A 42,808-nucleotide genomic window follows, 5' to 3' on the forward strand; every position below is an offset into this window, starting at 1 on the left:
CCCCTGCTCCCCTCTCCCCTCTCCCTTCCGCCGGTTACACCGTTCGCCGCCCATGATAGAAGGAGTGCTGTTTTATGAATTTCAAATTCAACGAAGAAGAACAGGAAATCATTGATATGCTCCACGACTTTGCCGTCAAGGAGGTAGCCCCTCTGGCCGCCGAGATCGACGAGCAGGAGCGCTTCCCCGAGGAGACCTGGCACAAGCTGGCCGACATGGGCATGATGGGCATTGCCTATCCTGAGGAATACGGCGGCGCCGGTCTGAACTATCTGACCTACATCGCCTGCTGTGAGGAGCTGGCTAAGCACTGCGCCACCACCTCCGTCATGGTGTCCGCTCACTCCTCCCTGTGCTGCTGGCCCATCGAGCATTTCGGCACCGAGGAGCAGAAGCAGAAATATCTGCCCGCTCTGTGCTCCGGTGAGAAGCTGGGCGCCTTCGGCCTCACTGAGCCCGGCGCTGGCACCGACGCCGCCATGCAGAAAACCACCGCCGAGGATAAGGGCGATCACTGGCTCATCAACGGCTCCAAGATCTTTATCACCAACGCCGGCTATGCCTCCGTGTTCGTCATCTTCGCTATGACCGACAAGTCCCTGGGCACCAAGGGCATTTCCGCCTTTATCGTGGACCGGGACACCCCGGGCTTCAGCGTGGGCGCCCACGAGAAGAAAATGGGTATCCGCGGCTCCTCTACCTGCGAGCTGATTTTCGACAACTGCAAGGTACCCAAGGAGAACCTGCTGGGCGAGGTTGGCAAGGGCTTCAAGATTGCCATGATGACCCTGGACGGCGGCCGCATCGGCATCGGCGCCCAGGCGCTGGGCATCGCTCAGGGCTGCATCGACCAGACCGTGAAGTACACTCAGGAGCGCATCCAGTTCGGTAAGCGCATCAGCCAGTTCCAGAACACCCAGTTCCAGCTGGCCGATATGCAGACCAAGGTGGACGCCGCCCGTCTGCTCATCTACCGGGCCGCTCAGGCCAAGCAGGATGGCGAGCCCTACAGCCATCTGGCCGCCATGGGCAAGCTCTTCGCCTCCGAGACCGCCAGCGACGTGACCCGCCGCTGCGTGCAGCTGGTGGGCGGCTACGGCTATACCCGTGAGTATCCCTTTGAGCGCATGATGCGCGACGCCAAGATCACCGAGATCTACGAGGGCACCTCTGAGGTCCAGCGTATGGTCATCTCCGGTTGGATGGGCGTCAAATAATTTCCCTTTTGTGAATAAACCGCTTGCCCGGTTTATTCTCGCGGACCTGCTCCGCGTATCGTCTTCCTCCATATGAACGCAGAGACACCGACAAGGCCGATCCATCCTTGCCGGTGTTTCTGTCTTCTCTCCAAATCTGGTCCTGCGGGTTGCAGTTGTGTCGTGATATTTTTTATGATATAATAGTTAGGTTATAGAAAATGCTCGAATTTGGAGGCTCCATGAACGAACGATCGGAACGCACCTATGAAAAGGTAGTCAATTATATCCAGAGTGAAATCTGGAAAGGCAATCTGAAACGGGGTGAGCACCTGCCCCCTGAACGGGATCTGGCCGAACTGCTGGGCGTCAGCCGCAATTCCGTCCGGGAAGCCCTGCGCACCATGAGTCTGATGGGCTTTATCTCCAGTGTCCACGGTGCTGGCAACTTCCTCACCTGCGACCTGGAACAAAACCTGAGCGCCAGTTTCCGCATGATGCTGCTGCTGGGTGAGACCAACTACCTGCAGGTCAGCCAGCTACGCCGCGGTCTGGAAAGTGAGACCGCACGTCTGGCCGCCAACCGTATTCTGCCCGGCCAGGCCGCCCGCCTGATGGAACTGGCTGTAAAAATGCGGGATGAAACGGATGCAGAAAAGGCCTCCCACTATGACCAGGAATTTCACAACCTGCTGTGCGACGCCTCGGGCAACAAGTTGATCCGCTCCCTGTTCGGCGCTATCCGGGCCACCGTAAATGATTTTATCGGCACCGTCTACGTCCGTATCATGGAGGACAAGGAACAGGCCTCCCTCCTGCACAACGCCCATATCCAACTGGCCCAAGCCCTGGCCGACCATGACGAGCTGGCCGCCATCCGGGCCACCTTCACCCACTTTGAGGTGGTCAACACCTCCATCCAGAAGGATGAACTGGCCGGGCGCAAGATTTTTTGATCCTTCTCACAAAAAAGCCGCGTTTCCTCTGTTCTATCAGAGAAAACGCGGCTTTTTCTTTATGTTCCGGCCTTCAGATAGGCCTCCACGCCGTCGGCAATACCCAGGGCAATCTGCTGCTGATAGTCGGGGTCACACAGCCGGGCCAGCTCCGCCGGACAGCTCATAAAACCCGTCTCCACCAGCACGGCGGGCATGGTGGTCTCTCGCAGCACCTGGAAATTGGCGGAGGGAGTCCCCCGTCCGATGCCGCCGGTGGCGGCTACTACCCCGGCCTGCACCTGCTTGGCCAAGGCCTCACCCCGGGTGCTGTTGGGATAATAATAGGTAAAGATCCCCTCATAATCCGTCCGGTCCAGGGCGTTGCAGTGGATGCTGACAAAGACCTCCGCCTGGGCGGCGTTGGCCATTTTGGCCCGGTCGGCCAGGCTCACCGAGTCATCCCCTGTCCGGGTAAGTACCACGTTGTACCCCCGCTCCTCCAGGATATCTGCCAGCATCAGGGACATGGGCAGGGTCAGATCTTTTTCCTTTACATCATTTCCATTTTCATCGGGATAGACCGCACCCGGCTGATTGCCGCCGTGGCCGGGATCAATGGCAATGGTAATCTTGCTCGGATCCAAAGGGGGCACCTCCGGCTCTTCCGGCACATCGGTGACGCTGACCCGCACCTGATTCCCACCGGAAGATACGGACAGATGCTGTGCATAGCTGACACCGGAGGCCAGATCCAGCACCACCCGCAAGGTGTGGGGATACCCGTAGCCCAGATCATCCCTGTGCTGGGAACAGCGGATCTTCTCAATGGCGTCGCTCTCCACCTGGAGAGTCAGATCTTTCCCTACCGCCGGTGCGTACACCGCCCCCAGCAAGTCTATGGCCAGCCGGTCCCCCAGGTCCACAATGCGGTACTTGGGCGTATGGTCGGCGGTGATGGTAAAGGTCTGCTCCTCCTCATCAAAGGACAACTCGGTAATCCACCCCAGATCTCCCTCCTGGGGCTGGGTGGGGTCTGGCTGCTGAGGCTCCTCCGGGGAGGTAATGGCCACTGTAGCCGTCTCCCCCACCCATTCCACACCGGCCCCCAACTGCTCAGACACAAAGCGGAGAGGTACCATGGTGCTCTCCTTGCCATCCCACATGACGCCGCCGGCGGGCACTCCGTCGGGCAGCTCCACCGCCTGACCGTCCACCAGGGCCGTGGCGCTGCCTGCCGTCAGTACAATGGTGCTCTCCTCCCGCAGGATGATGATCTGCCGGGTCTCAGGCACCCAGGTCACTGTAGCGTCCAGTGCCTCGGAGATGAGCCGGACAGGCACCAGGGTACGGCCGTTGGTGCTTCCCTCCGGATAGTAGGCCAGCGCCGGCACGTCCTCCGGTATCAACGCCTCCCCGTCCAGAGTCAAATTGACACGATCAGTCACAGTGGGTTCACTGTAACGCTGGCTCACCTCATCGTAAAACCGGACGGTGATTTGCTCCGTCCCCGCCGCCATAGCGGCCGGAAATAGTCCAACTACCACCGCCAGCAGCAAAAACAGCGTAAATATGCGTTTCTTCATGGTATGCTCCTTGCCAGAACTGGGATATCTTCGACATATTTTATCCTATTTCCCATAGAGCCGTCAAGAAAACACCGGCAGAAAAAGTTGACATAAATTTCATCATCCAGAAAATGACGGACAAAGCTCTTGCACTTGCAAGAAAAAGTTGGTATGATGAAAGATAATTCAAGAGCATCGGAGGGAATCATATGCTGAACATCACCCGTCAGGGCGTCTACTATAAAAACAACGCCTTTGTGCCTGTCCAGGACGGCCCCGCCGCCGACCTGCCCGCTCCCGAGGAGGCAAAGAAAGGCACCATGGCCTATTCCATTCTGAAGGCCCATAATACCAGCGATTTTATGGACAGTCTGGCCATCAAGTTTGACGCCATGGCCTCCCATGACATTACCTACGTCGGCATCATCCAGACCGCCCGGGCTTCCGGCATGAAGGAGTTCCCGCTCCCCTATGTGCTCACCAACTGCCACAACTCCCTGTGCGCCGTGGGCGGCACCATCAATGAGGACGACCATGTGTTCGGTCTGTCCGCTGCCAAGAAGTACGGCGGCGAGTTCGTCCCCGCCCACCAGAGCGTGATCCACTCCTATATGAGAGAGCGGTACGCCGCCCCCGGCAAGATGATCCTGGGCTCCGACTCTCACACCCGCTACGGCGCCTATGGCACCATGGCCATCGGTGAGGGCGGTCCCGAGCTGGCCCGGCAGCTGCTGGAAAAGACCTACAACATCAGCTATCCCAAGGTCATTGCCATCTATCTCACCGGCGCCCCCATCCCCGGCGTGGGTCCCCAGGACGTGGCCCTGGAGCTGATCCGCTCCACCTTTAAAGACGGTACTGTCAAGAATGCCGTCATGGAGTTCTTCGGCCCCGGCGTGGCCAACCTGTCCATGGACTACCGCTCCGGCATCGACGTCATGACCACTGAGACCACCTGCCTGTCCTCCGTGTGGGTGGCCGACGACACCCTGAAGGACCACCTGGCGGTGCTGGGCCGCGGCGGCGAGTTCAAGCCCCAGGCCCCCGCTGACGGCGCCTACTATGACGGCGTCATCCATGTGGAGCTGGACAAGATCCGGCCCATGATCGCCCTGCCCTTCCATCCCTCCAACGCTTACACCATCCAGGAGTTTAAGGAGAACATGGCCGACCTCCTCCACCAGGTGGACGAGGACACTATGCGCCAGCTGAAGCTGAAGAGCAAGCCTGCCTCCCTGCTGGACAAGATCGTGGACGGCAAGTTCATGGTGGATCAGGGTGTCATCGCCGGCTGCTCCGGCGGCACCTATCAAAACATTGTCCGGGCAGCCCAGGTGCTGGACGGCCACGCCATCGGCTCCGACGCCTTCTGGCTGTCCGTCTACCCCACCAGCCAGCCCGTCAACCTGGAGCTGACAAAGCGTGGCTACATCGCCTCCCTGATGGCGGCTGGCGCCTCCATCCGCTCCTGCTTCTGCGGTCCCTGCTTCGGCGCCGGCGACGTGCCCGCCAACGGTGCCTTCTCCATCCGCCACTCCACCCGCAACTTCCCCAACCGGGAGGGCTCCAAGCCCTCCGACGGCCAGGTGTCCTATGTGGCCCTGATGGACGCCCGCTCCATCGCCGCTACCGCCCTCAACGGCGGCGTGCTCACCGGAGCCGACGAGCTGCCCAATCCCCCCGTTGACCCCGCCGTGGAGCCCTTCGCCTATGACGACACCCCCTACAAGGCCCGGGTGTACTTCGGCGTGGGCAAGGCTGATCCCAGCCAGGAGCTGGTCTTTGGTCCCAACATCGCCGACTGGCCGGAGCAGGTTGCTCTGCCCGACAACCTGCTGCTCACCGTTTGCTCCGCCATCTATGATCCCGTCACCACCACCGACGAGCTAATCCCCTCCGGCGAGACCTCCTCCTACCGCTCCAACCCCATCAAGCTGTCTGAGTTCGCTCTGAGCCGGAAGGATCCCCAGTATGTGCCCCGGGCCAAGGAGATTCTGGCGGTGGAGAAGCTGCGCCGTACCAACCCCGAGGCCCCCGAGGTGAAGGAGGCCCTGATGGGCCACAATCCCGCCAACACCGGCCTGGGCTCCCTGGTGATGGCCCTCAAGCCCGGCGACGGCTCCGCCCGTGAGCAGGCTGCCTCCTGCCAGCGTGTGCTGGGCGGCGTGGCCAACCTGGCCGCTGAGTACGCCACCAAGCGTTACCGCTCCAACGTGGTGAACTGGGGTATGCTGCCCTTCATCAACGAGGACGTAAAGGACTGGAACATCCAGCCCGGCGACAAGCTGTACATCCCCGGCGTCCGCACCGCCCTGGACAGCGGCGCCGATGTCATCCCCGCCGTCCTTATCCAGAACGGTACGGAGCACACCGTCACCCTGAAGCTGCCCGGCATGACCCGCGAAGAACGTGATATTGTTTTGGCGGGCTGCCTCATCAACTACTACGCCAAATAAAAGCCGGGGCGCTGCACACCGATGCAGCGCCCCTCTTTTTTAAAGGAGACTTTCCCATGGTCCCAAAGCCCACCCCCCTTCTGCCCGCCAAACCCCTGGCCGCCACCAACAACATCTCCGGCTTCCGGGTGCGGCCCGGCCTGTTTCTGCTGAATGGCGCCAACGTGGTGCCCGGCGGAGTCAGCTTCACCATCCACTCCATCAACGCCACCTACTGCGAGCTGTGCCTCTTCCGCCGCACCCAGCAGGAACCCTTTGCCATCCTGCCCTTCCCGGAGAACTTTCGTATCGGCAACACCTTCTCTATGATCGTCTTTGACCTGGACATCTACGAGATCGAATATGCCTATCGGATGGACGGTCCCAATGACCCGGACCGGGGCCTGCTCTTTGACAAAACCAAATACCTGCTGGACCCCTATGCACGGGCGGTCACCGGCCAGAGTATCTGGGGCGTGAACCAGACCCCCGGCTGCTCCTACCACGCCCGGGTGGTGGAGGATATCTTTGACTGGGGGGACTTCCACGACCCCCATCTCCCCTTCCGGGATATGATCATCTATGAGACCCACGTCCGGGGCTTTACCCAGCATCCCTCCTCCGGTGTCAAGCACCCCGGCACCTTTGAGGGCCTGCTGGAGAAGCTGCCCTATCTGCTGGAGCTGGGGGTCAACACAGTGGAGCTGATGCCCATCTTTGAGTTTGACGAGATGGCCGACGAGCGCATCGTGGACGGCCGCCAGCTACTCAACTACTGGGGCTACAACACCGTCTGCTTCTTCGCCCCCAACACCAGCTACACCGCCACTCCGGAGTTCAACCACGAGGGCACCCAGCTCAAGCATCTGATCCGCACCCTCAACGAGCACGGCATTGAGGTTATTCTGGACGTGGTGGTCAACCACACCGCCGAAGGCAACGAGCAGGGCCCCTTCTTCTCCTTCAAGGGTCTGGACAACAACATCTACTATATGCTCACCCCCGACGGCAAGTATTATAACTTCTCCGGCGTGGGCAACACCCTCAACTGCAACCATCCGGTGGTGCGTCAGTTCATTCTGGACTGCCTGCGGTATTGGGTGGTGGAGTACCGGGTGGACGGATTCCGGTTTGATCTTGCCTCCATTCTGGGCCGGGACACCGACGGCGCTCCCCTGTCTGAGCCGCCCCTGCTGGAGAGCCTGGCCTTCGACCCCATTCTGGGCCGGGTGAAGCTCATTGCCGAGGCCTGGGACGCCGGCGGACTGTACCAGGTGGGGTCCTTTCCCTCCTGGAACCGGTGGGCAGAATGGAACGGCAAGTACCGGGACGACCTGCGCTGCTTCCTGAAGGGAGACGGAGGTCTGGCCTGGGCGGCAGTCCAGCGTATCACCGGTTCCGCCGACCTGTATCCCCCCTCCCAGCGGCAGAACGCCTCGGTGAACTTCCTCACCTGCCACGACGGCTTTACCCTGTACGACCTGTACTCCTACGACGTCAAGCACAACGAGGCCAACGGCTGGGGCAACACCGACGGGGCCAACGACAACAACAGCTGGAACTGCGGCGTGGAGGGGGACACCGAGGACCCGGCGGTGCTGTCCCTCCGTGACCGGCTGATGAAAAACGCCTTTGCCGTGCTGCTGTGCAGCCGGGGCACCCCCATGTTCCTGGCGGGTGACGAGTTTGCCAACACCCAGTTTGGCAACAACAACGCCTACTGTCAGGACAACGAGATTTCCTGGCTGGACTGGTCCCGGCTGGAAAACCATCAGGACCTGTTCCACTTTGTCTCGCAAATGATCGCCTTCCGCAAAGCACACCCCATTATCCGCGGAGAGACCGCCCCTGCCCGGTGCGGCTGGCCCTCGGTGTCCCTTCACAACGGGGCAGCCTGGAACGCCAAGATGGATGAGCAGACCCGGCAGATCGGCGTGCTCTTCACCGGCCGGAACCAGGACGACACCGCCGACGACCTGATTCTGCTGGCGGTCAATTCCCACTGGGAGGCACATTGGCAGGGCCTGCCTGAGCTGCCCTCCGGCTTGCGGTGGAGTCTGGTGCTCCATACCGCCTGCCCCGATCCCTTTGCCGCCGGTCCTCTGTTCAGCGGCAATGGACTTCAGATGGGTCCCCGCTCGGTGGCCGTCTTTCATGCGGTCAGCGGACGCAGTTGACACAAAAAAGCCTGCCGGAAATTTTCCGGCAGGCTTTTTCTGTTACATCAAGGGGGCGAAGAGCCGCAGCAGTGTCCGGCCCAGACCCAGCTTCCTGCCCCGGTAATCCTCTGTGACCTCCCGGCACTGGGCAAAGGTCTCCACAAAATCCTTCCCCACATCTTCCACCGCCTTGCAGTCATAGAGGAACACACCGTTTTCAAAGTGGAGATACAGGCTGCGATAATCCAGATTGATGGTACCCACTGCCGCCGTCTCCCCGTCGCACAGCATCATCTTGGCGTGGCAGAAGCCGGGGGTATACTCAAAAATCCGCACGCCACGGTCCGCCAGGCATCCATAATAGGAGCGGGTCACCTTGTAGACCAGCGTTTTATCCGGGATACCGGGAGTGATGATCCGCACCTCCACCCCCCGCATGGCCGCCAGGGTCAACTCCGAGATGAGCTCGTCGTCCAAAATCAGGTAGGGCGTAATGGCATATACATAGTCCTTGGCGTTTTTGACCATATTCAGGTAGACCGTCTCCCCAACCTGTTCATTGTCCAGAGGGCTGTCCCCATAGGGGACCACCACACACCGCTCTCTGGCCTGATAGTCCACTTTGGGCAGGTAGGGGGCAAAGTCCTTGTCGGTCTCCTTGATTCCGTTCCACATGGTCAGAAACATCACCGTCAGACTGGGCACCGCATCCCCCGTCAGCTTGACCCCTGTGTCTTTCCACCAACCAAAGGGATGCGTCAGGTTAAAGTACTCGTCCGCCAGATTGTAACCGCCCGTAAAGCCCACCTTGCCGTCAATGACGGTAATCTTCCGGTGATCCCGGTTGTTCATAAAAATATTGAGTACCGGCATCAGGGGATTGAATACCCGGCACTGGATGCCCAGCTTTTCCATCCGCTTGATGAAAGCCGGGCTGATAAAGCCCATGCTGCCCATGTCGTCGTACAGCAGCCGCACTTCCACACCCTGCCGGACCTTCTCCACCAGAATCTCCTCCAGGCCGTGGAAGGATTGGGAGTCCTCAATGGCGTGGTACTCCATAAAGATAAAGTGTTCGGCCTGCCGCAAGGCCTGCTTCTGGGCCTCCAGTCCTTCTTCCGCCGTGGCATAATACTCTACGTCGGTGTTCTCATAGGCCGGAAACCCGGCCCGTCGTGAGAGATAGCGCAGCTGATTGGCGATCCCCTTGTCCTGCTCCTCCATCCGGGCCAGCACCGTCTCACCGTCAGGCAGGAGGTCCTGGGTCCGCTGCTGGAGGCGCTCAAACCGCCGGCGCATGACACGGGTACAGTTGGGACGTCCAAACATCAGATAGATGCACAGGCCCATCACAGGGAAAAAGAGGATCAAAATGATCCAGGAGGCCTTCATAGGGCCAGTCATCTGTTTGCCATAGAGATTGAGCACCACCAGGAAGGCCAGCACGCTGGTGATAAGAGAGGCAGCATAATAATAATCGTTGAGCAGCAGTACCAGCCCTACGATCCAGGCCACCTGGAGCAGTACGCTGAGAGCCACGAACAGCGCTCGTCCCACACTGTTTTTTACCGTCTCGTTCCGGCTGGATTTCACTCGGGCCGCCTCCCCTTTTCGACGGATTCTTCCTATGGCAAGTATAGCCTCTGCCGCTCCGGAACGCAACCTCTTTCGGCGCGGTTCCTCTCTTCTTCCACAACGTACCCCTTCCTTTTTTCGTCAAAGTTGTATAACAAGACAAAAATCCACCAGTGCCCTTGCCAAGCACAAAAAAATCCGATATTATTTTACATGAATCAAACAAATGGGGAGGTACGGGGATGTCATCACTGCACTGGTTTTACGCAAACTGGCGATCCATCCACGGCACCAACCTGTCCAACCTCAGGGTCTGAAACCGTCAGGGCATCCGTATACCGGATGCCCTGATTTATTTTTTCCAGCCCTGAAAAATTTTTAGGTATACAGGAGGGTCTTATGAGCAAAAAAGTTGCTGTTGTCATGGGTTCCGACTCCGATCTGGACACCATGCGCCCCTGCATCCAGCGTCTGCAGTCCTTCGGCATTCCCGCTGAGGTCCGCATTATTTCCGCCCACCGCACCCCTGCCGCCGCTGAGGAACTGGCCTCCCACGCCATGGAAAACGGTTTCGGTGTTATCATTGCCGCTGCCGGCAAGGCCGCCCATCTGGCCGGTGTGCTGGCCGCCTACACCACCCTGCCCGTCATCGGCGTTCCCATCAAGACATCCATGATGGGCGGTCTGGACTCTCTGCTGTCCATGGTCCAGATGCCCAAGGGCATCCCCGTGGCCTGCGTGGCGGTGGATGGCGCTGACAACGCCGCTATCCTGGCCGCTCAGATGCTGGCCCTGTCCGATCCCGAACTGACCGACAAGCTGGTCCAGTTCAAGGCCCGCATGGCGGAAGAAGTGATGGAAAAAGACCGCCATATTGTAGAAAAACTGTAATCAAATCAATTTAGAATAGAAAAAGGAGCATCACGTCATGGCTTACGAGAAGAAAGAGCAGCTCTACGAAGGCAAGGCTAAGAAGGTTTTCGCCAGCAACGATCCCCAGGTGGTCATTGTGTCCTACAAGGACGACGCTACCGCTTTCAACGGCCTGAAGAAGGGCACCATCACCGGTAAGGGCGCCATCAACAACCGCATGACCAACAACCTGATGCGCCGCCTGGAGGAGAAGGGCGTGCCTACCCACTATGTGGAGGAGCTCAGCGACCGCGAGACCGCCGTGAAGAAGGTATCCATCGTCCCCCTGGAGGTCATTATCCGCAACATTTCCGCCGGTTCCTTCGCCAAGCGCTATGGCGTGGAGGAGGGCATCGTGTTTGACGAGCCCACCATCGAGTTCTCCTATAAGAACGACGACCTGGGCGATCCCCTCATCAACGACTATCACGCTCTGGCCCTGAAGCTGGCCACCAAGGAAGAGATCGAGCTCATCAAGAAGTACGCCTTTGCTGTCAACGACCTGCTGAAGGGCTTCATGAAGGAGATCGGCATCGATCTGGTGGACTTCAAGCTGGAGTTCGGCAAGACCGCCGACGGCACCATCGTGCTCGCCGACGAGATCTCCCCCGACACCTGCCGCCTGTGGGATGAGAAGACCCATGAGAAGCTGGACAAGGACCGCTTCCGCCGGGATCTGGGCGGCGCCGAAGAGGCCTATGAAGAGGTCATGCGCCGTCTGATGGGGGACAAGTAAGGCATGGGCGGTTTCTTTGGCACTATCTCTAAGCGCGACTGCGTCATGGACGTGTTCTTCGGCACCGACTACCATTCCCACCTGGGTACCAAGCGGGGCGGCATGGCGGTCTATGATCCCAAGATCGGCTTTCAGCGCCAGATCCACAATATCGAGAACACCCCCTTCCGTACCAAGTTCGACAAAGACCTGGCCGAGTTCAAGGGCTGTTCCGCCATCGGCTGCATCAGCGACACCGACCCTCAGCCCCTCCTGGTACGCTCCCATCTGGGTCTGTACGCCATCATTACGGTAGGCATCATCAACAACTCCGAGGCGCTGATTGAGCGGTACTTTTCCGACCATGGTCACCAGTTTATGGCCATGAGTTCGGGTAAGGTGAACGCTACCGAGCTGGCCGCCGCCCTCATCAACCAGAAGGACGACCTGGTGTCCGGCATCCGCCACGCCCAGGAGGAGATCGATGGCTCCTGCACCATGCTCATCCTCACCCCCGACGGCATCATCGCCGCCCGGGACAAGCTGGGCCGTCTGCCGGTACTCATCGGCCAGAACGACGAGGGCTGCTGCGTCTCCTTTGAATCCTTCGCCTACCACAAGCTGGGCTACATCGACGCCTACGAGCTTGGCCCCGGCGAGGTGGTCAAGGTAACCGCCAGAGGCTGGGAGACCCTGGCCCCTGCCGGAGACAAAATGAAGATCTGCGCCTTCCTGTGGACCTACTACGGCTACCCCAACTCCAACTACGAGGGAGTCAACGTGGAGGTTATGCGCTACCGCAACGGCGAGATCATGGCCCGGGACGAGGTCCAGAAGGGCCAGCTGCCCAAGGTGGACTACGTGGCCGGTGTGCCTGACTCCGGCGTGCCCCACGCCATCGGCTTTGCCAACCGCAGCGGTAAGCCCTTTGCCCGCCCCTTCGTCAAATACACCCCCACCTGGCCCCGTTCCTTCATGCCCGCCAATCAGGCGGCCCGCAACCAGGTGGCCAAAATGAAACAGATTCCCGTGCCCGAGCTCATCGAGGGCAAGAAGCTGCTCTTTGTGGACGACTCCATCGTCCGCGGCACCCAGCTGAGGGAAACGGTAGAATTTCTCTACGAGTCTGGTGCTGAAGAAGTTCATATGCGCTCGGCCTGCCCCCCCATCATGTACGGCTGCAAATATCTGAACTTCTCCCGCAGCAACTCCGACATGGAGCTGCTGGCCCGGCGCACCATCCAGAACCTGGAGGGTGACGAGGGGCAGCAGCATCTGGAGGAATATGCCGACTCCTCCACAGAGCGAGGCCAGTGTATGCTCAAGGCCATCTGTAAGGAAATGGGCTTTGATTCCCTGGGCTATCAGTCTCTGGATGGCCTGCTGGAGGCCATCGGCATTGACCGCGACAAAATCTGTACCTACTGCTGGACCGGCAAGGAATAACCGGTCCGTCCGGTTTCCACGTCCAAGCCCCTGACGCAAAGGAAGAAAAGCCATGGCAACAATTCATGAAGAATGTGGTGTTTTCGGCGTATGTGTGGCCGGTATGACCCACGCCGCCTCTGTTACTTACAACGCGCTCTATGCCCTCCAACACCGGGGCCAGGAGAGCGCCGGTATGGCCATCAATGACGATGGCGTCATCACCAGCCACAAGGACGTGGGACTGGTCAGCGAAGTATTTACCCCTGAAGTTCTGGAGCACCTGGGTCCCGGCAGTATGGCCGTGGGCCATGTGCGCTACGCCACCACCGGCCGCAAGAGCCGTACCAATGCCCAGCCCATGGTCATCAACCATGTGAAGGGTTCCATGGCTCTGGCCCACAACGGCAACCTGACCAACGCCGCCGAGCTGCGGGAGAAGCTGGAGCTGTCCGGCGCCATCTTCCACACCACCAGCGACACCGAGGTCATCGCCTACACCATCACCGGCGCCCGGCTGAAAGCCCCCTCCATCGAGGAGGCCGTGTCCGCCGCCATGGATGTGATCCAGGGGGCCTATTCCCTGGTGCTCCTCTCCCCCCGCAAGCTGATTGCCGCCCGGGACCCCAACGGCTTCCGGCCTCTGTGCATCGGCACCCTGGACGGCGGCTATGTGTTCGCCTCGGAGAGTTGCGCTCTGGACGCCATCGGCGCCCACTTCCTCCGGGATGTGGAACCCGGCGAAATCGTCATCGCCGACCAGTCCGGCCTGCGGAGCATACGGACCCACTGCGGCAAGGCCAAGAGCAGCCTGTGTGTGTTTGAGTTTATCTACTTTGCCCGGCCTGACTCGGTGATCGACGGTGCCGGTGTCCATGAAGCCCGGCTGCGGGCTGGCGCCTTCCTGGCCCTGGAGCATCCGGTCCAGGCCGACATCGTGATCGGCGTGCCCGACTCCGGCATCGATGCCGCCATCGGCTATGCCCGGCAGTCCGGCATCCCCTACGGCACCGGCTTCATCAAGAACAAGTATATCGCCCGCACCTTCATCGCCCCCGGCCAGAAAAACCGGGAGGACAAGGTGCGTATCAAGCTCAACCCCATTTCCTCCGTTGTGCGGGGCAAGCGGGTAGTCATCATCGACGACTCCATCGTCCGGGGTACTACTTCCGCCCGCATCGTGGGGCTGCTGCGGGAGGCCGGGGCCACAGAGGTCCATATGCGGGTCTCCGCGCCCCCTTTCCTCCATCCCTGCTACTTCGGTACCGATATCGACTCCCGGGATCATCTCATCGCCTGCAATCACACGGTGGAGGAGATTGCCAAGATTATCGGCGCCGACTCCCTGGGCTACCTCAGCGTGGACAGCGTCCATAAATTGGCCAACGGCTGCGGCTGCACCTTCTGCGACGGCTGCTTCACCGGCAGCTATCCGGTGCCCGTGCCGGAAGCCCGGGAAAAATTCCGCTTTGAACAGAAAATCGGTCAAACCCAATAATCGAGGAGGTTTCTCCGTATGAAAAATTCTCACTCTGAGTCCTACGCCGCCGCCGGCGTGGATGTGACCGCCGGCTATGAGTCGGTAGAACGCATCAAGCCCATGGTGGAATCCACCTATATCCCCGGCGTCATGGGCACCCTGGGCGGCTTTGGCGGTCTGTTTGCCCCCGATATGGCGGGCATGAAGAAGCCCGTGCTGGTGTCCGGCACCGACGGCGTGGGCACCAAGCTGCGCCTGGCCCAGCTGATGAACAAGCACGACACCATCGGCATCGACTGCGTGGCCATGTGCGTCAACGATATCATCTGCGGCGGCGCTTCTCCCCTCTTCTTCCTGGACTACATTGCCTGCGGCAAGAACGATCCCGCCCGCATCGCCGACATCGTGGCTGGTATCACCGAGGGCTGCCGCCAGGCAGGCTGCGCCCTGGTGGGCGGCGAGACCGCCGAGCACCCCGGCCTGATGGCGGAGGACGACTACGATGTGGCCGGCTTCTCCGTTGGCATCGTGGACGAGGAGAAGATCATCGACGGCAAGGCCCTGGCCGCAGGCGATACCCTCATCGGTCTGGCCTCCACCGGTGTTCACTCCAACGGTTTCTCCCTGGTCCGCAAGGTGCTGGACGTGGAGCACGCCGACCTGACCTCCCCCATGGAGGAGCTGGGCGGCAAGAGCCTGGGTGAGACCCTGCTCACTCCCACCCGCATCTATGTCAAAGCGATCCTGGCCCTGCTGAAGGGCGGCATCGACGTTCATGCCATCAGCCATATCACCGGCGGCGGCTTCTACGAGAACGTACCCCGCATGATGACCGAGGGCCTCACCGCTCAGATTAAGCTGGACTCCTTCCCCCGCCTGCCCATCTTCGACCTCATCGAAAAGAAGGGCGGCATTCCCACCCGGGATATGTACAACACCTTCAACATGGGCATCGGCATGATCCTGGCCCTTCCCGCCGCTCAGGCGGAGCAGGCCATGGAACTGCTGGCCCAGGCCGGCGAGCAGGCCTACGTCATCGGCTCTGTGGTTGACGGCGACGCCGGGGTGGAACTGGTATGACCCGAATCGCTGTGCTGGTCTCCGGCGGCGGGACCAATCTTCAGGCCCTCATCGGCGCCCGGGACCGGGGTGAGCTGGGCGGCGGCGAGCTGGCCGCCGTCATCTCCTCCAAAGCCGACGCCTATGCCCTGGAACGGGCCAAAAACGCCGGCATCCCCGGCTATGTGGTAGCCCGGAAGGACTACGACTCCAATCGGGCTATGACTCAAGCCTTGGTATCCAAGCTGAAGGAACTGGATATCGATCTGGTGGTGCTGGCGGGCTTCATGCACATCCTGACTGAGGAAATGGTGCAGGCCTACCCCAACGCCATCCTCAACGTCCATCCCGCCCTCATCCCGTCCTTCTGTGGAGCTGGCTATTATGGCCTTCACGTCCACGAGAAGGCCCTGGCCTACGGCGTGAAGGTCACCGGCGCCACCGTCCACTTCGTCAATGAGGAGCCCGACGGCGGCCCCATCGTCCTCCAGAAAGCGGTGGACATCCTGCCCGGCGACACCCCCGAGGTGCTCCAGCGCCGGGTCATGGAGCAGGCCGAGTGGCATATTCTGCCCCAGGCCGTCGCTCTGTTCTGTCAAGGCCGCCTCTCCGTGGAGGGACGGATCGTTACCATCAAAGAAGGGGAATGATGTTATGAAAACGCTGGACCTGACCCAACTGCTGCAAAGCAATCCCTATCCCGGCCGGGGCATCGTGCTGGGCCGCTCCGCCGACGACACCAAGGCGGTCATCGCCTACTTCATCATGGGCCGCAGCGAGAACTCCCGCAACCGTGTGTTTGTGGAGACCCCCGACGGCATCCGCACCCAGGCCTTTGATCCCTCCAAGATGACCGACCCCTCCCTCATCATCTACAATCCAGTCCGGGTGTTCGGCGCCTCCACCATTGTCACCAACGGTGACCAGACCGACACCATCCGGGAGGGCCTGGCCGCCGGCAAGACCTTCTCTCAGGCTCTGCACACCCGCACCTTTGAGCCGGATGAGCCCAACTACACCCCCCGTATTTCCGGTCTGGTGAAGAAGGACGGCGACTATGTGCTCTCCATTTTGAAGAGCGCCGACGGCGATCCCGCCTCCTGCCGCCGCTACTTCTATGCCTATGAGAAGCCCCTGGCCGGTCAGGGCCACTTCATCCACACCTACATGGGAGACGGCAATCCCCTGCCCTCCTTCGAGGGTGAGCCGGAGCAGATCGCCATCACCAGCGAGACTCCCGAGGAATTTGCCCAGCTGATCTGGAACAGCCTCAATGAGGAGAACAAGGTCTCCCTCTTTGTGCGCTATATCGACATCATGACCGGCAACTGGGAGACCGTCATCCTCAACAAGCATCAGTAAAAAGGAGGAAGCACAGAACATGACCGAACTGGAGCTGAAATACGGCTGCAACCCTAACCAGAAGCCTGCCCGCATCTTTATGGAGTCCGGCGAGCTGCCCATCAAGGTGCTTAACGGCAAACCGGGCTACATCAACTTTCTGGACGCGCTGAACTCCTGGCAGCTGGTCAAGGAGCTGAAGGAGGCCACCGGCCTGCCCGCCGCCGCTTCCTTCAAGCACGTCTCCCCCGCAGGCGCCGCTGTGGGCACTCCCCTCACCGACGTGGAGAAGAAGATCTACTTTGCGGAGGACATGGACCTGTCCCCTATCGCCTGCGCCTATGTGAAGGCCCGTGGCGCCGACCGGCTGTGCTCCTACGGCGACTGGGCCGCCCTGTCCGACGTGTGCGACGCCCAGACCGCCCGCTATCTGGCTCTGGAGGTGTCCGACGGCGTCATCGCCCCCGGCTACACTGAGGAGGCCCTGGCCATCCTCAAGACCAAGCGTAAGGGCGGCTACAACGTGGTGGAGATCGATCCCAACTACGTCCCCAAGGCCATCGAACACAAGGACGTGTTCGGCATCACCTTTGAGCAGGGCCGCAACAACTATGAGATCAACGCCGACCTGCTGAACAACATCGTTACCGACAACAAAGAGCTGCCCGAGCACGCCAAGCGGGATATGCTCATCTCCTTGATCACCCTGAAGTACACCCAGTCCAACTCGGTGTGCTATGTGAAGGACGGTCAGGCCATCGGTGTGGGTGCCGGCCAACAGAGCCGCATCCACTGCACCCGTCTGGCAGGCAACAAAGCGGACAACTGGCTGCTGCGCCAGCATCCCAAGGTTCTGGGCCTCCAGTTCGTGGACGGCATCCGCCGCCCCGATCGGGACAACGCCATCGACGTGTACATCTCCGACGAGTACGAGGATGTGCTGGCCGAGGGCGTGTGGCAGAACACCTTCAAGGTCAAGCCCGAGGTGCTCACCGCTGAGGAGAAAAAGGCCTGGATCGCTACCCAGTCCGGTGTGACCGTGGGTTCCGACGCCTTCTTCCCCTTCGGTGACAACGTGGAGCGGGCCCGCAAGTCCGGCGTGTCCTACATCGTGCAGCCCGGCGGCTCCATCCGGGACGACCACGTCATTGCCACCTGCAATAAGTACGGCATTGTCATGGCCTTTACCGGGATGCGGCTGTTCCACCATTAAACCAGTTCCAGGGGGTATCCAATACCCCCTGGATACGCAGAACTGCGCCAATGTACATTGGCGCAGTTCTGCGATACCCCCGGTTTCGCGCCCACGGCGCGGGTCGGGGTATGTCTGGGAGAAGTGAATTCTCCCAGACATACATCTGATTTTTTCGCTCCGGGGTCACGGAGCGCAACACCCTCCGCGAAAAAGCTTTTCGCTACGCGAAAAGGACGGGGGTAACGAAACGAGGTTTGAACATGAAGGTATTAGTCGTAGGCGGAGGCGGGCGGGAGCACGCCATCTGCTGGAAGCTGTCCCAGAGCCCCCATGTCACCCGGCTCTACTGCGCCCCCGGCAACGGCGGCATTGAATCCATCGCCCAGTGCGTTCCCATCGCCGCCACCGACGTGGACGGTATGGTGAAGTGGGCCAAGAGCCACGCCATGGATTTTGTGGTGGTAGCCCCCGATGATCCCCTGGCTCTGGGCATGGTGGACGCCATGGAGGCGGCGGGTATCCCTGCCTTCGGCCCCACCGCGGACGCCGCCATCATTGAGGCCAGCAAGATCTTCTCCAAGAACCTGATGAAGAAGTACAACATCCCCACCGCCAAATATGAGACCTTTACCGATATGGACGCCGCTCTGGCCTATGTGGAAGCTCAGGGCGCCCCTATCGTGGTCAAGGCTGACGGTCTGGCTCTGGGCAAGGGTGTCATTGTGGCCCAGACTGTGGAGGAGGCCAAGGATGCCGTCCGCTCCATGATGAGCGATCACCGCTTCGGCGAGGCTGGGGCCAAGGTCGTCATCGAGGAGTGCATGACCGGCCCCGAGGTCACCGTGCTGGCCTTCTGCGATGGAGAGCATATTTTGTGTATGCCCTCCTCTCAGGACCATAAGCGGGCCTATGACGACAACCAGGGCCCCAACACCGGCGGCATGGGCGCTATCTCCCCCTCCCCCAACTACACCGCCGCCGTGGCCATCCAGTGTATGCGGGACATCTTCCTGCCCACCGTAGCAGCACTGAAGGCGGAGGGCCGTCCCTTCAAGGGTGTCATTTACTTTGGCCTCATGATTACACCTGATGGCCCCAAGGTGGTGGAGTACAACGCCCGTTTCGGTGATCCCGAGTGTCAGGCTGTCCTCTCCCTGCTGGATTCCGACCTGATGGAGATCTTCGCCGCCTGCCGTGAGGGCCAGCTCAACAAGATGGATATCCGCTGGAAGCCCGGCGCGGCCTGCTGCCTGGTGCTGGCCTCCGGCGGCTACCCCGGCAGCTATCAGAAGGGCTACCCCATTACCGGCCTGGAGGAGGCCGGCGAGACCTCCGTGGTATTCCACGCCGGTACCAAGCTGGACGACAACGGTGATATCGTTACCAATGGTGGTCGTGTTCTGGGCGTCACCGCCGTGGGCGACAGTCTGGATGAGGCCATCGACGGCGCTTACGCCGCCGCCAAGCACATCCACTTCCAGGATATGCACTTCCGCACTGACATTGGTCGGGTATAAACGCCATAAAAAAGGCCTCCGGCCGGGAAATCCCGGCTGGAGGCCTTTTTCTTAGTTGAATTTCTCCATCCAGTAATGGTCGTTATCCTCACAGACTTTGATCCCGTCCTGGTAGCGATAGCCCAGTTTCAAATAGAACTCGTGGGAGGTCAGAGAAGCGGAAACCGCCACACGCTTGGCAGCCCGGAACAGCGGGTCAGCCTCCAGGGTCTGCACCAATTTTCTGCCCACACCCTTGCCTTCCCAGTCAGGCCGTACAAACAGGGCCCTGATCTCGCACTCCCCCGGCCGGTCCTCCATAGGCGCCACAGAGCCACAGGCCAGCAGCTCATCCCCCAGCATAGCCACATAGCTGTGTCCGCCTGATTTGGGGATAGCAGCCACACCTTCCGGATTGTAATACTCTACAAACTCCATCAGAGCCTCGCGGGGATAGTCCCGAATATTGACCTCCAGCAGCACCCGGCCGATGAGGGCCGATACCTCAGCCACCTGGTTCTCCTCCATGGGGCGTATGCAGATTTGTTCCACTATCTTCTCGCTCCTTTTCATCCGTCGGTGCGGATATCTTAATTCGCTCTCAGTATACGCCGATATTCAGAGGCTGACAAGACGCTTGCGTCAATTCAGGCCGTCCCCACACGGGAGTCCTTTCGTTTCTCCTCCTCGCTGAGCTTCACAAAGGGGACCAGATCATGGTGGAGCTTTGCCAGATCATTTCTGCTCTCCGGTGAGACAGATCCGCTGAACCGGTAGCCCTCGGACCGCATATAGGCGTTCCAGCGCCTGTGCTCCAGCTCCTCAATGGTCCTCCGCTCCTCCGGAGTCAGCTCACTTTCCTTTTTTGAGGCCCCAGGAATTCCGCATAAGATCCGCATTTTCAAATGGATTGCCGCAGCAACGGAAGAACGATAGTTAAATTCGTATGCCCAAAAGGCGCTCTCCGTTCCCCATTTCAGATGCCGCTCCAATGCGGCTTGTTCCAACTCCGAGTCCAGAATGACTTTTTGGGAATAGGATTCATTCAAATCCCCAATGAAGGAAATGCGATACCGATTGCCCCGGTAATCGGTGATCCCCTCCAATGCCTTTTTCTTCAAAGGATCATATACAATGGTCTGAATTGTAGGATGCTGTCCTTGACGTTCACACATGATTCTGGCATTGATCGCCGCCTCAACGTTCCGGCCATCATCCCCCAGCGCTACAAAGACGTGGCTGATTGGTCCGATGGCATGAAAGCAGTCCGCATACCGGGCGGTCTGCACATCCATTCCTCCATGGATCACAATATGATACTGCGCTTCGCCCGGCGTAGCGGTTCCGTTGCGCTCCGGCGCCATCAATTCCAGACACAGCGCGGTAAACCGCTCCTCTGCGTCATTTCTTTGGTCAAAGACGTGAATTTTTACCTGATACCCGTCCATTTGACAAAACCAGGATAAGGCTTTCAGCATCTCCGTGCCATACCGGCCCAAACCAATCAGTACCACCGATATCAGCTTATAGGTCCCGCAGTCTATGGCCCCCTCAAACAGAGAACCGCCTTCCCGGTACAGGGTCTGACTGATCAGAGACCGGATCACATTCACTCTCCGGACCCGCATTCCGCCATCCACAGCAGTCTGGAACAAAACCTCGCTTTCCACCCTGGTGGAGAAAACATACAGGCGGAAATTGGGGAGGTTTTTATACGCCTCCACCAACTTGATGGACTGCTCAATATTTTCGGACTCATTCTCCCCTATCGCAAATAAAGACACACAGCTTCTCTTGCTGTGGATGTTCCAGCTGATATCAACGATGTCCTTTTTGAAGCAGACCGCTTTCAGCTCTCTTGCCTTCTCACACAGCTCAAAGATAGACTCCTCATGGTTCTCAAATACATCCATAAAAACAAGCAGACAGCGTCTGTCCTTCTTCTGGATGCTTCGCGCCAGAACCAGAGCCTGCTCGTTCAGTTCGGAAAAAACATAAACGTCGGTCCCATAGTGAAACAGCAAGGAGCGATAAGCGGAAATATTCTTAAAAAAGGACAAGACAAAGCCGAAGGTAAGAGCGGGAGCCAGTACATACAGTACTGCGGCAACAACCGAGTACCCGGTACGTACCACACCGTCTGGTAAAGCGGAGGTAAATGCCAGTACACCGTCAAACTCCCCATCCAGCACAAACAGCCTCATGGTACTGTGAATGGACAGCAGTACGCTGTTTATCCCTCCCACAAAATCCTTTGGAAACTGCTCCAGATGAAGGGGGAGAAACAGCAGGACCGCAGCAAGGAATACCCCGGCCAGGACGCACTTGACCGGCGACAGAAACCGCCCCCGCTGATAGGGTGCTCTATATATCCTGACAGCGGCAATCAGGCTGCCCGCCAGAAGCAGCACCGAAAGGTAAAAACAACAATCTGCCCACATATCAATTTCCTTCCTGTGAGGCGGCCTGTCCGCCATGCAGCTTTTTAGACTCGCTCATGCCTCCGGGAACAGGTCCAGACAGAGCGAACCTTCTGAGTGGAAATAGGTATACTGACTGACCGGATAGCCTGCCTGCTCCAGCACAGCGGTCATAGCCTCCCCGTCCTGTACCAACTCCATCAGCTGACCATATACCGCCTCATCTGCGGCCAGTACAGTAAGGCTTCCGCCAGTCTGAGAGGAGAAGATCCGGACCAGTTCTTCTGTGTTGAACTGCTCCAGCACCCAGCCGTTGCGGTAGTGGTAATTGCACGCCACCGCGGAACTGGGCGTCATCTCCGCGCCTCGCTCCGGCTCCGCAAAATGGGTAGAGGCCATACGCTCACTGGTAACTGCAAACCAGCTATAAGTATGTCCGTCCGGATGTGTCTCCTGGTCGTCCCATGTCACGTCGGTATAATATACCTCCCCATCCAGAACCACCTTTGTCCAGGCATGGGACTGGGCACCTGTTCCATTGTCAGCAGTACCCCGCACTGTCTCGGCCTGGATACCGGCCCGGCGCAGGAGGTACACATAGGCCTGGCTGTATCCGGAACACACACACCGTCCATTTACCAACGCACCGTACAGGTCCTGATCGCTGCCGTCGCTGCTGCTCTGATATACAATGTGATCACACAGCCAGTCATGCAGGCTCAGGGCAGTCTCATAGTCTCCCGCCCCTTCCGGAATGGCAGCCAGCGCCTGGGCCTCCGCTTGCTCCACCTGTTCCCGCCTGGTAATCAAATCCGTATATTTCCAGTCAAACTTCACCTGGTACTCTGTGCCGCTGCCAGCCAATTCGTAGCCTTTCAACCAGAAGAATTCCGGCTGACGCTGGAGCTGTTCCAGCACTTGCCCGATTTGCTCCATGCTCATATCTTCCGCTGTAAAGTTCACTACCTGCTGCTGCCCGTCTACCTGTTCATAGAGATATTGGTAGAGAATGCTCTCCGGATCTTCCTTATCAGGGCGCCCTGTAACGACCGCAGACGGCGTCTGAAGACTTGTCGTGACCTGGGGTAAGGGTAATTCTGTTTCAGTCGGAGAGGCCGCTGTAGACCCTTCCTTGGGCGAGAGCAGCATCCGCACCAGCACCACACCTATGCCTATCACCAGAAACAAAACAATCAGCAGCACCACACCGGAGGCGCTCCGCCTGCGTCTCTTCGATCTTCTCTTTTTCTTCATATCCGCACTTCCCCTCTCCACCATACTGTTGTTCTACATTTTTCTCATTATACCATATCATATGATATTTTCCAGTATATACAAAGAAGAAAACCGGTTACCTTCTGATAACCGGTTCTCTTCTTATCCAAACAATATAGATGCAAGCTAAGACTAGCAGCCCAAGCAGTGAGCGGTGCATTTACGCCAAATATTTTAATCGCTCAAGAAATCAAAAAGAAGCACCTGCTTTGCAGGTGCTTCTTCTTCTGGAGGCGACACCCAGATTCGAACTGGGGGTGGAGCTTTTGCAGAGCTCTGCCTTACCACTTGGCTATGTCGCCATATGGATAAAAGGAAGGGCGGACCTTCCTTTTATCATTTTTGGAGCAGGTGACGAGGCTCGAACTCGCTACCTCCACCTTGGCAAGGTGGCGCTCTACCAGATGAGCTACACCTGCATTTGTTTCCATCCTATGAAAAGAACGGAACACATATGCCTGGATTTTAAAGGTGCCCCTGGTGGATACCTTGCGGTATCCACCAGGAACGGTGGTGCCTCCGGCCGGAATCGAACCAGCGACACGGGGATTTTCAGTCCCCTGCTCTACCAACTGAGCTACAGAGGCGAATGGCGACGCGGAAGGGACTTGAACCCTCGACCTCCGGCGTGACAGGCCGGCGTTCTAACCAACTGAACTACCGCGCCAGACGGTAGGGGGTACGGGAGCTCCCAGAAAGGGAGTGGTGGGAACAACAGGGCTCGAACCTGTGACATCATGCTTGTAAGGCATGCGCTCTCCCAGCTGAGCTATGCTCCCTCGTTCTTCTTTCGCTTTCGTTTGGCTGTCGGGCCAAGCGACGAAAGTTATTATACAAGAACGACCCCCAGTTGTCAACAACTTTTTTCGATTTTTTTCAAAAAATCAAATCGAATTCAGAAGGCCTTGCAATTCCTCGCCTGTAAAGTCATAAACCTTGTCGCAAAACTGGCAGGTGAGCTCTGCTTTGCCCTGATCTTTGATGAGAGACTCCAGTTCTTCCCGGCCCATACTGATGAGGGCGCGGGTCACCCGCTCACGGCTGCAATAGCAGCGGTACTCCACCGGCTCCTCACTGAGGACCTCCAGGTCAAAGGCAGACAGAACACGCTCCACCAGGCTGCGGGCACTCTCACCGTTGCGCATAGCCTCGGTAACGGGGCCCACCTTGGCAATGCCCTCTTCAATAGCAGTAATAACGCTGTCGTCTGCACCAGGCAGCAGCTGAATCAGATAACCACCGGCGCACAGCACACTCTGATCCACGTCCACCAGCACACCCAAGGCGCAGGCGGAAGGGATCTGCTCACTTTCCGCAAAATAAGAAGTGATATCCTCGGCGATCTCACCGGATACCAGAGGGATGGTACCCACATAGGGCTCCTTCATGTTCATGTCCTTGATGACGGTAAGAGAGCCGTCCTTGCCCACAGCAGAACCCACATCCAACTTGGCAGGGCCCTTCAAAGGCAGATCAACCAGGGGGGTGACCACATAGCCCCTGGCATTTCCGGCGCTGTCGGACACCACAGTAATGCCCCCCAGAGGTCCGTCGCCCTTGATCCGCAGAGTGACAGAGCCGTTTTCCTCCTTCAGCTGGTTGCCCATCATGGAGGCGGCCATCAGGGAGCGGCCCAGAGCCGCAGTAGCCACCGGCAGGGTCTTATGGATCTGTCTGGCCCGCTCCACCATGGCCCGGGCGGAAATGGCCGAGGCCTTGACAGGAGCGTCCTTAGCCAGAACGCGAATGATCGAATCTGACATACGTTTAAAATTCCTTTCGTGCGGCGAAAAAGATGCGCTGTTCCCCCGGTTCGGGGCGGCGCATCTTCAGTTCGCCATATTGCTTGATCTGCCGGAAACCGGCCTGGCGCAGCATCTGCTCCAGCTCTTCCGGCTCATAGGCGTATTCCTCATGGACCTCCTCCATCCGGCTCCACAGTCCATTCTCCTCCCGGCAGAAGATATCAAAGCCGTAGCTACAGATACGCCGGCGGGGCGAGTATTCCGCCCGCCAGATACAGCAGGCGTCCTCGTCCTCATCCATGAAAAGCTGACCGTCCAGCCCCTTGAGCTTGTCCGGGGTATTGATGTCAAAGAGGAACAGTCCTCCCGGCATCAAAAAGGTATGGACCCGCTGAAAGGCCCGTGCCAGTTTTTTGGGCTGGGTAACATAGTTTACACTATCCAGACAACAGACACAGGCGTCGATGGTACCATACAGGTCCAGCTTCTCCATGGCCTGGTGCAGAAAGATAGGAGGAATCCCCTCCACGTCCCGGGCCTTCTCGGCTGCCTGGGCCAGCATCTCCTCCGACAGGTCGGCGCCGATCATCTCGTACCCCCGCTGGGCCAACTCACAGGTCAGGGTACCAGTACCGCAGGCCAGGTCCAGCACGGTATGGATGGGCAGCTTACTGCGGGCAAAGTGCTTCTCCAGATAGTCGGCCCAGGCGGCGTAAGGAACGTCGGCTGTAAAACGGTCATAACAGCCGGCCAGATATTCATACGCCATTGCCGCTCTGCTTCTCCTTGATCCGGGGCAGCACTGCCTGATAGCCGTCGGCACCGTACTGCAAAGACCGGTTCACCCGGCTGATGGTGGCGCTGGAAGCGCCGGTGCGCTCCAGAATGTCGTTGTAGATCATGCCCTCGGACAACAGCATTGCCACTTCAAACCGCTGTTCCATGGCCCGCAGTTCCGCCACCGTACAGAGATCGGAAAAGAACTTCCGGCACTCGTCCAGGTCCTTCAGGGTGAGGATCGCTTCATACAGCAGATCACTGTGTTCCCGCTTTTCGTTTTTCGTCATAGAGTATTTGACCTCCTGATGATTCTCTTTCGGAAACCGGCGGGCAGCTTCCTAGCCGCCCGTTTTTCTTATTTTATCAAAGTGAAGTGTGGAAGTAAACCTCTTTTTTTACTTTTCCAACAAAACGCGGTGTTCTGGAAGGTGATGGCAATCATTTTATGACATTTTTTCTCTTTTTTTGCCTTGATTCAAGGGAGAAAGCGTACTATAATACCGCATGGGGAATGATATCCCCATGGATTGCCGACGGGAAAAGGCCAATGCGCGAATCCCCGCGGCAGGAGGAATCCAATATGGTGAAAGCAATTGTAGGCGCCAACTGGGGTGACGAAGGCAAGGGCAAGATCACCGATCTGCTGGCGGAGAAGTCCGATGTAGTCATCCGCTTCCAGGGAGGCGCCAACGCAGGCCATACCATTATCTGCGATTATGGTAAATTCGCTCTGCATCAGCTGCCTTCCGGCGTATTCTACTCCCACACCACCAACATCATCGGCAATGGTGTGGCCCTGGATGTAACGAAATTTGCCGCTGAGCTCAAGCATCTGGAGGACGGCGGCGTACCTGCCCCCCACATTATCGTGGATCAGCGGACTCAGTTGCTGATGAGCTACCATGTGCTGCTGGACAGCTGCGAGGAGGAACGCCTGGCCGGCGCCGCCTTCGGCTCCACCAAGTCCGGTATCGCTCCTTTCTATTCCGACAAGTATGCCAAAATCGGTATTCAGGTGGCCGATCTGTGGTATGAGGACCGGCTCAAGGCTCAGCTGGAACATATCTGTGCCCTGAAAAACGTTCTTCTGGAGCATCTGTATCATAAGCCTCTTCTGGACCCCAAGGATCTGTTTGAGGAACTGATGGGCTATAAGAAGATCCTGGAGCCTTACGTGGGCGACGCGGTCAGCTTTGTGCACCAGGCCCTGAAGGAGGGCAAGCAGGTGCTGCTGGAGGGTCAGCTGGGCTCCATGAAGGATCCCAACCTGGGCATCTGCCCCATGACCACTTCCTCCCACACGCTGGCCGGCTTCGGTACTGTGGGCGGCGGAGTACCTCCCACGGCATTTTCCGACATCGTGACTGTAACCAAGGCCTATTCTTCCGCCGTGGGCGCCGGCGCTTTCGTCAGCGAACTCTTCGGGGATGAGGCCGAGGAGCTGCGCCGCCGGGGCGGTGACGCCGGCGAGTACGGCGCTACCACCGGTCGTCCCCGCCGGGTGGGCTGGTTTGATGCCGTGGCTACCCGGTACGGCTGCATGGTGCAGGGTACCACTCAGGTGGCTCTCACCGCCATTGACTGTCTGGGCTATCTGGATGAGATCAAGGTATGTACTGGCTACGAGATCAACGGTAAAGTGACCCGGGACTTCCCGGTACCCGCCCTGCTGGATCAGGCCAAGCCGGTCTATACCACTCTGCCCGGCTGGAAGTGCGATATCCGGGGCGTTACCGACTTTGATGCCCTGCCCCAGCAGGCCAAGGATTATGTGACCTTCCTGGAAAAGGAGATCGAGTGTCCCATCACCATCGTCTCCACCGGCCCCAAGCGCCACGAGATCTGCTATCGATAAAAACAGAGAACCCGGTCCGGAAATCCGGACCGGGTTCATACTGTATACAGTACTTACATATTCGCTTTGGTCAGGGAAGCCAGCAGCAGCCGGGCGCCGTGCTGGAGATACTCCTCCCGGGTCAGGCCCAAGGTGCGCTGGATGTAATTCTCCCTCTGCTCAGCGGTATGTACCATACCGGACAGAGCAGACCAGAAGAGGAGAACAGTCTCCACGGGAGGCAGCTGAGAACGCACCGCGCCGTCCGCTGCACCCCGTACCAGGAAATCAGCCAGTTCCTGTTCAATCTCATCGCTGACCCGCAGGATGTCGGACAATCCCTTCTGGAGGGTGTCGCCATCCTGAGACAGGGGGATAGAACCAGTGGCGGCATCATAGGCAGTGGGGTTTTCATCATAGAAACGCACGATCGCCTGGCACACCGCGTCATAGGCCTGGAACCAGTCACTGTGGCTCTCAATGGCCTCATGCAGCTTCTTCTTCAGCAGCACCATCCCACTGAGGAGGATTGCGTTGATGATCTCCTCCTTGCTTTGAAAATAGACATACAAAGTCGCCTTGCTGTACTCGGCCTCTCGGGCAATGTCATCCATGGTGGTCTTTTCGGTGCCCTTTTCCGCAAACAGCCGCTCGGCAGCGGCCAGGATGGAGCCCCGATGGAATTCAGTCAATGCCTGTTTTTTGCTCATCGTACTTCCAACCTTTCCATACCCTTTCAGTTATTATACCTTTGGTTTAAGAAATGATATCACGGATTGGAATAGATTGCAAGGTTTTTTGTGATTTTTCAGCGCTCATAGCGAAAGGCCAGGAATGCCGTCGCAAAAAAATTCTTGCCAAATATAAGGGCATATGCTATAATGCCTAAGTCAATAAGCCCATGCAGGTATAGTTCAGTGGCAGAACGTCAGCTTCCCAAGCTGAATATGAGGGTTCGATTCCCTTTACCTGCTCCAAAAAGAAAGACATCTGCTCAGCGCAGATGTCTTTCTTTTTGGTTCTGGCCGCCAGAATGCGGCCAGAATCCTTTCATATATTGAAATGCTCGGAGCAAATAAATTGCCCCTCCGCCAAGGTTTTGCATCCGCAAAACACTTGCACGGCGCATAAGCGCCGCCGGCCCAGAAGGGCCGTTTCCTGAAAAGAGACACGACATACGTCGTGTCTCTTTTTGTTTTTACCCCCCGAGGTTCGCAGATGAAACCAGAAGCAGTATCCGTGTGATATTATAAGTGAAAGCTGCTTTCGCATAAGTTGGGGGCCATATATGAGAGAATCAATGATCTTACAGAACATAAAAGCCGGCGACCCATCCGGTCTAAAGGCACTGATGGAGCGCTATGGGCATATCCAAGGAGGACCCCATCGAAGAATGGACAGAATATGATGCTCCCACTCAGACTGTCACCCAGTCGGAGCCCCAGGCCACTCTGGTAGCAACCATGTGCAGCGGGAACCAACTGTATGCCTACATTGCGGCTTCTCCGGTATCCCAGGAGGCAGGTGTGGTTCTTGCGGACAACTCGCCGGAATATGAATGGGGGCCCCGGGGCGGTTTCGAGGGATGCAGCACCCTTAATCTGGAGCAGGCCAGCTACGACCCAGATACGCAAACCTCTCTTGTCAAGGTATCCATGACTTTGGAGAACCCTGATCTGGAGCAGGTAGAAGTGAGCATGAACCTCAACCATAACTTTAAGCCCATCGCTGCTTACGGCCCGGTGATCATACCGGTGACCGAGAGCCAGACCCTCAGCTGCTCGGCAGACATTACAGTGGTCAATACCACCCGGCAGATGGAGGAAGCCTGGGGTCTGCGGCCCGACCAGCCGGAATTTTCCGAATATACCCAGGAGGGCACCATCTATCAAATCTCCATCTGCGCAGGTTATATTGAACTGGAGATGCAGACCCCCACTCTGGAGGAGTGGACAGCCGTCTCCGGTGCGGAGGTACTGCTGGATCTGGAGAAGCTTTCCGACATAGAGCTGCCCCCGCAGCTGGAGGGTTATCTGGTCAGGGACACATACGGCGGCAGCTGGCTGGTCAGCGTAAAGGAAATTTTGGCAGATGCACGGCTGAACTACCGGGACGGCACTTCGGAGCTGATTACTCAGATTCCCAGCGCCTATGCCGGAACCTGGGGATCTGGCGAGAGTCCCTACCCCGGGTCTAGTCGGGACGGCATCCATGTCTTCCGCTTTACCCCTGCCCAGGCCTTTGACCTGAGCCAGGTGGAATCCATTACCATCGGCAGCACAACCTATCCCTTCCCTCAGGCAGCAGACTTGGGGGCATAATATAAAAAACCGCCCGGAGGGCCTGCCGTTCGGCAGGCCCTCCGGGCTTCTATCGGTTCTCCCCAACCGGAGCAAAGATCAAATTATACGCTGCGGACGCAGTCCCGAAGCGCTTTCCAGGGGCTTCCCTTCCAATAGGTGCGCATGACGTTGACCGACATACCCTTTCCCATCAGCTCATAGCCGTTGTTCTTCCGATTCATTACCATTGCGTTGTTCTTCTTCATGGAAATCGCTCCTTTCTGTCGTTCGCTCTTGCCTTCCTTCTGGCTATAGTATACAATAGAGTTTACTATGATGCAAACGAATCTTTTTCATGAAATTAATGATGAAACGGAATGATCGATATGAGCCTGATCAAGTATCAGATCCTGCTGAAAACAGTAGAACTGGGTGGGATTACCAAGGCAGCTGAGGCGTTGGGCTACACCCAATCGGCGGCCAGTCGGATGATCGCCGCGCTGGAACAGGAATGGGACATGGAGCTGCTGGTCCGGGGACGGGGCGGCGTGCATCTAAGTGCAGCCGGTGAGTCACTGCTTCCATATCTGCGAGCTGTGTGCAACGCCCAGAAGGAGTTGGAGGAGCAGGCTGCCCATCTCCACGGTTTGACCCGTGGCACCCTGCGGGTGGGCACCTTCGCCAGCGTATCCATCCACTGGCTGCCTCCTATTATGAAGCTCTTTCTCCAGCGCTATCCCGGCATCCATTTTGAATTACTGAGCAAGTGGGAGTTTGCAGAGGTGGAGGACCTGATCCGCCAGGGGCAGGCAGACTGTGGTTTTCTGGGACTGCCCGCCGGAGACGACCTGGAGGTCTTTCCCCTGCGCCGGGATCAGTTTATGGCGGTGCTCCCACCGGACCACCCTCTGGCACACGCCCCCTTCTATCCCATAGAACGGTTGGCCCAGGACCCTTTCATCTGGATTCCTGAGGAGCGGGATGTGGAGATCGGAGAGATCTTCCAGGAGGAGGGCATCCATCCCAACCTGCGCTACACCGTCAACGACGACTTTGCCATCCTGGCCATGGTGGAGCAGGGGCTGGGTGTCAGTATCCGACCGGAACTGGTGCTGCAGGGTACCGGTCGCAATTTCGCCGCCATCCCTCTGGAGCACCCCCGCTATCGGGACATCACCCTGGCCGTTCGCCGGGGCAAGCCGCTTTCCCCCCTGACCGCCCGTTTTCTGGACGTGGTCCGGCAGTGGGTATCCATCGAATAAAGTTCGTTTGCAAAGAAAAAACCTTTTACAAGCAGAAAAAAATATAGTATAATTTTAATGTTACGGGAATACCGCAGCGAATCCAACTATAGTAGGAGTGTTGTTCTATGAGCCGGATGGTCGGCACCGTATCCATGGGTATCCGCGCCCCCATTATCCGCAGCGGAGATGACCTGGCCGAGATCGTCACCGGGTCTGTCCTGGAGGCGGTCAACGATGGCGCGTTCTCCGTACGCGACCGCGACGTAGTCGCCATGACTGAGGCCATTGTGGCCCGCGCCCAGGGTAACTATGCCTCGGTGGACGATATTGCCGCCGATGTAAAGGCTAAGCTGGGCGGAGAGACCATTGGCGTGATCTTCCCCATCCTCAGCCGCAACCGTTTTGCTATCTGCCTGCGCGGCATCGCCAAGGGCGCCAAGAAGGTGGTCCTGATGCTGTCCTATCCCTCCGACGAGGTGGGCAATCACCTCATTGATGAGGACGTGATGGACGAAAAGGGTGTGGACCCCTACAAGGATGTGCTCTCTCTGGAGCGCTACCGCGAGCTGTTCGGCTACACCACCCACCCCTTTACCGGCGTGGACTATGTGGACTATTATTCCAATCTGATCCGTGAGTCTGGCGCTGAGGTGGAGGTCATCTTCGCCAACGATCCCCGGGCTATTCTGGTCTACACCAAGAACGTGCTGGCCTGCGACATCCACACCCGCGCCCGCACCAAGCGCCGCCTGGTTGCCGCCGGCGCCGAGAAGGTGTTCTGCCTGGATGAGATCATGACCGCTCCCATCAACGGCAGCGGCTACAATGAAAACTATGGCCTGCTGGGCTCCAACAAGTCCACCGAGGACAAGGTGAAGCTCTTCCCCCGTCCCTGCCAGGATCTGGTGGAGGAAATCCAGGCCCGGCTGCTGAAGGCCACCGGCAAGCACGTGGAAGTCATGGTCTACGGCGACGGCGCCTTCAAGGACCCTGTGGGTAAGATTTGGGAGCTGGCCGACCCGGTGGTCTCCCCCGCTTACACCGCCGGTCTGGAAGGCACCCCCAACGAGCTGAAGTTGAAGTACCTGGCTGACAATGACTTTGCCGCTCTGTCCGGCGAGGCTCTGCGCGAGGCCATTAAGGGCGAGATCAAGAAGAAGGACGGCTCCCTGGTGGGTAAGATGGCTGCTCAGGGCACCACCCCCCGCCGCCTGACCGATCTGATCGGCTCTCTGTGCGATCTGACCTCCGGCTCTGGCGACAAGGGCACCCCCATTGTCTACATCCAGGGCTATTTCGACAACTACACCACCGAATAAGCACATATAAAATGGACGCCGGTCCCATAGGGACTGGCGTCCATTTTATAATACCTTGCTCATCAAAATGGCGGCCTGACTGTCTCCCTCTGTACGGTAGGCATCGGGCAGCAGGCCAAAACGCTCAAACCCACAGTTCTCATAGAGGGCCACCGCCCGGACATTGTCTTCCATCACTGACAGCTCCATGCGGGCATAGCCCATATGCCTGGCTTCCCGGCACAGTCCATCCATCAGCATCCGGCCCAGGCCCTGCCCCCACCAGCGGCAGCGGACAGATAATCCCAATTCAGCCCGGTGACCGCATTTTCGGTTGGCTGCCGCAGGGCCCACGCCCCCCAGCCCAATCAACCTGCCATCCACAAATCCGGCCAACATCAGTCTGCCCGGGCTGGCCAGCTGCCGCTTGAGAAAGGCCTGCTCCTCCCGCAGGGTATTGCTGATCTCCTCCGGCAGAAAAGCGGTAAAAGGGCTCTCTGCTGCCACCCGGCGCAGATGGCGCAGCACCGCTTCCCCGTCCTCCGGGCGGGGACTGCGAAGCAGACACCGGCTTCCATTCCGCAGAGTGGTCTGCATCTCTTCCGCCCGCATGGTTATGCCTCCCAACTCCGCCAGGCGGCCAGCCGCTTCCAGATGAGCCAGGCCAGCCAGCCGCACAGCAGACCAACCACCATACCGGCCAACACGTCTGTAGGGAAGTGAACTCCCACATAAAGCCGGGAGAACCCCATCAGAGCCGCCATCACCACGGCGACGATCTTCATCCACCGCCGGGGCAGGGTGCGGCACCAGGCAGAGGCCGCCGCAAAGGCTGCGCAGGTGTGGCCCGAAGGAAAGGAATTGGGGTCGTTCTCTGCCACCAGCGGAATCAGCCCTTCTACCATCAGCCAGGGCCGGGTACGGCCCACCAGATGCTTGAGCACCACATTGGTACATAGCAGGCCCAGCAGCATGGCTATCAAGCTGACAAAACCCGCTTTACGGGTCCTGGGAATACAGATCAGCACCACAGAAAGCACAATCCACAGGATGCCAGCGTCACCCATCTGGGTATAAATGATCATGATCGGGTCCAGCACAGCACAGCGCAGGAAGTTCTGGATCCAGAGCAGAATACCGCCGTCTATCGGCAGCAGCCATTGGGGCATAATAAGTTCCTCCTATTGGAAAAAGGACGGCGGTACCATGACCGCCGCCCTCTCTATTTTGATCGATCTCAGCCAGTTTACTCGGCGTTCTCACTCCAGGTGCAGTCCAGGATCACGCCATTCAGCTCAAACTTATCCGTTTTAAGGATGTGGCTCTTGCCCACACGCACCTCTTGGGTACCAAGCTCGGTGGTAATGGGGTTAGCCACATTGCACTCCACAGTGAAAGTCAGATCCAGCAAACCCTTGTCAGCAGTAAGGGCCACCGTATCGCCAGACGTGCTCACCGTAATATCTCCACCGTGGGGCTTGGCCTCCACAGCAGTGACCTGACCGTCCAGCAGCTCGCCAGAGGCCATCAGGGTGGAGGGGATATAATTCTCCTTGATGCTCTCATAAACCGCCGGCTGGACACTCTCTACCAGCACGGTATACTCCACATGGGTGGTGGTGGAACCTCCGCCTACAACACCACTGCTGCCCGGCTTGAGGAACTTCATACCCAAAACCACTGCCGCAATAATAACCACCAGGATCACCAGCAGATCCACGATGTTGATTTTACCAAACAGTCTTCCCTTTTCGTCTATCATCTTTTTGCAGCCTCCGAGGTTGTAAATTCATGTCGCACTTGGTACAATGGTACCGGGTTATTGTATCATAGATCCCCACCGAGACACAAGTACTTTCTTTTTTCTTTGGAGGTTTTGATTCCATGAAGGTCATGCACCTCATCTCCGGCGGCGACAGTGGCGGCGCCAAGACCCACGTTCATTCCCTGCTGAAAAATCTTGCCCATACCATCGATGTTACCATGGTATGTTTTATGGAAGGTCCATTTGCTCAGGAGGCCCGGGAACTTGGCATCCCCACTGTGGTCCTGCCTGGACACAATCTGCTGAAAACCCGCAACACCCTGAAAAAGATGATCGTGGAGGGAGGCTATCAGATCCTTCACTGTCACGGCGCCCGGGGCAATTTGATGGGCGCCCTGCTGCGGAAGGCCACCGGTCTGCCCGTGGTTACCACTGTCCACTCCGATTATCGGCTGGACTACCTGGGCCGCCCCTTCTCCCGCATCACTTACGGCACCATCAACACCATCGCTCTGCGGAAGCTGGACTACCGCATCGGTGTGTCCGACGCCATGACCGATCTGCTCATCTCCCGCGGCTTTGATCCGGACAAGCTGTTCACCATCTACAACGGCATCGATTTTACCCCCCGTACCCCCGCCCTCTCCCGAGAGGAATACTGGAAGAGTGTGGGACTGGATGCTGACCAGTACTCTGTTGTGGTGGGCATTGCCGCCCGCCTCAACCCCGTCAAGGATATTGCCACCCTGGTCCGCGGCTTTGCCCTGGCCTATAAAGTCTGCCCTCATCTGCGGCTGCTTATCGCCGGCGACGGCGAGCAGATGGGGATGCTGAAGGACTTGGCCAACCAGTTGGGAGTAGCCAAGCAGGTCTGCTTTGCCGGTTGGGTATCCGACACCGACAGCTTCTACAATGCTCTGGACATCAATACCCTCACCTCTCTCTCCGAGACCTTCCCCTACTCCCTCACCGAAGGCGCCCGGGCGGGCCTGCCCACAGTGGCCAGCCGGGTAGGCGGCGTGCCTTACCTGATCGAGCATGGTATCCACGGTTTCCTCTTTGAGGCAGGGGACGCGGAGGGACTCTCCCGCCACCTCATTGCGCTGGCTCAGGACCCGGAGCTGCGCCAGCATATGGGCCAGCGGCTCTATCAGAGGGCCAAGGAGGACTACTCTCTGGAGAGCACCCTCCAGCGGCAGCTCTCCATTTATGACACCATTCTCCGCCGCCAGGCCCGCAAGACCGGCCGGCGGGATGGCGCTCTGGTATGCGGAGCCTATGGCCGGGGCAACGCCGGCGACGATGCCATTCTGGAGGCCATTGTCACCGAGCTGCGCCAGGTGGACCCCGACCTTCCCATTTGGGTGCTCTCCCGCAGCCCGGAAGATACCCGGCGCACCTATCGTGTCAACTCCATCTACACCTTTGCCTTCCCCAAGTTCCTGTGGCGGATGCGAAAAACCAAGCTGTATATCAACGGCGGCGGTTCCCTGATGCAGGACGTAACCAGCCATCGCTCCCTGTGGTTCTATCTCTTCACCATCTCCTGGGCTAAGCGGCTGGGCAATCAGGTTATGATGTACGGCTGCGGCATCGGTCCCATCCACTCCCCCTCCAATCGGAAACGGGCCTCCAAGGTGCTCCAGAAGAGCGTGGACGCCATCACCCTGCGGGATACTCACTCCCGTGAGGAGCTGACCGACATGAAGGTCACCCACCCGGAAATCATTCTCTCCGCCGACCCCACGGTCATTCTGCCCGCCGCTCCCGCGCCCGTGGTGGACGGCATTCTGGAGAGCCAGGGCATCGATCCCAACGGCAAATATATCGGCTTTGCCCTGCGGCCCTGGCCGGGCTTTGAGGCCAAGGCCCCCGTTTTTGCCGCCGCCGCCGACTACGCCTATGAGAAATACGGCCTGACCCCCGTCTTTCTGCCCATTGAGCGGCGTCTGGATGTGGATGCCGCCAAGTTGGCTGCTAAGTATATGAAGGCCCCCCACCATATTCTTACCCATACCGGCAGTTCCGACCACACTATCGGTCTGTTTGCACGGATGCAGGCGGTTATCTCTATGCGGCTGCACGCCCTCGTCTTTTCCGCCGGCCAGGGTGTGCCTCTGGTGGGCGTGGTATACGACCAGAAAATCAGCTCTTTCCTCTCCTATATCGGCCAGGATCTGTACACCGACCTGGATAAGGTGACGGCGGAATCCCTGTGCGGCTACATCGACGCAGTCTATGCCCGGATCGGAGACACCGAATTCCTGTCCGGCGGCGTGGAGCGGCTGCGGCAGGTGGAGGAGCGCAACCAGGAGACTGCCCGCCGGCTTTTGGAGGGTGTGTCCCGTTGAAACAGATCCTGTGCCTCTCCTCCCAACCCTGGAGCACTATCCCCACCCGCACCCAGCAGCTGATGACCCGGTTGAAGGATGCCAAGATCATCTTTCTGGAGCCGCCTTCCCGGAACTACCGCAAGCCCGGCCGCAAAGTACGCCCCGGCCTGACCGTATACGCTCTCCCGCCTGCTCCTGAGGCCTCCGAGGATCAGCGGCTGCTCCGGTTTGTCCGGGACCGCAAGCTGACCCGCCATATTCTTAAGCTGATGGATATGCATCGCTTTCGGGAGCCCCTGCTCTGGTGCACTTCCCCGGAGCAGGTCCATCTGCTGGACGCCATCCCCCATCAGGGGCTGGTATATGACTGCGCCCAGGACTGGCTGGACACTCCACCCGAGTGGGAGAGCGACCTGGCCTTGGCTGCCGACGTGATCTTTGCCGCCTCCGAGGGGCTGGTGGACCACCTCTCCCCCTGCAGCGACAACATTGCCCTGCTTCCCAATGGGGTAAGCTATCCCATGTTCTCCCGGCCAGACAATGAGTGTCCCGCTCCCCTGGCCGACCTCACCGGTCCCATTCTGGGCTTTGTGGGCACCATTTGGGAGGATCTTGACCTGACACCGGCCATCCAGGCCGCCCGGGCTCTGCCCCGGTGCACTTTTGTCTTTGTAGGGCAGGTAGAGCCCTACAATCCCCAGCTGCGCACCCTGGAGGCCCTTCCCAACGTCCGTCTGCTGGGCCGCCAGCTGCCGGTGGATATTCCAGACTATCTGTCCCGATTCGACGTGTGCCTTCATCTGTTGCGGCAGTCTGACTACGGCGCCGACATCGTACCCAGCCGTGTCTATGAATATCTCACTTCCGGCAAGCCCATTGTGGCTATGTTCTACCCCGACCATGTGGAGCATTTCCCTGACGTAATCTACGCCGCCCACAGCCCCGGCGAGTTTGTGCGGCTGTGCATCCGTGCTCTGGAAGAACCGGATGGTTGGCCTGCCGTCCGCCGGCGGGAACATGGGGCTGCCGCCGCCTGGTCCAACCGTGCCATGCAGGTTACCCAGATCCTCTCTGCCAACGGACTCTACTGACCCACAATGCGGGCGGTCCCACGGACCGCCCGCATTTCCTGCCATTGCTGATAAGGAGGCTTGTTATGATTCCCTATTCCACCGTGATTTTCGATCTGGACGGCACCCTGCTGGATACCCTTCAGGATCTGGCGGACAGCACTAACTATGCTCTGGCCCTCCACAAACTGCCCGCCCGCTCTTTGGATGAGGTACGCCGCTTTGTGGGCAACGGCGTAGGCCTGCTCATTCACCGTGCCGTGCCCGAGGGAACCCCTGAAGAACTGGAGGCCCGGTGTCTGGCTGATTTCCGGGCCCACTACCTGCTGAACATGGAGAACCGCACCGCTCCCTACGCCGGTGTACTGGAGCTGCTGGACGGTCTGAATCAGGTCGGAATCAAACTGGCAGTGGTATCCAACAAATTTGATGGTGCTGTCAAAGGTTTGTGTCAGACCTACTTTGGGGATCGGGTGAAGGTGGCCATTGGTGAATCCCAGGGAGTTGCCCGCAAGCCTGCTCCCGACACGGTACTTCGCGCATTGAAGGAACTGGGCGCTCAGCCTGAAGAGGCCGTTTATGTAGGCGACTCCGAGGTGGATATCCAGACCGCCCGCAATTCCGGTCTGCCCTGTCTGTCGGTGAGCTGGGGCTTCCGTGACGCGCAATTTCTGACCGAACAGGGTGCACAGCAGATCATCTCTACCCCCGCCGAGCTTCTGGCCCTGCTTACCGGCGAGCAAAATGACGAATCCAGCCGCCCTCATCAGGGGGATTTGTGAGCACAATAGAAAATTTACAAAAAAAGAAGGGTTTTATCCAGGCTGCGGCGTATAAAGAGTAAAGGTTGAAATTTGCTGAGAGGCTGGTGAGCGCCCATGGTACTGCGTGAACAGACCGAAGCCGCCGAGGCGGCCCTGCTCTCCCCCTATGCCTGCCTGTCCGCCTGCTCCCGGGGACGTCTGGTGCCTCTGGAGCCCTGCCCCACCCGAACCTGCTTTCAGCGGGACATCGACCGGATTGTCCACTCCAAGGCCTTCCGGCGGCTCAAGCACAAGACTCAGGTCTTTCTGGAGCCGGAGGGGGACCACTACCGCACCCGCATGACCCACACCATCGAGGTCAGCCGCATCGCCCGCACCATCGCCCGGGGCTTACGCCTCAATGAGGATCTGGCAGAAGCGGCCGCCTACGGCCACGATCTGGGCCACACCCCCTTCGGACACGCCGGAGAGCGGGTCCTCAATGAGATCATGCCCGGAGGCTTTGCCCATAACGAGCAGTCTCTTCGGGTGGTGGACCGTCTGGAACGGGACGGCGAGGGACTCAACCTGACCTACGAGGTGCGCCGTGGCATTCTCTGCCACACCGGCCCCGACCAGGCCGAGACCCTGGAGGGCCGTCTGCTGCGGCTGGCCGACAAGATCGCCTACATCAACCACGACATTGACGACGCCATGCGGGGCAAGATCATCTATCCCATGGACCTGCCCCTCTCGGTCTCCCAGGTACTGGGCTTCACCCACTCTGAGCGAATCAACACTCTGACGGTGGACATCATCACCCAGTCCGCCGGGAAGAATGACATTGTCCAGTCCCCCGCCTGCCGGGACGCTATGAATGAACTGCGGGAGTTCATGTTTGAATATGTCTACCGCAGCCCGGTAGCCAAGGGTGAAGAGGGGAAGGCCCAGGACATGATCCGCCGCCTGTTTGAGTACTATGTGAAGGACCCGGACAAGCTGCCTCCGGAATATCAGGACATCCGGGTGGAGGAGGGCGTAGAGCGCGCCGTATGCGACTATATCTCCGGCATGACCGATAAATATGCCGTGGACCAGTTCAGCGACGCTTTCATCCCGAAGTCCTGGAGCGTAAAGTGATTTATGCTTACACCATTAGAGTATAAATGCTTTTAAAGGCGTTTATGCCGTAAGGTTATTTAACTTTACATATACCAGCGTATGAGATTGGCATTGATTGGAAAAGATAGTCGGAAGGAGGATGCCTGTGGCGATACCAGAACAATTCATTGACGATCTGGTGGCCCGCAGCGACATTGCCGACGTGGTCTCTTCCTATGTCCACCTCACGAAAAAGGGAAACAACCTGTGGGGCCTGTGCCCTTTCCACAACGAAAAGACCCCCTCCTTCTCCGTCTCTCCCGATAAGCAGATCTACCACTGCTTCGGCTGCGGCAAGGGTGGCGGCGTAATTTCCTTTGTTATGGAGATGGAGAATCTCCCCTTTTTGGACGCGGTAAAGCTGCTGGCCAAGCGGGCAGGTCTTGAGGTGCCGGAGGCCGGAGAAAACGAGGCCTATCGCAAAAAGCGGTCCCGACTGCTGGAGCTGTCCAAAGACGCAGCCCGTTTCTACCACGACTATCTCATTGGTCCCGGCGGCCAGCAGGTGCGGGACTATATCGCCCAACGGCAGATCTCTCCCCGCACCGCTACCCGGTTTGGTTTGGGGGCCGCGCCAGATCAGTGGGATGCCCTCACAAAGGCCATGACCGCCAAGGGCTACACCAAAATGGATCTGATTGACGCCGGTCTGGCAGTAGCCGGAAAGAACGGCGGCATCTATGACAAGTTCCGGTCCCGGCTTATGCTCCCGGTCATTGATGTGCGGGGCGAGGTGGTGGGCTTCACCAGCCGCCTGCTCCCCGGACTGGAGGGCGCCAAGTACCTGAACACTCCGGAGACGGTGCTCTTCAAAAAAGGCCGTCTCATTTACGCCCTCAACTTCGCCAAGAACACCAAGCGGCCCAACCTGATTCTGGTGGAGGGCAACATCGACGTGATCACCCTGCACCAGGCGGGCTTTGATAATGTGGTTGCCACCATGGGAACCGCCCTCACTGAGGAGCACGCCCGCATTTTGGCCCGGTACACCAAGGAACTGGTGCTCTGCTACGACAATGATGCCGCCGGCAAGCAGTCCACCGACCGGGTGCTTAACATTTTGAAAAACGCCAACCTCACCGTCCGGGTACTTCAGTTGCCCAACGCTTTTGATGCCGAGGGCAAGCCCATCAAACAGGACCCGGATGATTTCGTTAAAAAGTTTGGTCCTGCCGCTTTTGAGAAGTGCCTCAATGGCAGCGCCGGACAAAACGACTACCGGCTGGACAGCCTGCAGGCAAAACATGACCTGTCAAGCGAAGAGGGCAGGCTGGCCTATCTAAAGGAAGCTGTGGCCACCATCGCCGCCCTTCAAAGCCCTATTGAGCGGGAAATCTACGGCAATAAAGCAGCAGCAGCAGCCGGTATTTCCGGAACCGCCATGGCCCAGGAGGTAGCCCGCTACCGAAAGGACCGGGCCTGGCGGGCCAGAAAAGTCCAGGCAAAAAAGGACCTGACCCCCGCCGTTCAGCTCCAGCCCAAATCCAGACAGCTGCACTATGAGAATATCCGCTCCGCTCGCGCGGAGGAGGGTGTGATCCGCTTGCTGCTGCTGGACCCAGGCCTGCTGCCCGAGACAGATGGGCTGGACCCGTCCCAGTTCTCCTCTCCCCTGCTGGCCAAGCTCTATGTGCTGCTCAAGCAGCGGCACAGCCAAGGGCTCAGCTTACAACTGGGCGCGCTGTCCGGATCGCTGGCCCCGGAGGAGATGAGCCACATCACCGGGATTCTGGAGCAGCCGGAGACCCGTTCCAATCGCAGCCAGGCGCTGCATGACTACTTAGAGATTATCGAGACAGAAGCCGCCAAGCGGGGCGGCGTCGGGCTGGACCCTTTGCTGGCAGCCCGGGATAAATTCAGAGAGAAAAAATCATATGGAGGACAACCGCATGAGTGAAAAGAAGACCACCGGTAAAAAAGAGCTCACCCTGACCCTGGAGGATCAGGCCAAGCTGGCCCGCGACAACGCGAAGAAGATGGAGCAGGGCAAGATCGAGGTCATGAAGGTGGTGGAAGGCGTCCAGGGCGCCGAAAAACTGGCGGAGCTGATCGAGCGCGGCAAGAAAAACGGCAAGCTCTCCTCCAGCGAACTGATGGACGTGCTGGAGAACCTGGATCTGGAAAGCGAGCAGATGGACAAGATCTACGATACCCTGGAGAACCTGGGCATCGACACGGTAGGCGACGACTATCTGCCCGAGCTGGCCGACGACACCATGCCTCCTCTGGAGGAGCTCAACGAAATCGAAGACCTGCCTGAAGAGGAGATCGTAGACCCCAACACTCTGGTGGACTCCTTCGGCATTGACGATCCGGTCCGTATGTATCTGAAGGAGATCGGCAAAGTCAACCTGCTCACCCCCGATGAGGAGGTCCAGCTGGCCCAGGATATGGGCGCCGGTGACGCTGCCAAGGAGCAGCTGGAGGATATGGAGCGGGCCAAGGAGGCCGGCGAGGAGATCGCCCTGTCTGAGGACGACATCAAGGAGCTTCGCCGTCTGGTGAAGCGTGGCGAGGCGGCCAAGCAGCGCCTTGCCGAGGCCAACCTCCGTCTGGTGGTATCCATCGCCAAGCGGTATGTGGGCCGCGGTATGCTCTTCTTGGACCTGATCCAGGAGGGCAACCTGGGTCTCATCAAGGCCGTGGAGAAGTTTGACTACACCAAGGGCTACAAGTTCTCCACCTACGCCACCTGGTGGATCCGTCAGGCCATTACCCGGGCCATTGCCGATCAGGCCCGTACCATCCGTATCCCCGTCCATATGGTAGAGACCATCAACAAGGTCATCCGTGTCTCCCGTCAGCTTCTCCAGGAGCTGGGCCACGATCCCACCCCCGAGGAGATCTCCGAGGAGATGAATATGCCGGTAGACAAGGTAAGGGAGATCCTGAAGATTGCCCAGGAGCCCGTCTCTCTGGAGACCCCCATCGGCGAGGAGGAGGATTCCCACCTGGGCGACTTCATCCCCGACGAGGACGCCTCCGAGCCCTCTGAGGCTGCTTCCTTCACCCTGCTGAAGGAGCAGCTGGTCTCCGTGTTGGGTACCCTCACCGAGCGTGAGGAGAAGGTGCTCAAGCTGCGCTTCGGTATCGAGGACGGCCGCACCCGCACCCTGGAGGAAGTGGGCAAGGAATTCAAGGTCACCCGTGAGCGTATCCGTCAGATCGAGGCCAAGGCCCTGCGTAAACTGCGTCATCCTTCCCGCTCCAAGAAGCTGAAGGATTTCCTGAACTAACAAACGAAAAGCGGGCCTGTTGCAAAATAGCTGTTTTGCACAAGCCTGTCATTGCGAGCCAGTGCGCACACTGGCGTGGCAATCCGTTTCCTCGGCAAAAGGGGCGGATTCCCACGAAAAACGGCCGCCCA

36 protein-coding genes and 6 tRNA genes are annotated in these 42,808 nt (G+C 58.7%); 24 read left to right on the forward strand and 18 right to left on the reverse strand.

The annotated features are described in order from the left end of the window. Positions 1-74: 74 nt before the first annotated feature. Both B5G06_RS10775 and B5G06_RS10780 read left to right on the forward strand, forming a co-directional pair. The gene (locus B5G06_RS10775) at positions 75-1,217 is read left to right on the forward strand and encodes an acyl-CoA dehydrogenase (protein WP_087189073.1); all 1,143 of its coding nucleotides are present in this window, start codon (positions 75-77) and stop codon (positions 1,215-1,217) included. 221 nt (positions 1,218-1,438) lie between these two features. Continuing rightward, entirely contained in the window at positions 1,439-2,152 is a 714-nt protein-coding gene (locus tag B5G06_RS10780; RefSeq protein ID WP_158094698.1) for a FadR/GntR family transcriptional regulator, read from the forward strand. A 59-nt stretch (positions 2,153-2,211) separates the two neighbouring features. On the opposite strand, the gene B5G06_RS10785 is transcribed toward B5G06_RS10780, so the two are convergent. Continuing rightward, a complete protein-coding gene (locus B5G06_RS10785; RefSeq protein WP_087189075.1) occupies positions 2,212-3,717 on the reverse strand; it encodes an N-acetylmuramoyl-L-alanine amidase family protein in 1,506 nt (501 codons plus the stop codon). Positions 3,718-3,908: 191 nt separating this feature from the next. Here B5G06_RS10785 and B5G06_RS10790 point away from each other — a divergent pair, with 191 nt between their 5' ends. Together B5G06_RS10790 and B5G06_RS10795 are read left to right on the forward strand one after the other, a co-directional pair. Then, positions 3,909-6,155 (forward strand): hydratase, encoded by a 2,247-nt coding sequence (locus tag B5G06_RS10790; protein WP_087189076.1) that lies wholly within the window; start codon positions 3,909-3,911, stop codon positions 6,153-6,155. A gap of 56 nt (positions 6,156-6,211) precedes the next feature. Continuing rightward, the gene (locus B5G06_RS10795; RefSeq protein WP_087189077.1) at positions 6,212-8,311 is read left to right on the forward strand and encodes a glycogen debranching protein; all 2,100 of its coding nucleotides are present in this window, start codon (positions 6,212-6,214) and stop codon (positions 8,309-8,311) included. A gap of 42 nt (positions 8,312-8,353) precedes the next feature. Here B5G06_RS10795 and cls read toward each other — a convergent pair whose 3' ends face one another. Beyond that, on the reverse strand, positions 8,354-9,886 hold the full coding sequence (cls, locus tag B5G06_RS10800; RefSeq protein WP_087189078.1) for a cardiolipin synthase: 1,533 nt from the start codon (positions 9,884-9,886) through the stop codon (positions 8,354-8,356). Positions 9,887-10,267: 381 nt separating this feature from the next. On the opposite strand from cls, the gene purE reads away from it, so the two are divergent. From purE to purD, 9 genes are all read left to right on the forward strand, one after another. Next, positions 10,268-10,759: a 5-(carboxyamino)imidazole ribonucleotide mutase gene (gene purE, locus B5G06_RS10805; protein ID WP_087189079.1), complete on the forward strand. Its 492-nt coding sequence runs from the start codon at positions 10,268-10,270 to the stop codon at positions 10,757-10,759. 37 nt (positions 10,760-10,796) lie between these two features. Beyond that, positions 10,797-11,516, forward strand: a complete 720-nt coding sequence (purC, locus tag B5G06_RS10810) for a phosphoribosylaminoimidazolesuccinocarboxamide synthase (protein ID WP_087189080.1) — start codon at positions 10,797-10,799, stop codon at positions 11,514-11,516. Between the two features lie 3 nt (positions 11,517-11,519). Next, the gene (locus tag B5G06_RS10815; RefSeq protein ID WP_087189081.1) at positions 11,520-12,941 is read left to right on the forward strand and encodes an amidophosphoribosyltransferase; all 1,422 of its coding nucleotides are present in this window, start codon (positions 11,520-11,522) and stop codon (positions 12,939-12,941) included. A gap of 52 nt (positions 12,942-12,993) precedes the next feature. Continuing rightward, positions 12,994-14,418 carry an amidophosphoribosyltransferase gene (gene purF, locus B5G06_RS10820; protein ID WP_087189082.1) on the forward strand — a complete coding sequence of 475 codons (1,425 nt, stop codon included), beginning with the start codon at positions 12,994-12,996 and terminating at the stop codon, positions 14,416-14,418. 18 nt (positions 14,419-14,436) lie between these two features. After that, positions 14,437-15,480 (forward strand): phosphoribosylformylglycinamidine cyclo-ligase, encoded by a 1,044-nt coding sequence (gene purM, locus B5G06_RS10825; protein WP_087189083.1) that lies wholly within the window; start codon positions 14,437-14,439, stop codon positions 15,478-15,480. Next, on the forward strand, positions 15,477-16,109 hold the full coding sequence (gene purN, locus B5G06_RS10830; RefSeq protein WP_087189084.1) for a phosphoribosylglycinamide formyltransferase: 633 nt from the start codon (positions 15,477-15,479) through the stop codon (positions 16,107-16,109). Before purM ends, purN begins: the two co-directional genes overlap by 4 nt. Before the next feature lie 4 nt (positions 16,110-16,113). Beyond that, on the forward strand, positions 16,114-16,821 hold the full coding sequence (locus B5G06_RS10835; protein ID WP_087189085.1) for an IMP cyclohydrolase: 708 nt from the start codon (positions 16,114-16,116) through the stop codon (positions 16,819-16,821). Between the two features lie 19 nt (positions 16,822-16,840). Further along, positions 16,841-18,013, forward strand: a complete 1,173-nt coding sequence (locus B5G06_RS10840) for a phosphoribosylaminoimidazolecarboxamide formyltransferase (protein WP_087189086.1) — start codon at positions 16,841-16,843, stop codon at positions 18,011-18,013. Positions 18,014-18,255: 242 nt separating this feature from the next. Next, entirely contained in the window at positions 18,256-19,512 is a 1,257-nt protein-coding gene (gene purD, locus B5G06_RS10845) for a phosphoribosylamine--glycine ligase (RefSeq protein WP_087189087.1), read from the forward strand. 51 nt (positions 19,513-19,563) lie between these two features. Here the strand turns inward: purD and B5G06_RS10850 are convergent, their stop codons facing one another. The 11 genes from B5G06_RS10850 to B5G06_RS10900 all read right to left on the reverse strand — a co-directional run bounded on the left by B5G06_RS10850 (position 19,564) and on the right by B5G06_RS10900 (position 25,998). Further along, positions 19,564-20,043 (reverse strand): GNAT family N-acetyltransferase, encoded by a 480-nt coding sequence (locus B5G06_RS10850; RefSeq protein ID WP_158094699.1) that lies wholly within the window; start codon positions 20,041-20,043, stop codon positions 19,564-19,566. A gap of 95 nt (positions 20,044-20,138) precedes the next feature. Then, on the reverse strand, positions 20,139-21,932 hold the full coding sequence (locus B5G06_RS10855) for a hypothetical protein (protein ID WP_087189089.1): 1,794 nt from the start codon (positions 21,930-21,932) through the stop codon (positions 20,139-20,141). Between the two features lie 54 nt (positions 21,933-21,986). Next, on the reverse strand, positions 21,987-23,165 hold the full coding sequence (locus B5G06_RS10860) for a transglutaminase domain-containing protein (protein WP_158094700.1): 1,179 nt from the start codon (positions 23,163-23,165) through the stop codon (positions 21,987-21,989). 249 nt (positions 23,166-23,414) lie between these two features. Continuing rightward, a tRNA-Cys gene (locus B5G06_RS10865) sits at positions 23,415-23,488 on the reverse strand. A 41-nt stretch (positions 23,489-23,529) separates the two neighbouring features. Next, positions 23,530-23,605 (reverse strand) — tRNA-Gly (locus B5G06_RS10870). 92 nt (positions 23,606-23,697) lie between these two features. After that, a tRNA-Phe gene (locus B5G06_RS10875) sits at positions 23,698-23,773 on the reverse strand. Positions 23,774-23,776: 3 nt separating this feature from the next. Then, a tRNA-Asp gene (locus tag B5G06_RS10880) sits at positions 23,777-23,853 on the reverse strand. Positions 23,854-23,889: 36 nt separating this feature from the next. After that, positions 23,890-23,965 (reverse strand) — tRNA-Val (locus B5G06_RS10885). Positions 23,966-24,070: 105 nt separating this feature from the next. After that, positions 24,071-24,949, reverse strand: coding sequence for an Hsp33 family molecular chaperone HslO (gene hslO / locus B5G06_RS10890; protein ID WP_087189091.1), 879 nt, complete (start codon positions 24,947-24,949; stop codon positions 24,071-24,073). A 4-nt stretch (positions 24,950-24,953) separates the two neighbouring features. Further along, positions 24,954-25,700, reverse strand: a complete 747-nt coding sequence (locus B5G06_RS10895) for a class I SAM-dependent DNA methyltransferase (RefSeq protein ID WP_087189092.1) — start codon at positions 25,698-25,700, stop codon at positions 24,954-24,956. Beyond that, entirely contained in the window at positions 25,690-25,998 is a 309-nt protein-coding gene (locus B5G06_RS10900; protein ID WP_087189093.1) for a YerC/YecD family TrpR-related protein, read from the reverse strand. The genes B5G06_RS10895 and B5G06_RS10900 overlap by 11 nt, the downstream gene beginning before the upstream one ends. Before the next feature lie 293 nt (positions 25,999-26,291). Here B5G06_RS10900 and B5G06_RS10905 point away from each other — a divergent pair, with 293 nt between their 5' ends. Continuing rightward, positions 26,292-27,566, forward strand: a complete 1,275-nt coding sequence (locus B5G06_RS10905) for an adenylosuccinate synthase (protein WP_087189094.1) — start codon at positions 26,292-26,294, stop codon at positions 27,564-27,566. A gap of 53 nt (positions 27,567-27,619) precedes the next feature. Here B5G06_RS10905 and B5G06_RS10910 read toward each other — a convergent pair whose 3' ends face one another. Then, a complete protein-coding gene (locus B5G06_RS10910; protein WP_087189095.1) occupies positions 27,620-28,255 on the reverse strand; it encodes a TetR/AcrR family transcriptional regulator in 636 nt (211 codons plus the stop codon). 193 nt (positions 28,256-28,448) lie between these two features. On the opposite strand from B5G06_RS10910, the gene B5G06_RS10915 reads away from it, so the two are divergent. Then, positions 28,449-28,522 (forward strand) — tRNA-Gly (locus B5G06_RS10915). Between the two features lie 384 nt (positions 28,523-28,906). Further along, positions 28,907-29,866, forward strand: a complete 960-nt coding sequence (locus B5G06_RS10920; RefSeq protein ID WP_087189096.1) for a hypothetical protein — start codon at positions 28,907-28,909, stop codon at positions 29,864-29,866. 83 nt (positions 29,867-29,949) lie between these two features. Here the strand turns inward: B5G06_RS10920 and B5G06_RS14065 are convergent, their stop codons facing one another. After that, positions 29,950-30,093, reverse strand: a complete 144-nt coding sequence (locus tag B5G06_RS14065; protein ID WP_158094701.1) for a hypothetical protein — start codon at positions 30,091-30,093, stop codon at positions 29,950-29,952. Between the two features lie 120 nt (positions 30,094-30,213). On the opposite strand from B5G06_RS14065, the gene B5G06_RS10925 reads away from it, so the two are divergent. Next, positions 30,214-31,089, forward strand: coding sequence for a LysR family transcriptional regulator (locus tag B5G06_RS10925; protein ID WP_242955462.1), 876 nt, complete (start codon positions 30,214-30,216; stop codon positions 31,087-31,089). 107 nt (positions 31,090-31,196) lie between these two features. Then, on the forward strand, positions 31,197-32,390 hold the full coding sequence (locus B5G06_RS10930) for a coenzyme F420-0:L-glutamate ligase (protein ID WP_087189098.1): 1,194 nt from the start codon (positions 31,197-31,199) through the stop codon (positions 32,388-32,390). 45 nt (positions 32,391-32,435) lie between these two features. Here B5G06_RS10930 and B5G06_RS10935 read toward each other — a convergent pair whose 3' ends face one another. From B5G06_RS10935 to B5G06_RS10945, 3 genes are all read right to left on the reverse strand, one after another. After that, positions 32,436-32,981: a GNAT family N-acetyltransferase gene (locus B5G06_RS10935; RefSeq protein ID WP_087189099.1), complete on the reverse strand. Its 546-nt coding sequence runs from the start codon at positions 32,979-32,981 to the stop codon at positions 32,436-32,438. A 2-nt stretch (positions 32,982-32,983) separates the two neighbouring features. Then, positions 32,984-33,538 carry a phosphatase PAP2 family protein gene (locus B5G06_RS10940; RefSeq protein WP_087189100.1) on the reverse strand — a complete coding sequence of 185 codons (555 nt, stop codon included), beginning with the start codon at positions 33,536-33,538 and terminating at the stop codon, positions 32,984-32,986. A 77-nt stretch (positions 33,539-33,615) separates the two neighbouring features. Further along, entirely contained in the window at positions 33,616-34,131 is a 516-nt protein-coding gene (locus tag B5G06_RS10945) for a DUF4330 domain-containing protein (protein ID WP_087189101.1), read from the reverse strand. Positions 34,132-34,253: 122 nt separating this feature from the next. Between B5G06_RS10945 and csaB the strand changes: the two genes are divergently transcribed. The 6 genes from csaB (at position 34,254) to rpoD (ending at position 42,677) form a co-directional block, all read left to right on the forward strand. Beyond that, positions 34,254-36,485, forward strand: a complete 2,232-nt coding sequence (gene csaB, locus B5G06_RS10950) for a polysaccharide pyruvyl transferase CsaB (protein WP_087189102.1) — start codon at positions 34,254-34,256, stop codon at positions 36,483-36,485. Next, a complete protein-coding gene (locus B5G06_RS10955; RefSeq protein WP_242955463.1) occupies positions 36,482-37,558 on the forward strand; it encodes a glycosyltransferase family protein in 1,077 nt (358 codons plus the stop codon). Before csaB ends, B5G06_RS10955 begins: the two co-directional genes overlap by 4 nt. Before the next feature lie 65 nt (positions 37,559-37,623). Continuing rightward, a complete protein-coding gene (locus B5G06_RS10960) occupies positions 37,624-38,319 on the forward strand; it encodes an HAD family hydrolase (RefSeq protein ID WP_087189103.1) in 696 nt (231 codons plus the stop codon). A gap of 96 nt (positions 38,320-38,415) precedes the next feature. After that, positions 38,416-39,420 carry a deoxyguanosinetriphosphate triphosphohydrolase gene (locus B5G06_RS10965; RefSeq protein WP_087189104.1) on the forward strand — a complete coding sequence of 335 codons (1,005 nt, stop codon included), beginning with the start codon at positions 38,416-38,418 and terminating at the stop codon, positions 39,418-39,420. A gap of 127 nt (positions 39,421-39,547) precedes the next feature. Beyond that, positions 39,548-41,338, forward strand: coding sequence for a DNA primase (gene dnaG, locus B5G06_RS10970; RefSeq protein WP_087189105.1), 1,791 nt, complete (start codon positions 39,548-39,550; stop codon positions 41,336-41,338). Continuing rightward, positions 41,331-42,677: an RNA polymerase sigma factor RpoD gene (gene rpoD / locus B5G06_RS10975; RefSeq protein ID WP_242955465.1), complete on the forward strand. Its 1,347-nt coding sequence runs from the start codon at positions 41,331-41,333 to the stop codon at positions 42,675-42,677. The genes dnaG and rpoD overlap by 8 nt, the downstream gene beginning before the upstream one ends. Positions 42,678-42,808: the final 131 nt, after the last annotated feature.

Origin of the sequence: Flavonifractor sp. An52, assembly GCF_002159385.1 — a bacterium.
Classification (GTDB): Bacteria; Bacillota; Clostridia; order Oscillospirales; family Oscillospiraceae; genus Flavonifractor; species Flavonifractor avicola.

Bases quoted from the DNA above. Each gene is read 5' to 3' on its own strand.
- purN (WP_087189084.1), top strand. From the start codon at position 15,477: ATGACCCGAATCGCTGTGCTGGTCTCCGGCGGCGGGACCAATCTTCAG.
- B5G06_RS10815 (WP_087189081.1), top strand. From the start codon at position 11,520: ATGGGCGGTTTCTTTGGCACTATCTCTAAGCGCGACTGCGTCATGGAC.
- purF (WP_087189082.1), top strand. From the start codon at position 12,994: ATGGCAACAATTCATGAAGAATGTGGTGTTTTCGGCGTATGTGTGGCC.
- B5G06_RS10900 (WP_087189093.1), bottom strand. From the start codon at position 25,998: ATGACGAAAAACGAAAAGCGGGAACACAGTGATCTGCTGTATGAAGCG.
- B5G06_RS10860 (WP_158094700.1), bottom strand. From the start codon at position 23,165: ATGAAGAAAAAGAGAAGATCGAAGAGACGCAGGCGGAGCGCCTCCGGT.
- B5G06_RS10930 (WP_087189098.1), top strand. From the start codon at position 31,197: ATGAGCCGGATGGTCGGCACCGTATCCATGGGTATCCGCGCCCCCATT.
- B5G06_RS14065 (WP_158094701.1), bottom strand. From the start codon at position 30,093: ATGAAGAAGAACAACGCAATGGTAATGAATCGGAAGAACAACGGCTAT.
- B5G06_RS10910 (WP_087189095.1), bottom strand. From the start codon at position 28,255: ATGAGCAAAAAACAGGCATTGACTGAATTCCATCGGGGCTCCATCCTG.
- purD (WP_087189087.1), top strand. From the start codon at position 18,256: ATGAAGGTATTAGTCGTAGGCGGAGGCGGGCGGGAGCACGCCATCTGC.
- B5G06_RS10895 (WP_087189092.1), bottom strand. From the start codon at position 25,700: ATGGCGTATGAATATCTGGCCGGCTGTTATGACCGTTTTACAGCCGAC.
- hslO (WP_087189091.1), bottom strand. From the start codon at position 24,949: ATGTCAGATTCGATCATTCGCGTTCTGGCTAAGGACGCTCCTGTCAAG.
- B5G06_RS10840 (WP_087189086.1), top strand. From the start codon at position 16,841: ATGACCGAACTGGAGCTGAAATACGGCTGCAACCCTAACCAGAAGCCT.
- B5G06_RS10790 (WP_087189076.1), top strand. From the start codon at position 3,909: ATGCTGAACATCACCCGTCAGGGCGTCTACTATAAAAACAACGCCTTT.
- purM (WP_087189083.1), top strand. From the start codon at position 14,437: ATGAAAAATTCTCACTCTGAGTCCTACGCCGCCGCCGGCGTGGATGTG.
- B5G06_RS10780 (WP_158094698.1), top strand. From the start codon at position 1,439: ATGAACGAACGATCGGAACGCACCTATGAAAAGGTAGTCAATTATATC.
- B5G06_RS10920 (WP_087189096.1), top strand. From the start codon at position 28,907: ATGGGCATATCCAAGGAGGACCCCATCGAAGAATGGACAGAATATGAT.
- B5G06_RS10855 (WP_087189089.1), bottom strand. From the start codon at position 21,932: ATGTGGGCAGATTGTTGTTTTTACCTTTCGGTGCTGCTTCTGGCGGGC.
- B5G06_RS10785 (WP_087189075.1), bottom strand. From the start codon at position 3,717: ATGAAGAAACGCATATTTACGCTGTTTTTGCTGCTGGCGGTGGTAGTT.
- B5G06_RS10935 (WP_087189099.1), bottom strand. From the start codon at position 32,981: ATGCGGGCGGAAGAGATGCAGACCACTCTGCGGAATGGAAGCCGGTGT.
- B5G06_RS10940 (WP_087189100.1), bottom strand. From the start codon at position 33,538: ATGCCCCAATGGCTGCTGCCGATAGACGGCGGTATTCTGCTCTGGATC.
- B5G06_RS10775 (WP_087189073.1), top strand. From the start codon at position 75: ATGAATTTCAAATTCAACGAAGAAGAACAGGAAATCATTGATATGCTC.
- B5G06_RS10965 (WP_087189104.1), top strand. From the start codon at position 38,416: ATGGTACTGCGTGAACAGACCGAAGCCGCCGAGGCGGCCCTGCTCTCC.
- B5G06_RS10835 (WP_087189085.1), top strand. From the start codon at position 16,114: ATGAAAACGCTGGACCTGACCCAACTGCTGCAAAGCAATCCCTATCCC.
- rpoD (WP_242955465.1), top strand. From the start codon at position 41,331: ATGAGTGAAAAGAAGACCACCGGTAAAAAAGAGCTCACCCTGACCCTG.
- purC (WP_087189080.1), top strand. From the start codon at position 10,797: ATGGCTTACGAGAAGAAAGAGCAGCTCTACGAAGGCAAGGCTAAGAAG.
- B5G06_RS10795 (WP_087189077.1), top strand. From the start codon at position 6,212: ATGGTCCCAAAGCCCACCCCCCTTCTGCCCGCCAAACCCCTGGCCGCC.
- B5G06_RS10925 (WP_242955462.1), top strand. From the start codon at position 30,214: ATGAGCCTGATCAAGTATCAGATCCTGCTGAAAACAGTAGAACTGGGT.
- csaB (WP_087189102.1), top strand. From the start codon at position 34,254: ATGAAGGTCATGCACCTCATCTCCGGCGGCGACAGTGGCGGCGCCAAG.
- purE (WP_087189079.1), top strand. From the start codon at position 10,268: ATGAGCAAAAAAGTTGCTGTTGTCATGGGTTCCGACTCCGATCTGGAC.
- B5G06_RS10960 (WP_087189103.1), top strand. From the start codon at position 37,624: ATGATTCCCTATTCCACCGTGATTTTCGATCTGGACGGCACCCTGCTG.
- B5G06_RS10945 (WP_087189101.1), bottom strand. From the start codon at position 34,131: ATGATAGACGAAAAGGGAAGACTGTTTGGTAAAATCAACATCGTGGAT.
- B5G06_RS10905 (WP_087189094.1), top strand. From the start codon at position 26,292: ATGGTGAAAGCAATTGTAGGCGCCAACTGGGGTGACGAAGGCAAGGGC.